This window comes from Nonomuraea cavernae (genome assembly GCF_040655715.1).
GTDB lineage: Bacteria > Actinomycetota > Actinomycetes > Streptosporangiales > Streptosporangiaceae > Nonomuraea > Nonomuraea cavernae_A.
On the sequence record NZ_JBFAKL010000015.1, the window covers coordinates 1 to 57,671 of the forward strand.

Below are 57,671 nucleotides of genomic sequence, written 5' to 3' on the forward strand. Positions count from 1 at the left end.
CACCGGCCACCACGATCTTCGTCGAGGTAAGGCCCGGACTAGAGCCTGCGAAGTCCACTGAGCACCCTTTCCAGCAGGTTGACATCTGGCCTACCCGCATCCAGCTGCGGCTGATGCACCCGAACCAGACCCTCGGCCGCCATATCAGCGATCAACACCCGCACCACACCCAGCGGAATCCGCAACAGCGCCGACACCTCAGCCACCGACCGAACCTGCCGACACAACTGACTGATCGCCTGATACTCCGGCGTGATATGCGAAAACTCCCGATGCTCAGCCGTCGCCGACGAGACGAGAGCCTCCATCGCGAGCTTGACCCTGGGCGCCGTGCGTCCACCCGTCACCGCGTAGGGACGGACCGGCGAACCCGGATCAGGAGACGACGGCGCCTGCGGCTCGCGGCCGCCGCTGTTCCATCTGGGGTCCGTCACCTACATCACCTGGACTGGGTAGCGCGTAGTTCGGCACGCACCGCGGGAGTGAGCACCTGTCCGGCGCGATCCACCATGAGCGTCATCTGATAGGCCACCAACCCCATGTCACAGTCGGGGGCCGCGAGAACCGCCATGCACGAGCCGTCACTGATCGACATGATCAGCATCAGCCCGCGCTGCATCTCCACGATCGTCTGATTGACCGCGCCGCCCTCGAACACCCGGGCCGCCCCTTGGGTGAGGCTGACCAGCCCGGAGGCGATCGCGGCCAGCTGATCCGCCCGGTCCGCGGGAAACCCCGACGAGGCCGCGAGCGGCAGACCGTCGGATGAGACGACGACGGCGTGGGCGACGCCCGGAACGGTGCTGACGAAATCAGTGATCAACCAGTCGACACCGCGCGCGGCGTGACTCAGGTCGTTCATGCGCCTTCCTCCCTCCTGTCGGCGTTCCTCGGATCAGAGGGATACGCCTTGCCCTCGGTGATGTCGTCACGTGCCGCCCGGAATCCCTGCTGGAAGCTGGACAGCCTGTTCCGGATCCGGTCCGGTGACACCGACGGCATCGGAGTGACGCCCTTCGGCGCCGACGCCGTGTCCGCCGAACCCGGCACCAGATTCGCCTTCGGCACCCGCTTCGGCAACCCCGAAGCCGTCGCCCCATCACGCACCGGCTCCACCACGGCCTCCGCCTTGCTCCATCCGGCGTCGGCCTTGGCCGAACCCCAGCTCGCCCCGCTGGCGAACCAGGCGGACTCGACGGAGGCGAAGATCGGGAGGTACTCGTCACCGGCCGACGGCGGCGTGTTGACCGCCGGGATCGGGCCGGTGTTCGCCGCGTCGGTCTCCGGGAAGTCGTGCCGCTGGGGCCGGGCCGGCGGCCGGGTGAAGTCGCCCCGATCACGGGGCGTCCACGGTGGCGGCCCGTCCACCGGCGGCCGCCTGGGCAGCCCGTTGCCCGCGGCGGGCCAGGCGCCGGGTTCACGCGGCGGGGACATCCAGACGTCGGCGTCCCCGAAGCCGGCGCGCGGGTCGGACGGCCAGCCGCCGGGATCGGACGGCCACTGCGGCTGCATCGGCCAGCCGCCGTTCTGCTCGGGGGCCGGTGGACCGGACGGGTAGGAGGGGTGTCCGGGACCCATCTGGTAGGTGCCGCCCTGCCACGGCGGGACGGGCGCGGGAGAGGGCGCCAGTTGCGGCCCGGTGAAGGCGTCCTCCTGGGACGGGTTCGAGCCCGCGTAGGCGGGCGACTGCGCGCCGAGCATCGACTCGGGCAGCAGGACCATCGCGGTCAGCCCGCCGGTGGCGTGCGGGCGCAGTTGCACCCGGATGCCGTGCCGGTGCGCCAGGCGGGCGACCACGAACAGGCCCATCCGCCGCGACACCGACACGTCCACACTCGGCGAATCGGTGAGGCGGTCGTTGGCCTGGACCAGCTCCTCGTGGGTCATGCCAATGCCGGAGTCGGTGATCGACAGCATCACACCGCCACCATCGATCCGGCTGCCCGACAGCGTGATGCGGGTCTCGCGCGGCGAGAACGACAGCGCGTTCTCCACCAGCTCGGCCAGCAGGTGGATGACGTCGTTGACGGCCTGACCGGCGACGGAGACGCCGTCGGGCACCTGGAGCACGACGCGTTCGTAGCCCTCGACCTCCGACAGCGAGGCGCGGGCCACGTCGACCAGCTTCACCGGCTGACTCCAGCGACGCGGCGGGTCCTGGCCGGCCAGCACCAGCAGGTTCTCGCTGTTGCGGCGCATGCGGGTCGCGAGATGGTCCAGCTTGAACAGGTTGGCCAGCCGGCTCTCGTCCTGCTCACCCTGCTCCAGCCCGTCGATCAGGGTGATCTGCCGCTCCACCAGCGTCTGGCTACGGCGCGACAGGTTCACGAACATCGCGTTGACGTTGCTGCGCAGCCTGGCCTCCTCGCCCGCCAGGCGCACCGCCTCGCGGTGAACCTCGTCGAACGCCCGCGCCACCTCGCCGATCTCGTCGTCGGAGACGACGCCGATCGGCTCCACCTGCACCTGCCCGGCCGAGTCGGACTCGCGCAACTGCTGGACGGTCTCGGGCAGCCGGCGACCCGCGATGAACAGCGCCTCGCGGCGCAGCCTGCGCAGCGGGCCGCTCAGCGAGCGGGCCATCATCACGGTGACGAGCAGGACGAGGATCAGCAGGGCCGCGATCGCGAACGAGAAGACCATCGCGCCCTGCTGCTCGGCCCGCTGCACGGTTTGGCTGCGCAGCAGGATGGAGTCGGCGACCCGCTGTTCGACCTCACGCATGCCGTCGATGGTCTTGCTGACGGCGCCGAACCAGGCCTGGCCGTCGCGGGTGAGGCCGAGGCCCCGGTCGGTCAGCGGCAGGCCGGCGTCCTGCAGCGCCATGGCGCGGGCCTGGATCAGCTCGGCCCGGTCGACCGCCTGGCCGCTGACGGTGTCGTCGTAGGCCTGGCGCAGGTCCAGCGGCACCTGGGCCCGGAAGGTGGCCAGCTCGCCGTCGCGCTGGGCGCGGGCGGCGATGAAGGCGTCCAGCTCGTCCTTGCCGAAGCGTCCGGCGGCCAGCGCGGCGACGAGCAGCGCGCGCTGCCGCGACACGAACTGCTTGGCCCTGGACAGTGCGGCGAAGCCGGCGACGCTGTCGGTGAGCTCCTTGTCGACGGCGCCCTGGTCGATGTTGTCGTTGAGCGCGAGGAAGTCGGAGATGGACTGGTCGTAGAGCTCGATCACCGAGGCGACGTTCAGCTTGGACTCGACCGCCGTCTTGCGGGAGTTGGCCAGCTCGTCGAACCGGTTCAGCACGCGTACGGCCTGGGCGCGCTGGGGGCTGTCGGAGTCGGCGAGCGCCTGGACGCCGCCCCGGGCGTCCTCGACGAGGCTGTCGACCGCGGAGTATTGGGCGGTGACGGGGTTTCGGTCACCCCCGCGCCCCAGCGCGACGTAGGTGGCGGTGAGGTCTCGCTCCAGCTCGGTCTCGTGGGCCAGCCTGGTCAGCTTGCTGGCCACGATCGCGGTCTGGTTGACCTGTTCGTACTCGCTGGCGCTGCTGGCGGAGGATGCGACGCGGAATCCGCCGAGAATCAGTGCTGCCACGGTGGGGATGACGATCAGGGCGAGGAGCTTGGACCGCACCCGCCAGTTGCGCAGCCCGAACCCGCCCGATCGGGCCGGCTTGCCTCTGGCATGAGGGGTCGGGTGCGAGGGCTCCTCAGGGGGTAATCCCGCATCCCCGCCTGCTGGGGGCAATGTAGTTCTCACTGGCCTCCGCGACCTCTCCTAGATGGCCTGGTGCAAGAGATCTGGTGGTGCACGTGCGTGACCCCTGTGCCGCCCCCGAGGACACGTAAGGTCCGAAATCCTATTTATGTTCAACTGATAATCGATATCGCCCGTAAAGGTCACGGTCGATCGATCACCTAGCGCACATCTCTACGTCTCGACAGTAGCCACACGTTCGGGATGAACGCCACCCATCTGTCCACTTCGAACCGGACATACCTCCATGAATACAGTGTGATCATTTTTTCTGCATATATATTGATAATTTCCAGAATCGGGGGAGCATGCGCAAGGGGTTGCCTGCGCTAGGGTGCGACCGTCGTCGATCACCCCCGATCAAAGGAGACGCGACATGAGGTTCGGTGCTCAAGGGCGCACCGCCATGATTGGACTTGTGGTCACCCTTGCCATTACGGGGTGTTCCAGCTCGGATGGCAAGACCACGGAGACCGCCAACGCAAACGGTCTGGAGAAGACTTCTCTCTTGATCGGCCAGTATCCTGGGGCCGACTCCGCCCCCCTGTTCATCGCGATAGAACGCGGCTTCTTCAAGGAGCAGGGCCTCACTGTCAAGACCGAGGCCATCCAGGCGCCGCAGGCGGTGCTGCCCAAACTGGCCAACGGCAGCATGGACGTGGTGCTCGGCAGCTACGCGACCATCCTGACGATCCAGAGCCAGAAAGTGGAGAAGTTCAAGTACATCGCCGACTCCTACCAGGGCGCGACCGGCGGCTTCGGCGTGATGGTGGGCAAGGACTCCCCCATCAAGACGGTCGCCGACCTCAAAGGCAAGAAGATCGGCGTCAACTCACTCGCCGGACTCGGCGTCCTCACGATGAACCCGCACCTCAAGATCAGCGGGCTCAAGCCGCCGCCCGACCCGAGCAAGGACGTCACGTACGTGGAGGTGCCGACCACCAACTGGCTGTCGGCGCTGGAGAAGGGAGACGTGGACGCGGTCTGGATGACCGACCCGTACGTCAGCGAGGCCAAGAACAAGCTCGGCGCGACCATGCTCGTCGACACGATGTCCGGGCCGACCGAGGCGCTGCCGATCACCGGCTGGGCCGCGACCGAGAAGTGGGTGGCCACCAACCCGAAGACGATGGCCGCCTTCCAGCGGGCGATGGCCAAGGCCCAGAACATCGCCGCCACCGACCGCAGCGCCGTGACGAAGATCCTGCCCACGTTCACCAAGATCCCAGCGGAGACCGCCGCCACGATCAACCTGGGCGCCTACCCGACCACGCTCAGCGCCCAGCGCATCCAGCGGGTCGCGGACCTGATGGCCGAGTACGGGTTCATCAAGGAGAAGATCGACGTCGCCTCGATGATCGTCACTTCTCAGGGATGACCACGACGACCACACTGGCGCGGGGAGAACGGCTCCACCTCTCCCGCGCCAGGCTCGGAAAGCTCGTCCGCCACGTCATCGGCGTGGCGGCGTTCCTGCTCCTCTGGGAGCTGGCCGGCCGCACCGGCCTGCTCACCTGGCTGCCGACCGCCTCCGCCTCGCTCGCCCGGGTGGTCGGCCTCGCCGTCGACCCCGCCTTCCTCGGCGACCTGCTCGCCACCCTCACGGCGGCCGCCATCGGCCTGCCGCTGGCCGTGCTGGTCGCCGTCCCCATCGGCCTGCTCCTCGGCACCGTACCCGTCGTCGAGGAGATGACCCGGGCGATCGTCGAGTTCCTGCGCCCCATCCCGTCCGTCGCGCTGATCCCGCTGGCCCTGTTCGCCTTCCAGCCCGAGATCAACGCCAAGGTCGCGCTCATCGTCTACGCCTCCGCCTGGCCCATCCTGATCAACACCCTGTACGGCGTCCGCGACGTCGACCCGGTGGCCACCGAGACGCTGCGCTCGTTCGGCTTCGGCCGCGGCTCGGTCATCATGCGGGTGTCGTTGCCCAGCGCCGCGCCGTTCATCTTCACCGGGATCCGGCTCGCGGCCTCGATCACGCTCATCCTGGCCATCAGCGTCGAGTACTTCGTCGGCGGCGCCGGCGGCATCGGCGCGTTCCTCATCCAGGCCAGCACCGGCATCGGCGCCGACGCGATGGTCGACGTGATCGCGACCCTGGTGTGGGCGGGCGCCGTCGGGCTGGCCGTCAACACCGTGCTGCGGCGCGCCGAGCGGCGGCTGTTCAGGTGGCGATTCGCGTGATCTGGACCATCGTCAAGCGGCTCTGGCTGGTGCCGATCGTCCTGCTCGCCTGGGAGTTCGCCGCCGCCTCGGCCGCGAACCCGTTCTTCCCGCCGCCCACGCTCATCGCCTCCCGGATGTACGAGATGTGGTTCTCCGGGCCGTTCCTGTTCACCGAGGAGGCCGTGGACAACTTCGTGCCCAGCCTCATCCGGGTGGTCGGGTCGTGGGGCGCGGCCGTGGTGCTGGGCGTCGGGCTCGGCGTCGCGCTGGGGCGCACCGCGTGGCTGGCCGACTACATCGATCCGCTGGTCGAGTTCGGCAGGGCCGTGCCGCCGCCCGCCATGCTGCCGGTCTTCCTGGTGCTCTTCCAGATGGGCACGCAGGTGCAGGTGGCGACCATCGTCTTCGGCATCATCTGGCCGATCCTGCTCAACTCGATCGACGGCGCCCGCAACGTCGACCACCTGCAGATGGACACCGCGACCGTCTTCGGGCTGCCCCGGCATCTGCGGTTGTTCCGGATCATCCTCCCCGCGGCGTCTCCGAAAATTTTCGCGGGTCTCCGGCTCAGCGTCTCTCTGGCGCTTATCCTGATGGTCATTTCGGAACTCAAGGGCAGCACCGACGGCATCGGCTACTTACTGAGCGTGGCGAGCAGCAATGCCGACATGCCGGCGATCTGGGCCGGTGTGGTCGTGCTCGGAGTGCTCGGCTACGCCTTCAACTCCCTGTTCCTTCTGGCGGAGCGACGCGTCCTCACCTGGCATCGCGGCGCCCGCGGCACCGCGTAGGAGGCGGTCATGACGGACCTGTTACTGAAGAACGTCCTGGTGGTCACGCACGATCAGGACGAACCCATCCCGGCGGACATCTCCGTGACCGGCGGGCGCATCGACCGGATCGCACCCGGCCTGCCGAGCGAGGGCGTGCCGGACGTGATCGAGGGCGCCGGCCGGCTGGCCTTCCCCGGCGTCGTCGACGGCCACCAGCACTGGGGCATCTACAACCACCTGGCCGACGACGCCGGATCCGAGAGCAGGGCCTGCGCGCAGGGCGGCGTCACGACCGCGCTCACCTACATGCGCACCGGCCAGTACTACCTGAACAAGGGCGGCCCGTACGCCGACTTCTTCCCCGAGGTGCTCGCGCAGGCGGAGGACCGTTCGTACGTCGACTACGGGTTCCACCTCGCGCCCATGTCCCGGGCCCACATCGACGAGCTGCCCGACCTGGTCGAGAGGTTCGGGGTGCCGTCGTTCAAGATCTTCATGTTCTACGGCGGGCACGGGCTGCACGGCCGCTCGGCCGACCAGAACGCGTTCCTGATGCTGCCCGAGGGCGAGCGTTACGACTACGCCCACTTCGAGTTCGTGATGCGCGGCGTGCAGGCGGCCCGCGAGCGCTTCCCCGAGTTGGCCGACGAGATCTCGCTGTCGCTGCACTGCGAGACGGCCGAGATCATGACCGCCTACACCAGGCTGGTCGAGGAGGCGGGCGACCTGAGCGGGCTGGCGGCCTACAGCGCCTCCCGCCCGCCGCACTCCGAGGGCCTGGCCGTCTTCATCGCCTCCTACCTGGCCCACGAGACCGGGCTCGGCAACGTCAACCTGCTGCACCTGTCCTCGCGCAAGGCGCTGGACGCGGCGGTGCGGATGGCGAAGACGTTCCCGCACATCGACTTCCGCCGGGAGGTCACCATCGGCCACCTGCTGGCCGACATCGAGACCGCCAGCGGGCTCGGCGCCAAGGTCAACCCGCCGATCAGACCGCGGGAGGACGTCGAGGCGCTGTGGGAGTACGTGCTCGACGGCACGGTCGACTGGGTGGTCAGCGACCACGCCTGCTGCCGCGAGGAGCTCAAGTTCGGCGCCCCGGCCGACGACGTGTTCCTGGCCAAGGCGGGCTTCGGCGGCGCCGAGTACCTTCTGCCCGGCCTCATCACCGAGGGCCGGCGGCGCGGCCTGCCGTACGGGCGCATCGCCGCGCTCACCTCGTGGAACCCGGCGCGCAGGTACGGCCTGCGTGACAAGGGCACCCTGGCGCCCGGCTTCGACGCCGACATCTGCCTGGTCGACCCCGGCACCACGTGGACCGTACGGGCCGCCGACTCGGAGTCGGCGCAGGAGTACACCCCGTTCGAGGGGTTCGAGCTGACCGCGAAGGTCACCGACACGTTCGTGCGCGGCAACCACGTCCTCGACGCGGGCAAGATCGTGGGCCCCCCGCTGGGCCGCTACCAGCGCCGCCCGCAGAGCTGATCCGATCCACCCCCTGCGAACGCCGGGAATGGACATTTCGCATATGCAACTATTCCCGGCTTCGCTAGAGTCGATGTACTGAATCCGGCTTCCCCCAAGGAAATCCCTTGCTCGAGATAGACAACCTCACGCATGTGTACGGACCAGGCAGCCCCAACGAGCACCGCGCCATCGAAGGGCTGAAGCTGAGCGTCGCCGAGGGTGAGCTTCTGTGCATCGTCGGGCCCTCCGGCTGCGGGAAGTCGACGCTGCTCCGTTCCATCGCCGGACTGATCACACCCACCGGCGGCGAGATCCGGGTCGAGGGCAAGCTGGTCCGCCAGACGCCCGGCAATCTGGCCGTCGTCTTCCAGGACTACAGCCGCTCGCTGTTCCCGTGGATGTCGGTGGCCGACAACGTCGCCCTGCCGCTGCGCCGCAGGAACATGGACAAGCGGCAGCGTCGCGAGGCCGCGCAGGAGGCGCTGGAGTCGGTCGGGCTGGAGGGCGCGGGGCGTAAGTACCCGTTCCAGCTGTCGGGCGGCATGCAGCAGCGCGTGGCGATCGCCCGCGCGCTGGCCTACCGGCCCGCGCTCATGCTCATGGACGAGCCGTTCGGCTCGGTGGACGCGCAGACCCGCGAGGACCTCGAGGACCTCGTGCTGAAGGTGCGCGGGCACCACCAGATGACGATCGTGCTCATCACCCACGACATCGACGAGAGCGTCTACGTCGGCGACCGGGTCGTGGTGCTGTCCAAGGCCCCGGCGCACGTGGTGGGCGACCTCAGGGTGGACCTGCCCGGGCCCCGTGACCAGATCACCACCCGTGAGCACCCCGACTTCGTGCACCTGCGCGCCGAGGTCGGCCGGCTCGTGCGCGGCGTGCCCGCGCAGGCGACCTCCGCCTGACCCGCCACCACGCTCCCCGCGAACGTGAAAGTGCCGCCGGACCTCGGTCCGGCGGCACTTTCACGTGGACCCGCCCGTCAGGCGGGCGTGTGCATGTGGCGGGTCAGAGCGTGCTCGACGAGCGTGATGAGCGTGCTCTTCACCGAGTCGCGCGCGCGGGCGTCGAGGCGGACGATCGGCGTGTGCGGGTTGAGCGACAGCGCCTCACGTATCTCCTCCTCCTGGTGCATGAACTGGCCGTCCCAGCCGTTGATGCCGATCACGAAGGGCAGTTTGGCCTCTTCGAAGTAGTCGATCGCGGGGAAGCTGTCGGCCAGCCGCCGCGTGTCGACCAGCACCACCGCGCCGATGGCACCGCGCACCAGGTCGTCCCACATGAACCAGAACCGATGCTGGCCGGGCGTGCCGAACAGGTAGAGGATCAGATCCCGATCCAGCGACACCCGCCCGAAGTCCATGGCCACGGTCGTGGTGGTCTTGTTGGGGGTGAGCGAGACGTCGTCGACATGGGCCGACGCGTCCGTCATCACCGCCTCCGTCGTGAGCGGCAGAATTTCCGAGACCGCACCCACGAACGTCGTCTTGCCCACGCCGAAGCCGCCGGCCACGACGATCTTCGTCGATGTTAGGCCGGGGCTAGAGCCTGCGAAGTCCACTGAGCACCCTTTCGAGCAAGTTGAGGTCCGGCTTCCCCTCATCCAGCGAAGGCTGGTGCACGCGGATCAGGCCTTCCGACGCCATGTCGGCGATCAGTACCCGGACCACGCCGAGAGGCTGGCGTAAAAGGGCGGAGATCTCAGCAACCGACCTGACGTTCCTGGTCAGCTGAATGATCGCCTGATACTCCGGACTTAGTAGGGAAATGTCTTGGTATTCGGACGTCACGGAGGACACCAACGCCTCCATGGCGAACTTCATCCGCGGAGCCGTGCGACCCCCGGTCACGGCGTATGGCCGCACCAGGGAGCTCGACTTCTGCGAACGGGGAACCGCCGGATGCGGCGGTGTACTATCACCAGCCCAACCCTGACCTGACACCATGATCTCCTGTCACCGTCCCTAGCGAGGACGGGCCGCCTGCAGCTCGGCGCGTACGGCCGGCGTGAGCACTTGGCCCGCCCGCTCGACCAGCAGCGTCATCTGGTAGGCCACCAGGCCCATGTCACAGTCGGGCGCGGCGAGCACGGCCAGACAGGAACCATCGCTGATCGACATGATCATCAACAGTCCGCGCTGCATCTCGATGACGGTCTGCGTCACCATGCCGCCCTCGAAGACGCGTGCCGCGCCCTGCGTCAGGCTGATCACACCCGAGGCGACCGCCGCCAGCTGATCGGCCCGATCCTTCGGGAAACCCTCCGAGAACGCCAGCGGCAAACCGTCAGACGACACCACGACGGTGTGCGCGACGCCTGGCACGTTGTTGACAAAATCAGTGATCAGCCAACTGATGCCACGCGCTCCCTGGCTCAGTTCTCTCATTTCTCCTCCTCGTTATCTTCGCCGCGGGTGAAGGCCCGGCCCTGCCGTACACCCTGCTGGAAGCTGGAGAGCCGGCTCCGCAACCGCTCGGGAGAGATCTGCGGCGCCGGTGACGTGGCCTGCGGCTCGGCCAGGCTGGCCGTTCCCGGCACCAGGTTGGCCTTCGGCACGCGGCGCGGCAGGCCGGAGGACGTCAAGCCGCCCTGGGCCGGCTCCGCCGCGGCCTGCGCCGCCTGGAAGCCGCTGTCGGCCGGAGAGGACCACGACGCGCTCACACCCGACCCACCCGGCGTGCGCCGCGGCAGGCTGGGCCGCTCTGACGTGCTCTGGGGGTCGGAGCGGCGCTGGGGCAACGGCTCGGGAGCGTGGTCGAACCGCACGGCGGGCTGGATGGCGGTCTCCGGCTCCACGTCGTGCTCGGGCTCCTGCCTCGGCAGCAGCTGCTCGGGGTCCGGCCTGCGGAACCAGTCGGAGCCGACCGACGAGAAGATCGGCAGGAACTCGTCACCCTGGTCCTCCATCGGCGAGCTGCGCACGATGGGGAGCGGCCCGGTCAGGTCCTGCGAGGAGTATTCGCCGGGACCGAACGGGTCGAAGGCCGAATGACCGTTGCGTCCGTACGGGTCGGCGGGTGGTGGAGTGGTCTCGGCGAACGACGGCCAGCGTGACTCCCCCGCCGCGAACGGGGCCTTCGGCTCGTCCGTGTCGAAGACCGACCTGCGCGGCTCCTCGCCGTTGGGCTGCCAGCGCGTCTCCTGCTGGGCGGGAAGCTGCTGGGCGGGCGGCGCCTCCTCGGCGAACGACGACCAGCGGGGCTCCTCCTGCCTGGCCGGAGGCGGCTCCGTGGCGAACGACGGCCAATTCGGCTCCGCCACCTTCGGCGGCTCCTCGGCGAAGGAGGGCCAGCGCTGCTCGTCGCGGGCGGGCGGCGGCACCTCCTCGGCGAAGGACGGCCAGCGCTGCTCCTGCGGGGCGGCCGGCGCCTCCTCGGCGAACGACGGCCAGTTGCCGGTGCCCGGCACGGGCAGCGACCCCGGCCACTGGGTGTCCAGCGGCATGTCGTCCATCCGCCTCGGCGGGGCGGCGAGCCCCCCGGGCGGCGAGGCGTAGACGCCGGTGGCGTTGGCCGAGGTCTCGTCGAACATGCTCGGGTCGAAGTCAGTGAAGGCTTCGTACTGGCCGCGCTGCTGGGGCCCGGTGCCCGGGGCGCCGGCGATGAGCATGTCGGGCATCAACACCATGGCGCTCAGGCCGCCGGTCTCCCGCATCCGGAGCTGGACCCGGATGCCGTGGCGCAGGGCCAGGCGGCCGACCACGAACAGGCCCATTCGCCGCGAGACCGCGACGTCCACGACGGGCGGGTTGGCCAGCCGCCAGTTGGCCTCGGCCAGTTCCTCGGCCGACATGCCGATGCCCAGGTCGTTGATCGTCACGAGCACGCCGCCCTCGACGGCGCTGCTGGTGACCTGGACCTTGCTCTCGCGGGGCGAGAACGAGATGGCGTTCTCGATCAGCTCGGCGAGCAGGTGGACGGAGTCGGTGACGGCCGGGCCGGCGATCTGGATGCTGGACGGGATCTGGATCTGGACCCGCTCGTAACCCTCGACCTCGGACAGCGAGGCGCGGGCGATGTCGACGAGCGGCACCGGCTCGCTCCACTTGCGGGCGGCCTCCTGGCCGGCGAGGACCAGGAGGTTCTCGCTGTTGCGGCGCATGCGGGTGGCCAGGTGGTCGAGGCGGAACAGGTTGGCGAGCCGGTTCTCGTCCTCCTCGCCCTGCTCCAGTCCCTCGATGAGCTGCAACTGCCGCTCGACCAGGGTCTGGCTGCGCCGGGAGAGGTTGACGAACATCGAGTTGACGTTGGCGCGCAGCTTGGCCTCGTCGCCGGCCAGCCTGATCGCCTCGCGGTGGACCTCGTCGAAGGCCCGGGCCACTTCCCCGATCTCGTCGCGGGTGGTGACACCGATCGACGGCACCTCGGGCACCGCGGCGCCGTCGCCGGACTCGCGCAGCACGCGGACGGTCTCGGGCAGCCGGTTGGTGGCCACCTGGAGCGCTTCGGCGCGCAGCCGGCGCAGGGGGCGGACCAGCGAACCGGCCACCCGGGTGGTGATCACCAGGACCAGGAGGAGCAGGACCAGGATCAACGCGCCGGTGATGATGGCGCTGCGCTGCTCGGCGTCGCTCAGCTCGCGGGTCTGGGTGACGATGCCCTGGGCCAGGCCGTCCTCGACCTTGCGCATGGAGTTGACGGCCAGCGTGGTGCTCTCGTGCCAGAGGGTCAGGTCACGGCGTGAGGTGACGTCGAGGTCCTTGATGGCCTTGTACTCGCGCAGCTGGGCCAGGGCGCGCTGGCGCATGGAGTCGGCGCGGTCGATCTGCACGCCCCTCATGCCCTTGCGGTAGGCGGCCAGGTCGGCCGCGCCGGCCTCCTGCTCGAAGCTCGCGAGCTCGGCCTGCTGGCGGTTCCACGAGCCGAGGAAGTCGGACAGGTCGTCGTAGTCGAGCTGCCGCTCGATCAGCGCCACGACCAGGATGACCTGCTGGCGGGCGACCTCTTCCTTCATCCTGCCGAGGGCGCTGAGGGCGGCGACGTCTCCCTGCAGGCGGTCGTCGCTGACGCCGGCGGCCAGGTCACTCTGCAGGTTGGCGAGAACCTCGATCATGGTGGAGAAGGTGCGGACGGCGGCCCGGGGCGGGACGCTCTCTCCCACGATCGACTCGCGCAGGCCGTCCAGCCCGTCGAGCCAGCGGCGCATGTCGACGACCTCGGCGAGCACGCGCGGCGAGTGGGAGGCGTCGATGGCCTGCATGGCGGTGAGCACGCGGCCCCTGGCGGCGTCGACGGCCTTGCGCTGGTTGCCGAGCTGCGCCAGCCGCCCTGCCCTGCGCCGGTCCGCGATGTACCAGGCGGTTAACGTGCGTTCCTTGCCGAGCTCGTGCGAGAGCTGGCCGGTCTGCTGGACCAGCTCGGCGACCTGGGTGAGCCGGCGGTACTCGGCGCTGGTGCCGATGGCGTCGGCCAGCTGCACGCCGGCGAGCAGCACGCCCACGACCGTCGGGATGAGGATCAGCGCCACCAACCTTGAGCGCACGCGCCAGTTCCCCAGCCGGAACCGTCCGCCTGTGTGCTCCCCGGACTTGGTGTGCCTGGGGTTATCCGTCCTCACTGACTCTCGCAACCTCTCGCCGGTACGTGCTCGAAAATCTGACACGCGTGGGGCGCATGGGATTTGTCGGGGCTGGGTAATTGGAACACAACCCGTACCAGATCGGCCAACCGGACATTTCCCATCAAATACGACCAAACGTGATTTTTGGGCCGCATATCGCCGTACGTGTTTTTCAGGCTGGCCGGAAGGAGTCGCGCTCCACCGGCATCGCATGCTTGACCATCAGGTGACGGGTCACCGAATACTCCTGCACCGCCTCCTGGCTCATGTCCTTACCGAATCCGCTGCCCTTGACCCCGCCGTGCGGAGCCTCGCTGGCGATCGGGAGATGGTCGTTAACCCAGGTCACACCCACATCGAGGCGATGCGAGACCCTCATTGCCCTCGCCACGTCGCGCGACCACACCGACGAGGCCAGGCCGTAGCGCGTGTCGTTGGCGAGCCTGACGGCCTCGTCCTCACCGTCGAACGGAAGGACCACGAGGACGGGACCGAAAAGTTCTCCCTGGACGATATCGCTGTTCTGCGCGACATGCGTCACAAGCGTGGGCGGATAGGCGAATCCGGGGCCGTCGACCGGGCTCCCACCATGGGCGATACGCCCCCCGGATCGTTCCACGAAACCGTGCACCCGCTGCCGGTGCTCCGCCGAGATGAGCGGGCCGATGTCGGTGGCCGGGTCCCAGGGGTCGCCCACGGTGATTTCGGCAAGTCTTGCCCGGATCGCCTCCACGGCCTCGTCGTACATCTGGCGGGCCACGTAAACGCGTGTGGCGGCGGTGCAGTCCTGGCCGCTGTTGTAGGTGGCGCCCATGGCCACGCCGCCCGCCATCTCGGCCAGGTCGGCGTCCTCGAACACGAGTGCGGGCGCCTTGCCGCCGAGCTCCAGGTGCACCCGCTTGAGCGTCCTGGCCGCGCCGGTCATGACGGCCCTGCCTGTCTCGGTCGAGCCGGTGACGCTGACCATGTCCACGCCCGCGTCGGTCACCAGCGCCTCGCCCACCTCGGCGTCGCCGGTGACCACCTGCACGAGCCCGTCGGGCGCGCCCGCCTTGGCGAACAGCTCGGCCAGCCGCAGCGTGGTGCGCGGTGTCTGCGGCGCGGGCTTGATGACCACCGCGTTGCCCGCCGCGATGGCCGGCCCGAGCTTCCAGACGGCCATCACGAACGGGAAGTTCCACGGTGCGATCGAGCCGACCACGCCCACCGGGCGGCGCAGCATGATCGAGGTGTAGCCGCGACTGAACACCCCGGCGCCCGAGCCCTCCAGCGAGCGGGCCGCCCCGGCGAAGAAGCGCAGGTTGTCGGCGGCGAACGGCAGCTCACCGTCGCGGAAGACGGCCGCGGGCTTGCCGGTGTCCTCCACCTCCAGCCGGGTCAGCTCCTCGGCGTCGGCCTCGACCAGGTCGGCCAGCCGCAGCAGCACCCTCGCCCGCTCGCCGGGCGTGCTCTCCGCCCACTCCGCGTAGGCGGTGCGGGCCCGGGCCACGGCCCGTCCCACACCTTCCACCGGGGTGTCGGCAACCGTGTCGTGGACCTGTCCGGTCGCCGGGTTGATCAGTTCGCGCATGATGACTACTTCTGTCCGAGTTCTTCGATGAGGTCGGCGGCCTTGCGCAGGCCGTCGCGGCCGCGGATCTCCTCGCCCGCGGCGGCCAGCCGGTCGCGCAGCTCGCTGTCGCCGAGCAGCCGGTCGAGGGCGCCGGTCAGCTCCTCGTCGGCGAAGCCGTACGTGGAGAGCCGGACGCCGTAGCCGAGCTCGTGGACCCGCTGGGCGTTGTCGTACTGGTCCCAGAACAGCGGCAGCAGGATCATCGGCTTGCCGAAGTGCAGGGCCTCGGTGGTGGTGTTGTTGCCGCCGTGGGTGATCACCAGGTCGCAGAGCGGGATGATCTTCGTCTGCGGCAGGAACTCGGCGCCCCACATGTTGTCGGCCAGCTTGATCTCCTCGTGCAGCGGGCCCTTGGAGACGATGAACCGGTGCGGGGTGGTGGCCAGGACGTCGATCACCCGCTGCATCAGCTCCACGTCGGAGGAGCCGAGTGAGCCGAGCGAGAAGTAGACCAGGGCGCCCTCGCCCCGCTCGAAGGGCAGCTCGAAGGACTCGTCGGTCTCGCGGACGGAGGAGTCGAGCCGGTGCCAGGTGGGGCCGAGCGGACGGTCGGCCGTGTAGTCGATGATCTCCGGGTAGACGTAGAGGTTGAGGTCGCCCTCGTGGATGAAGTCGAGGTCGGGCAGCGGCTCGGTGCCCTGCTCGACGCACCACTCGTTGAAGGCGCTCCACAGCTCGCGGTGGGTGCGGTCGTACTCCGAGCGGAAGGCGTCCCACTCGCTCCGGTCGCCCGCGGGCAGCCCGGAGAAGACCGGCGCGATGTTCTCGCCGCGCACCTCCAGCGGGTTGCAGGAGACGATGCGGACGAACTTCCTGCCCGCCGTGAGCAGCGCCGGGAACGTGTTGACGTTGTCCTCGACGATGATGTCGGGCTGGACCCGCTCGATGATCGCCTTGAGCTGCGGCTCGCAGTACTTCGCGCCGTCGATGAGCGACTCCCAGATCGGCTTGGTGACCGTCTCCAGCTGCTCCAGCGTGCTCTTGCGGTATTCGGGCGCGGTCTCGCGGATGAAGTCCTTCCAGAACTGGCCCGCGTCCTGCTCCTCCTCCGCCGGGGGCGCGAGGTCGACGAGGTCCTCCTCGAAGCCGAGCGCCGCGAGCTTGCCCTTCCAGGACGCCTCGGCGGCGAAGACGACGCGGTGGCCGCGGCGGCGAAGGATGTCGCCGATGCCGATGCAGTTGTTGGTGGGCCCGTAGGCGCTTTCTGGCATGAACAGGACGGTGAGAGACATCGTGCACTCCGGGGCGGTTAAATTGAACGGCAATTCAAATGCTCATCTAGCGTGAAGGTCAACTTCAGGGCACTATGGTCATGAGTTCCTGAACTACTGACTAAAAGGTGGTGAGCATGGCCCAGCGCAAGAGCCGCACCGACCGGCGCATCGACCTCATCGAGGCCGCGCGCCGGGCCATCATCCGGCACGGTGTCGACGGGGTCCAGCTTTCGCACGTCGCCGAGGAGGCCGGGCTCACCTCCGGCGCCGTCCTCTACCACTACCCCGACCTCAGCGAGCTGCTGGTCGAGGCCCAGCACGCCGGGATGGAGAGGTTCTACGAGCAGCGGCTGCGCCAGCTCGCCACCATCACCGACCCGGTCGCGAAACTGGCCATGACGATCAGGTCGGGGCTGCCGACCGGACCGCTCGACCCGGACGTGCGGCTGCTCAACGAGCTGGGCGGGGCCGCCGGCCGCAACCGGATGTACGGCGTGCTGCTCACCTCGCTCTACGACCGCCAGGTGTCGATGTACCAGTCGATCCTGGACACCGGCACGGCGCTCGGGGTGTTCAGGCTGAGCGTCGACTCGCTGACGGTCGCGCGCAACCTGGTCGCGCTGGAGGACGCCTATGGCTATCGCATCACGGCCAGGCACCCGCTCATCGGCCCGGCGGAGGCCGCGGAGCTGATCCTGTCCTACGCGCGCACGGCGACGGGCAACGACCTCGTCCACTGACCCCCGGGGCTTCATCGCGCCCCCGGGATGATGACGGCGTCGGGCGCCTCCCAGCGCAGATTCACCTCGGCCCCGGGCTGCACGCCGCTGGCCCCCTGGACGGCCACCAGGACGGGCCTGACGTGACCGGGCACGTCGATCGAGATGTGCGAGATGCCGCCGTAGAAGCTGACATCGAGTACGGCGCCCTTGAGCCTGTCGGAGGCCGTCGCCGCCTCGTCCAGCCGGATCTTCTCCGGCCGGACGCCCAGCAGGGCCTTGGCCCCCTCCTCCAGCCCGTCCAGCAAGGTGCCGGGCAGCGGGCCGAAGTCGTCGGTCAGCAGCGCCCCGGCGCCGGCGGTGCCCTCGAAGAGGTTGTTGGCGCCGACGAAGTCGGCGACGAACGGCGTGCGGGGCCGCTCGTAGAGCGCGACCGGCTCGTCCACCTGGCGCACGTGGCCGTGCTCGAAGACCGCGATGCGGTCGGCGAGCGACATGGCCTCCTCCTGGTCGTGGGTGACGACCACGAACGTGATGCCGACCTCGTTCTGCAGCCGCTTGAGCTCCAGCTGCATGTCGGCGCGGACCTTCTTGTCGAGGGCCGAGAGCGGCTCGTCGAGCAGCAGCAGGCGCGGCCGCTTGACGATGGAGCGGGCCAGCGCGACCCGCTGACGCTGGCCGCCGGACAGCTGCGCGGGCTTGCGGTCACCGTGGGCGGACAGCCCCACGGTCTCCAGCACCTCGCCGACCCGCTTCTTGATCTCCCGGCGGGGCAGCTTCTCGCGTTCGAGGCCGTAGGCGACGTTCTTGGCCACGGTCATGTGCGGGAACAGCGCGTACGACTGGAACATGAGGCTGATCGGCCGCCGGTTCGGCTGCCTGCCGAGCAGGTCCTCGCCGTCGAGCGTGACGGTGCCGCCGTCGGGCGTCTCGAACCCGGCGATGATGCGCAGTAGCGTGGTCTTGCCGCAGCCCGAGGGGCCGAGCAGGGCGAAGAACTCTCCCTGCCCGATCTCCAGGGAGACGTCGTCGAGCGCGGTCACGTCGCCGAACCGGCGGGTGATCCCGTCAATCTTGAGCACGTGACTCACCGATCTTGGTCAGGCGCTGGCCCACGATCACCGCGGTGAAGCTCACCAGCAGCAGGATCGCGCCCAGCGCGTTGATCTCAGGCGTGACCCCGAAACGGATCATCGAGTAGATGACGATCGGCAGCGTCTGTTCCAGGTTGCCGATCGTGAAGAAGGCGATCACGAACTCGTCCAGCGACAGCGTGAACGCCAGCAGCGCGCCGGCGATGATGCCGGGCGCCAGCTGCGGAAGCGTGACCTTCACGAACGTGGTGACCGGCCCGGCGCCGAGGTCGCGCGAGGCCTCCTCCAGCGAGGTGTCGGCACCCGACAGCCGGGTGCGCACCACCGCGGCGACGAAGGCCATCGAGAACACGGCGTGCGACAGGGTCACCGAATGGAGGCCGAGCGTGAACTGCACCACGCCGTAGAAGACCAGCAGGCCGATCGCGAGCACCAGGTCGGGCAGCACGGCCGGCATCAGCGCGACCGCGTCGAGCGTCTTGGACCGGGTGTGCCTGGCCAGGCCGACGGCCAGCAGCGTGCCCAGCACGGTGGCGATCACCGTCGAGCCCACCGCCACGATCAGCGTGTTGACCAGGCCCTCCATGACCTTCGCGTCCTGGGCCAGCACGCCGTACCACTTGAGGCTGAAGCCCTCGTAGGTGTAAGCGGACTTGCCGGAGTTGAACGACATCACGACGAGCACGATGATCGGCGCGTACAGGAAGACGTACGTGAACCAGAACGGGACGTGCAGCAGCCTCGACCTACGCACGGCGGGCCGCCCAGGCCTGCGCGATGAGGAGCAGGACGAGCACCGCGACGAGCGCGGTGGCCAGCGCCGAGCCGAACGGCCAGTCGCGGGCCTTCAGGAACTCGCTGCGGATCAGGTTGCCCACCATGATCGACTTACCGCCGCCCAGCATCTCGGGGATGACGAAGTTGCCGAAGCTCGGCACGAACACGAACAGGGAGCCCGTCATCACACCCGGCACGGTCAGCGGCAGCGTCACCTTGCGGAACGTGGTGAACGGCGAGGCGCCCAGGTTGGCCGACGCCTCGCGCAGCTGCGGATCGAGCTTGTCGATCGCGGCGTAGAGCGGCAGCACCATGAGCGGCAGGTAGGAGTAGAGCAGCCCGGTGACCACGGCCCCGTCGTTGTAGAGCAGTTCGAGCGGGTCGAAACCGAGCGCCTTCAGACCGGAGTTCACCAGCCCCTGCCCGTTGAGCAGGATGATCCAGGCGTAGACCCGGATGATGAAGTTGGTCCAGAACGGCAGCACGATCGCCACCAGCGCGATCGTCCGCCACTTCGACGGCAGCTGGGCGATCAGGTAGGCCGTCGGGTAGCCGAGCAGCAGCGCGATCAGCGTGGTCACGGTGGCGATCTTCAGCGAGTCGGCGACCACCCCGAGGTAGAGCGGGTCGACCAGGCGGGTGAAGTTCTCGCCGGTGAACTCGTAGACGATCCCGCCGAAGCGTCCACGCTGGAAGAAGACGTTGCTGAGCACCAGCGCCAGCGGCACCAGCATCAGCACGACCAGGTAGACCAGGCCCGGCGCGAGGAACACGAACGCGCCCAGCCGGCGCTCCCTCGCGGGGGAGGCCGGCCGGGCGGCAGCTTGCGGTTTCACTGCGACTGATCTGCCGTTAATCTGCCGTGATTTCCTGCGACAGCCGCGCGAACTTCGTCGACGCCTGTCCCAGGTCGATGATCGACTCACCGTCGAGCAGCTCGGCGGGCTTGATGCCGAGCAGCGAGCCCGGGGGGACCTTCACCTGGTCCATCGCGGCCTTGTTGGGCACCTTGTAGTTGATGTTCTCGGCGGCCCAGCGGTGGATCTCGGGGTCCAGGATGTAGTTGATGAAGGCGTGCGCGGCCTCCTTGTTCTTGGAGGACTTCATGATCACCATGGTGTCCACCCAGAGGTCGCTGCCCTCCTTCGGCACCACGAACTTGATGTTCTGCTTCTCGTCCGTGGTCGGGCACCAGCCGTCCCACGCCTCGACCATGACCGCCTCGCCCGACACGAGCAGGTCACCGAAGGTGGTGTCGTCGAACTTGAGCAGGTGCGGCTTGGCGTCGAGCAGCAACTGCTTGGCCTTGGCGATCTCCTCGTCCTTGTCGGTGTTGACCGAGTAGCCCAGGGACTTGAGCGCGGGCAGGGCCAGCCAGCGCTCGGTGGTCATCAGGGTGACCTTCTTGTCGGCCCAGGCCGGCGGCTTGAGGAGGTCGTTCCAGCTCGTGGGCGGCGTCTTCGCCAGGTCGCTCCGGTAGCAGATGCCGGTCGTGCCCCAAGTGTAGGGCACGGAGATCTTGTTGCCCTTGTCGTAGGAGAGCTGAGTGGCCTCGGGGTACAGGTTGGACAGGTTGGGGATCAGCTCGGGGTGGATCGGCTCCAGCAGCCCCTGCTCGTTGAGCGCCTGCGCGTACTGACCCGACACGAACGCCACGTCGATGCCGCTGTCGCCGGTGGCGGTGAGCTTGGTCATCGCCTCCTCGTTGGTGGCGTGCAGCGCGATCTTCATGTCGGAGACCTTGAACTTCTCCTTGAACTTCTCAGTCAGCTCCTTGGGCGTGTAGCCGTCCCACACCGTCACGTTGAGCGACTGCTTCGAGAGGTCGGCATTGGGGTTGAGCTGGGCGGCCGTCGCCTGCGGGGCCGTCTCTGCGCTATCGGTCGACTCACCGCCGCACGCCGCGACGGCGAGCGCGAGGCCGGCCACCGCGACGGCGGCCGGAAGACGACGGGTGAACCGGGTACGGAACACGGCCGCTACTCCTTTGGATCCGAGGTACGAGGGGTCACGCGACCAACCGGGCACGGGAGACCAGAGCAGGAGTGTTGCAGGCGAAATCAACATGAGCAAGACTTTTGCTGACATTGCTACCTGGAAGTTTGGTCAGACTGTTGAATTCGGATTCAATTTGGAGACGCTTGATCTCCCTGGGTGAGAGAAATCTCACAGAGCGAGATCGCGGTCTCACCGCCGCGCTGATCACGCTGTTGGACGGCGACGTGCCGCAGCCCTTCGGGCTCCGCCGGTTCCAGCAGTTGCCCAGCTTCTCGCACCACAACGCCGGTTTCCAGCCCGGGGTCCCAGGCGAGCGCGCCTTCGGCGAGCACGTCGATCAGACAAACTATTCGGTCGTCGTAGGTGATCAGGTCGTTGTCAAGTGGCTGACACCGCCCGCGCCGATGCCGCACCCGGCCGTCGACGTGCTGGCCCATCTCGTTGAGGCCGGCTTCAATCAGACCGCGCCTCCCTACGCGGCCCTGACTCTCCGTGAAAAGTCCGGCGAGGTGCTGCTGGCCCTGGTCACGGGCTACCTGCCGGAGGCACGGGACGGCTGGGAGTGGTGCGTCGACGAGGCCGAGGCCGGGCGCACCGCCTTCGCCGGCGACCTCGGCCGCCTCGCCGCCGACCTCCACCTCGCCCTCGCCACCTTCCCCGGCGCCGGGCCGCCCGCCGGCCCGCTGCGCGCGGCGGGCCGCGCCGAGCGGGCGCTGCGGGAGGCGCTCGACCTCACCGAGGGCGACGACGGCCGGTGGCTGGCCTCCAGGGCCGGCGACCTCCGGCGCGAGCTCGCCCCCCTGACCGCGCCGATCACCACTCCGCTGATCCGCATCCACGGCGACCTGCACGTGGGTCAGATCCTGCGCTGGCGCGACGGCTACGCGGTGATCGACTTCGACGGCAACCCGACGGTCACCGAGGCCGAGCCGTACCAGCCGGCGGCCCGGGACCTGGCCCAGCTCACCACCAGCCTGGAACACGTCGCCCAGGTGGCCGTCAAGCGCCGCGGCACCCCGCCCGGCCGGGCGGCCGACTGGGCCCGCACGGCCCGCGGCCTGCTGCTGGACGCCTACCGCGACCGGCTGGCCGAGCGTGACGGACGGCACCTGCTGGACGAGTCCCTGATCCGCCCGTTCGAGATCGAGCAGGAGTGCCGCGAGCTCATCTACGCCGCCCGCCACCTGCCCCGCTGGCGCTACGCCCCGATGGGCGTGCTGCGCGCCTGGTACGACGACACCAAGGAGACACCGTGAACCCCGAGCTGTACCTGGCCGACCTGGAGGCCAAGCCGGCCGCCCTGGCCGCCCTGGCCGAGTCGCTGGAGACCGCCGACCCCTTCGAGTCCCTGCCCCGGGACATCGAGCGGGTGCTCTTCCTCGGCATGGGCAGCTCCCGCTACGCCGCCGGCGTGGCCGCCCTCCGGCTGCGCGCCGCCGGGTTCGACGCCTACGCCGAGTACGCCTCGGCCGCGGCCACCTTCCCGGCGTCCCGTGGCACGCTGGTCGTGCCGATCTCGGCCACGGGCGGCAGTCGCGAGACCCTGGACGCGGTGGCCCGTTACGCGGGCACCGAGGTGTTCATGGCCGCGCTCACCAACGACCCCGGCGCGGCCGTCGGCGAGCCGGCCGACCTGGTGGTCCCCCTGCTCGCGGGCGAGGAGCGGGGCGGCGTCGCGTGCCGGACGTTCCAGCACACCCTCGCCCTGCTGCTCGCCCTGCAGTCACACCTCACGGGCGCCCGGCGGGAGCTCGACGTGGCGGCTCTGGTGCGGCGGGCCGCCGAGGCGACCGCCGACCTGCTGGACCGCCGCGACGAGTGGCTCCCCACGGCGCTCGAACTCCTCGACGGCCCGCACGGCGTCTACGCCGTCGCGCCCGCCGAGCACCTGTCGTCGGCCGAGCAGTCGGCCCTCATGCTGCGCGAGGGCCCCCGCCGGCCCGCCGACGCCTGCGAGACGGGCGACTGGTCGCACGTGGACGTCTACCTCACCAAGACCCTCGACTACCGGGCGCTGTTCTTCCCCGGCTCCCGCTACGACGAGCAGGCCATGGACTGGGTACGCGAGCGCGGCTCGACGGTCGTGGCCGTGGGCGCCGGCCTCAAGGGCGCCGCGGCCTCGATCCGCTATCGCCACGACGACGACCGCGACGTCGCCCTGCTCACCGAGACCCTGGTGGCGGAGCTGGTCGCGGCCACCTGGTGGTCGGCTCAGTCCTGAGGCGGGCGCGGGGACGGCCGGTCAGTGCGCGCGGACGGTCATGGCGTGCTCCACCAGCGCGATGAGCGTCTTCTTGACCGCCTCGCGGGCACGGGCGTCGGTGCGCACCACCGGCACGTGGGGAGAGAGCGTGAGCGCCTCCCGCACCTCGTTCTCCATGTGCGGGAAGTGACCGTCCCACCCGTTGAGGCCGACCACGAACGGCAGCTTGGCGTCCTCGAAGTAGTCGATCGCCGGGAAGCTGTCGGCCAGCCGCCGCGAGTCGACCAGCACCACGGCTCCGATCGCGCCGCGCACCAGGTCGTCCCACATGAACCAGAACCGGTGCTGGCCCGGAGTCCCGAACAGGTAGAGGAGCAGATCACGGTCGAGCGCCATCCGCCCGAAGTCCATCGCGACCGTCGTGGTCGTCTTGCCCGGCGTGTGCGCCAGGTCGTCGATGCCCGACGACGCGTCCGTCATCACCGCCTCCGTGGTCAGCGGCATGATCTCGGACACCGCTCCCACGAACGTCGTCTTCCCGACACCGAATCCACCCGCGACCACGATCTTCGTCGAGGTGAGGCCCGAACTAGAGCCTGCGAAGTCCACTGAGCACCCTTTCGAGCAGGCGCCTGTCAGGCAGCCCTGCCTCCAACTGTGGCTGGTAGACCCTGACCAGCCCTTCCGCCTCCATGTCCGCGACCAGCACCCTCGCCACTCCCAGGGGGATGGCCAGCAACGCCGACACCTCCGCCACCGACCTCACTTGGCGGCACAGTTCGCTGATCGCACGATACTCCCGTGTGTACGTCATTCCGAGCTGTGCCGAGGTGGCCGACGAGACGAGCGCCTCCATGGCGAGCCCGCTCCTCGGCGCCGTCCGGCCGCCGGTGACGGCGTACATCCGGACCAGGGAACTTCGCTCCTGCTCCGGCTCGCCGTCATGCCACGATGCCAACGTCCACTCCCATCACCAGGGGCGCGAGGCCGAGAGCTCGGCACGCACGGCGGGTGTGAGCACCTGCCCGGCGCGTTCGACCAGGACCGTCATCTGGTAGGCCACCAACCCCATGTCGCAGTCCGGCGCGGCCAGCACCGCCAGCGACGACCCGTCGCTGATGGACACCACGAGGAGCAGCCCCTGCTGCATCTCCACGAGGGTCTGGGTCACCCCGCCCCCCTCGAAGACGCGCGACGACCCCTCGGTCAGGCTCACCAGGCCGGCCGCGATGGCGGCGAGCTGGTCGGCGCGGTCCTTGGGGAAGCCGCGAGAGAAGGCCATCGGCAGTCCGTCCGCGGAGACCACCACGACGTGCGCGACTCCGGGCACCTCCTCGACGAAGCCACTGACGAGCCAGTTGATGTCCCTGGCCGCCTGGCTCAACTGCTTCATGCGTCCTCCTCTAGCTCTGAGCGGCCTTTCCGCACGCCCTGCTGGTAACCGGCCAGCCGGCTGCGCAGCCTGTCCGGCGAGACCGGGGGCTGCGGCATGGGCGCGGGCGGCGGCGAAGCCGTGCCCGGCACCAGGTTGGCCCTGGGCGTGCGCTTGGGCAGCCCCGACGTGGTGGTGCCGCTCCGCGCGGGCCGGCTGACCGCCCCCGCGGCCTGCCAGCCGTCGTCGGCCGGCGACGACCACGTCTCCTCACGCCTGTCCTGGATGGACTCCTGGCCGGGCTCGCGCGTGACGGACGCCTTGGTGAACCAGCTGCTGGATTCGACGGAGGCGTGGATCGGCAGGAACTCGTCGTGCTCCCGCTCGGCAGGAGGCGAGATCGCGGAGTCGGGCGCCGGTATCTCGGCCGAGTGCGTGTGGTCCGAGGTGAACCAGGACGACGACTGGGGCTGCGGGATGTCGTAGGAGGGATGGCCGTGGCCGGGCATCGACGGCGTGTCAGGGAACGACGGGCCGGGAGCGTGCTCGGGCGGCATGGGCGCGGGCGGCGCGTGCCCGGGCCCGGCCTGCTGGGCCGGGATCCGGACGAGCGGGGCCTGCTCCTGGACGCCCGGCTGGCCGGGTGACTGGCCGGGCAGGGGCGCGAGCAGCGTCTGGGGCACCAGCACCATCGCCGTCAGCCCGCCGATGTCCTGGCGGCGCAGCTGCACCCTGATGCTGTGGCGCAGGGCCAGCCGGCCGACCACGAACAGCCCCATCCGCCGCGAGACCGAGACGTCCACCACGGGTGGATGGGCGAGCCGCCAGTTGGCCTGGGCGAGCTCCTCCGGGCTCATGCCGATGCCGTTGTCGGTGACGGAGATCATCAGCCCGCCGCCGTTGATCCTGTTGCTGGAAATGGTGACCTTGGTGTCGCGGGAGGAGAACGAGACGGCGTTCTCGACCAGCTCGGCCAGCAGGTGGACCAGGTCGGTCACCGCCTGGCCGACGATCGCGACCTCCGACTGGACCTGGATGCTGACCCGGTCGTAGCTCTCGACCTCGCCGAGCGCCGCGCGCACCACGTCCATCAGCTCGACCGGCTCGCTCCACCGGCGTGCCGCCTCCTGGCCGGCCAGGACCAGGAGGTTCTCGCTGTTGCGGCGCATGCGGGTGGCCAGGTGGTCGAGCTTGAACAGGTCGCCGAGGCGGGTGTCGTCGCGCTCGCCGCGCTCCAGCCGCTCGATCAGCGTGAGCTGCCGCTCGACCAGCGTCTGGCTGCGCCGCGACAGGTTGACGAACATCGAGTTGACGTTGGAGCGCAGCCGCGCCTCGTCGCCGGCCAGCCGTACGGCTTCGCGGTGCACCTCGTCGAAGGCGCGGGCGACCTCCCCCACCTCGTCCTTGGAGAAGACGCCGATGGGCGGCACCTCGACGTCGACCGAGCCGTCACGCGCCTCCCGCACCCGCTGCACGAACTCGGGCAGCCGCTGACCGGCGATCTCCAGCGCCTCGCCGCGCAGCCGGCGCAGCGGGCGGACCAGCGACCTGGCCACGCCCGTGGTGATGAGCAGCACGGCCACGAGCAGCGCCAGCACCGCGCCGGCGATCACGTAGGCCCGGGCCTGCTCGGCGGAGCTGAGCGACTCGCTGCGGGTCAGGATGCCGGTGGCCTGGCGTTCCTCGACCACGCGCATCGCGTTGGCCACGACGTTGCCCGCCTCGAACCATTCGGTGGCGTCGTCGCGCCTGGCCCCGCTCTCGTTGCGGGTCAGGTCGAGTCCGCGCAGCGGCAGCCCGGCGTTGGCCCTGATCAGCACCAGCTCGCGCAGGAACAGCATGCGGTCGGCGGGCCGGCCGTTGACGGTCTCGTCGAAGAAGCGGCGCTCGTCGGCGGTGGCCTCGGCGGCGAAGCGCTTGCGCTCGTTGCTCTCGCGCGAGAGCTCGCCGAGGAAGCGCTTCAGCTGTTCCTGGTCGAACCTGCCCTCGACCAGGACCGTCGTGACCAGCGCCTGCTGGAACGAGACGCTCTCCTTGGCGCGGGCGAGCGCGTCGAGCATGCGGGTCTGGCGGAACAGCTCGTCGTCCTGGACGCCCTTGACCAGCTCGTTGTGGATGTTGAGCAGGTCGCCGATGATGATCGTGTAGAGCTCGACGGCGGGGCCGGACAGCAGGTCCGCCTCGATCGCCTGCTGGCGCAGCCCCTTCAGGTCGTCGAGGCGGCTGAGCATGGCCTCGATCTGGTCGGCGGTGCGGCCGGTCACGGCGCCCTCGAGCTGCGTGGCGCTGCCGCGTACCTGCTTGACGATCTCGTCCACGTGCGCCATCTGGCCGCGCACCTCGGGCAGCTCGTCCTCGGGGCGGCCCTGGGCGATGAACCACGAGGTCTTGGCGCGCTCGCCGGAGACGAGATGGGTGAGCTCGCCGACCTGTTCGGACAGCTGGGCGAGCTGGTTGGTACGGGCGTAGTCTGCGGCGGCACCCGTGGACACGACCACCTGGACACCACCGAGCAGCACGGCGGCGGCGGTCGGCACCAGGATGAGGGCGACGAGCCGTGCCCGGACGCGCCAGTTACGCAGGCGCCAGTTCCCTCCGTCCGCCTGCCTCACACCCAACTGTGTACTCACCGAACGCAACCTCTCGCCCGAAATCGGCGTATATGAAAGGTCCTGAGACCTGTGGGGAAATCCAGCAGGTGCGGGTAATTGGAACACATTCGTACCAGCTCGGCCAAGCGACCATAACGCGACAAAAGTCGTTCAGTGTGACGCATGAGCCGAGAACCTGGAGCCCCTTTCTAGCCGATCTCTTGCTAGAAAGCACCCCTTCGCGCGTTAAGTGTCCATAAATGGGCGATTGTCACGTTCCAGGCGGATAACACGGAAGGAGCGCCACGGTCTCCGGAAGGTCACAGCGTTGAGATTCGCGTTATCTACGACATATGTTGAGCCCCGTCAACAAGGAGGCGAGTGTGGGGGTTTCTCCCGACAGTACGGCCATCGAAGTCGAAGGGCTTTGGAAGATCTTCGGCCCAACGGCGGAGAAGGTGCTCACGTGCGACGACAGGTTCCTGGAGCCGGCCGCGCTCAGGGAGAAGACCGGGTGCACCGCCGCCGTCAGAGACGTGAGCTTCACCGTCCGGCCCGGCGAGGTGTTCGTCGTGATGGGCCTGTCGGGAAGCGGTAAGTCCACCCTCGTCCGCTGCCTCACCCGGCTGATCGAGCCGAGCGCGGGCGTGATCCGGATCGGCGGCGAGGACGTCGGCCAGGCCTCCCCGGCGCGGTTACGCGACCTGCGGCGCCACCGGGTCAGCATGGTGTTCCAGCACTTCGGCCTGCTCCCCCATCGGCGGGTGATCGACAACGTCGGCTACGGCCTGGAGATCCAGGGCATGGGCAAGGCCGCCAGGCACGCCCGCGCCGGGGAGATCCTGTCGCTGGTGGGCCTCGACGGCCACGCCGACGCCTACCCCGACCAGCTCTCCGGCGGCATGCAGCAGCGCGTCGGCCTGGCCCGCGCGCTGGCGGTGGACCCGGAGGTCATGCTGTTCGACGAGCCGTTCAGCGCGCTCGATCCACTGATCCGCCGCGACATGCAGGCCGAGGTGATCCGGCTGCACCGCGAGGTCGGCAAGACGATGGTGTTCATCACCCACGACCTGTCCGAGGCGCTCAAGCTGGGCGAGCGCATCGCGATCATGCGGGCGGGCTCGATCGTGCAGCTCGGCACGCCGGAGGAGCTGGTGGGCGCGCCGGCCGACGACTACGTGGCCGACTTCGTCCGCGACGTGCCCCGCAGCCACGTGCTGACGCTCCGCTGGATCTGCCGCCCGCCCGAGCCCGGCGAACCGCTCGACGGCCCCGAGCTGCCGGCGTCGACGGTCATCAAGGACGCCATCACCGCCGCCTCGGCCTCGTCCCGCCCGATCAGGGTCGTCGACGGGGGCGGGCTGGCCGGCGTCGTGGACCGGGTGGACCTCCTCACGTTCCTGTCCGGGCAGGACACCGACCAGCGGGCCGTACAGGCGACGACATGAGCGCCACGGCAGTCGCGACCCGCTCCCGGCTCAGGGTGCCCGGCTGGCTGGCGCCCGCGGGGATCGCGGTCCTGTTCGCCGCCGGCCATCTGGTCTTCCAGGGGACGGGAACGCTCCCGCACGACAACGACGCCCCGCAGTTCCTGGCGATCACCGACCTGCGCGAATGGGTCGACGACAACAAGAACGCCAGCCCGGTCTTCCTGTACTTCATCAACTACATCCGGCTGTTCGTCGGCGCGGTCTTCGTCGCCTTCCAGAGCGTGCTGCACGCGCTCGGCTGGCCCGGCCTGATCGGCCTGATGGCCGGGGTCGGCTGGCTGGCGGGCGGCCGGCGGATCGGGCTGCTCGGGGCGGCGGGCTTCGCCACCTTCGGCGTGCTCGGCGTCTGGGAGTCGAGCGTCGACACGCTGGCCCTGGTCGGCACCGCGGTGCTGCTGTCGCTGCTGATCGGCCTGCCACTGGGGGTCTGGGCCGGGCGCTCGCCGCGGCTGCGCCGGGCGCTCAACCCGGTGCTCGACATCATGCAGATCATGCCGACGTTCGCCTACCTGGCGCCGATGGTGCTGTTCTTCCAGATCGGCGCGCCGGCCGGGGCGATCGCCACCATGATCTACTCGATCCCGCCCGCCATCCGCATCACCGCGCTGGCCATCGAGCAGGTCTCCCCCGTGGCGGTCGAAGCGTCGGCGTCGCTCGGCGCGACCTCCTGGCAGACGCTGCGCAAGGTGCACCTGCCGCTGGCCCGGTCGACGATGACCCTGGCGGTCAACCAGACCATCATGATGGCGCTGTCCATGGTGGTGATCGCCAACCTGATCTCCGCGCCCGGCCTCGGCTCCGACATCATCCGCGGCCTGTCCCGCCAGAACGTCGGCATCATGCTCCCCGCCGGCCTGGCCATCGTGGTCATGGCCGTGGTCCTCGACCGCACCACGATGGCCGCCGCCCGCCGCCGCGCCCACCAGAGCGCCGGCCGGTGGCGGTGGCCGGCCGCCGCCGGGCTGGTCGTGGGCGGCGTGGCGCTGACGTACGCGCTGCCGCCTGCCTTCCCCGGCCAGTGGGTGCTCGCGATGGGCGGCCCGGTGAACGACGCGGTCCGGTGGGCCGAGGTCAACTGGTACGACACCACCGAGGCGATCAAGAACGTGACCAGCGAGGCGCTGCTGAACCCGCTGCAGAGCCTGCTGACCTCGGCGCCGTGGTGGCTGGTCGCCGCGGCCGTGCTGCTGCTGGCCTGGTGGTCGAGCGGCCCGCGGCCTGCCCTCACGGCGCTCGGTTGCCTGCTCGCGATCGCGCTGCTCGGGCTCTGGGAGCACAGCATGGTGACGCTGACCATGGTCGTCGTCGCGGTGCTGGCCGTCCTGGTGATCGGCCTGGTGCTGGGCGTGGCCGCGGCCCGCTCCGCGCGGTACTCCGCCGTGCAGCGCCCGCTGCTCGACGCGGCCCAGACCATGCCGTCGTTCGTCTACCTGCTGCCCGCGCTCGCGCTGTTCGGCCCGACCAAGTTCACCGCGATCTTCGCCTCGGTGATCTACGCGGCGCCGCCGGTGATCCGGCTGGTCGAGCAGGGCATCCGGGCGGTGCCGCACACGGTGGTCGAAGCGGCCCTGTCCGCCGGGTCCACGCCGGGCCAGCTGCTGCGCAAGGTGCAACTGCCGATGGCGCGCCAGGCGATCCTGCTGGCCGCCAACCAGGGCATCGTGCTGACGCTCGCCATGGTCGTGCTCGGCGCGCTGGTCGGGGGCGGCGCGCTGGGTTACGACGTGGTGTCCGGCTTCTCCCAGCGGACCGATTTCGGGATGGGCTTCGCCGCCGGCGTGGCGATCGTCCTGCTCGGAATCATGCTCGACCGCATCACGCAGGGCGCCGACAGGCGCTCCTCTCCCCATCGAAGGAAGTCCGTATGAAGATTCGCCTGCTCGCAGGCCTGCTCGTCCTTGGACTCGCCGCCGGATGCGGCGGTGCCAAAGTGGAGGACACGCCCAGCTCCGCCGCCCCCCAGGCGGGCTCCAGCGCGTCGGCCGGCGGCACCGTGAAGATCGCGATCAACCCCTGGGTCGGCTACGAGGCCAGCGCCAACGTGGTCGCCTACCTGATGAAGAACGAGCTCGGCTACACCGTGGAACTGCCCGAGATCAAGGAGCAGCTCGCCTGGGAGGGCTTCGAGACCGGCGACGTCGACGTCATCATCGAGAACTGGGGCCACCCCGACCTCAAGCAGAAGTTCATCGACGAGAAGAAGGTCGCCCAGGTCGCCGGCTCGACCGGCAACAAGGGCGTCATCGGCTGGTACATCCCCAAGTGGATGGTCGACAAGTACCCCGGCATCACCGACTACAAGAACCTCAACAAGTACGCCCAGCTGTTCAAGACCTCCGAGTCGGGCGACAAGGGCCAGCTGCTGTTCGGCGACCCGTCGTACGTCAGCAACGAGGACGCGCTGATCAAGAACCTCAAACTCGACCTCAAGGTCGTCACCGGAGGCAGTGAGGCCGCCCTGATCAAGGGCGCCCAGCAGGCGCAGGAGCAGCAGAAGCCGCTGCTGTTCTACTTCTGGGACCCGCACTGGCTGTTCAGCAAGACCGAGCTGGCCCGCGTCAACCTGCCGCCGTACACCGAGGGCTGCGACGCCGACCCCAAGAAGGTGGCCTGCGACTACGCCGAGATGGACCTGGACAAGATCGTGAGCACCAAGTTCACCCAGACCGGCGGCAAGGCGTACGAGCTGGTCAAGAACTTCAGCTGGACCAACGAGGACCAGAACGCCGTCGCCGACGACATGACCAACAACAGCCTGACGGGCGAGCAGGCCGCCAAGAAGTGGGTCGAGGCCAACACGGCCAAGTGGCAGGCCTGGATCCCCAAGTGACCTCGCCTCCGACGCCCCAGATGCCCCGGACGCCCCGGACGCCGACGACCCCGCCGACCCTCTGACTCTTGACCGTGGCCCCGCCTGGCGGGGCCACGGTCGTGGAGACGCTCATGCGAACCAAGACACTCGCGGGATCGCTGGTGGCGGTCCTGCTCCTGACGGCCTGCTCCGGCGAGGAGAACCCGTCCGGCACCGGCGCGAAGGGCACGGTCGACATCGACGTGCACGCCTGGGCGGGCTACGAGGCCCAGGCGGCCGTGCTCGCCTACCTGCTGAAGCACGAACTGGGCTACCAGGTGCGGACCCGCCAGATGACGGAGGCCGATTCCTGGCGGGATTTCGAAACGGGCAAGGTCGACGTCATTGTCGAGAACTGGGGCCATCCCGATCTGAAGAAGCAGTACATCGAGGAGAAGAAGGTCGCGCTCTCCGCCGGTCTCACCGGGAACAAAGGGGTGATCGGATGGTACGTCCCTGAGTGGATGGTCAAGAAATATCCCGACATCACTGACTGGAGAAACCTGAACAAGTACGCAAGCCTTTTTCGGACCCCCCGATCCGGTGATTTCGGTCAGATCCTTGACGGCGATCCGACATTCGTCACAAATGACGAGACCCTCGTCAAGAACCTCGGCCTCAATTACAAGGTCGTCTACTCCGGCAGCGAAGCGGCTCTGATCAAGGCCGCGCAGTCGGCGACGAAGAACAGAACGCCACTGCTGATGTACTTCTACGAGCCGCAGTGGCTCTTCACCAAGGTCAAACTCGTGAAGGTCAATCTGCCCTCCTACGCCATCGGCTGCGACGCCGACGTGGCCAAGGTGGCCTGCGACTACCCGCCGTACCTGCTCGACAAGATCGTGAGCAAGAAGTTCGCCCAGACCGGCGGCCGGGCGTACGAGCTGGTCCGCAACTTCTCCTGGACGAACGAGAACCAGAACGCGGTGGCCAGCGACATGATCAACAGGAAGCTCACCGCCGAGCAGGCGGCCGAGCGCTGGGTGAACGAGAACAAGATCGTGTGGAAGGACTGGATTCCGCGTTGAGCTTCGACTATGTGATCGTGGGCGGCGGCTCGGCCGGCTGTGCCCTGGCCAACCGGCTGAGCGCCGACCCCTCGGTCTCGGTGCTGGTGCTGGAGGCGGGCCGGCCCGACTACCCGTGGGACGTGTTCATCCACATGCCGGCCGCGCTGATGTTCCCCATCGGCAGCCGCTTCTACGACTGGAAGTACGAGTCGGAGCCCGAGCCGTACATGAACGGCCGGCGCGTCTACCACGCCCGCGGCAAGGTGCTCGGCGGGTCGAGCAGCATCAACGGCATGATCTTCCAGCGCGGCAACCCGCTCGACTACGAGCGCTGGGCCGCCGACCCCGGCATGGCCGAGTGGGACTACGCGCACTGCCTGCCGTACTTCAGGAAGATGGAGAGCTGCCTGGCGGACCCCGGCTCGGTCCACCGGGGCGACGACGGCCCGCTCAAGCTGGAGCGCGGGCCCGCGCGCGGCCCGCTCTTCGAGGCGTTCTTCGAGGCCGTCCAGCAGGCCGGACACCCGCTCACCGACGACGTCAACGGCTTCCGGCAGGAGGGCTTCGCGGCCTTCGACCGCAACGTCCACCGCGGCCGCCGGCTCAGCGCCGCCCGCGCCTACCTCCACCCGGTGCGCCAGCGCCGCAACCTCACGGTCCGCACCCGCGCCTTCGTGGAGAAGATCGTCTTCTCCGGCCCCCGGGCGGTCGGCGTCGTCTGCGACGGCGAGCGCATCGAGGCCGGCGAGGTCATCCTCTCCGGCGGCGCGATCAACTCCCCGCAACTGCTGCAACTGTCCGGCGTCGGCCCGGGCGACCTGCTGTCACCGCTGGGCATCCCGGTCGTCCACGACCTCCCCGGCGTGGGCGCCAACCTGCAGGACCACCTGGAGGTGTACGTCCAGCACGCCTGCACCCAGCCCGTGTCGCAGCAGCCGTCGCTGGCCTGGTGGCGCCGGCCGTTCATCGGCGCCGACTGGCTCTTCCGCCGCCGCGGCCCCGGAGCCACCAACCACTTCGAGGCAGGCGGCTTCATCCGCTCGAACGACGACGTGGCCTACCCCAACCTGATGTACCACTTCCTGCCCATCGCGGTCCGCTACGACGGCTCGGCGCCCGCCGGCGGCCACGGCTACCAGGTGCACATCGGGCCGATGTACTCCGACTCGCGCGGCTCGGTCCGCGTCCGGTCGGCCGATCCGCGCGACAAGCCCGCCCTGCGCTTCAACTACCTGTCCACCGAGCAGGACCGCCGCGAGTGGGTGGAGGCCATCCGGCTCACCCGCGAGATCCTCTCCCAGCCCGCCTGGGCCGCGCTCGACGGCGGCGAGCTGTCACCCGGCCCCGGCGTCAGCACCGATGAGGAGATCCTGGCCTGGGTGGCCAAGGACGGCGAGACCGCCCTGCACCCCTCCTGCACCTGCAGGATGGGCGTGGATGAGATGTCGGTGGTGGACCCCGCCACCATGCGCGTCCACGGCCTCGACGGCCTGCGCGTCGTCGACGCCTCGGTCATGCCGTACGTCACCAACGGCAACATCTACGCCCCCGTGATGATGCTGGCCGAGAAGTCGGCCGACCTCATTCTCGGCAACACCCCCCTGCCACCCGAGCCCACGCCCTTCTACCGTCACGAAGCCCGAGCCCTCACCGATCCCACAGAGCGCTGATCGGCAACGCCGTCAGGCGGTCTCCGAACGACAACGACCGCCTGCCAGTGTAGAACACGAACCCGTGCACGAACCCGTCACCGAGCGAGTCCCTGAGCGCGACGAGCCCCTTGAAGTCGTCGAGACCGACCGCGTCCGTCGCCTTCGCCTCGACGCCGACCACGCGGCCGTTGGTCCGCTCGATCACCAGGTCCACCTCGGGTCCCTGGCTGACTCTCCAGTGGTAGAGGCCGACCCGGAACGGCGACCAGGTCGCCTGCTTGGACAGCTCACCGACGATGAACGTCTCGACGAGCGGTCCGCGGGCAGGGGCGACGCGGGCGGCCAGCCCTTCGGCGTCGACAGAGAGCAGGTGAGCGGCGAGGCCGGTGTCCGTGAGGTGCAGCTTGGGGCGCCGCACCGCGCGGGCGGTCAGATTGCGTGACCAGGCAGGCAGTGACTGCACCAGGAAGACCGTTTCCAGCAGCCCGAGATAGCGCTGGACGGTCGTCCGGTGGATCCCGAGGTCGCTGCCCACCTTGACCAGGTTGAGCTCCTGGGCGGTGGATGCCGCCAGCAGTCTCAGCAACCGCCCGAGACCGCTCGGCTCGTCGATCTTCGCCATCTCTCGGATGTCGGTATCGATGATCGACCGAACGTAGGTGACGTACCACTGGTCACGGGCACGCTCCGACCTCATGGTCAGGATCTCTGGGTAGCTGCCCCTGGCGATGAGCTCGAAGTAGTCGGACCTGCCGAAGTCGCTCTCCCCCGGCGTGCGGAGAGCCTCGGGCTCGTCGAAGGCTTTGCTGAGAAAGGACATGCTCCCCTCGGCGAGCTCCTGCTCGGCGAAGGGCCACACGTCGAGCACGCTGGCCCGGCCGGCCAGCGACTCACTCAGCGACGGGGTCGCCAAAAACCTGGTGGATCCCGCCAGAACGAACTGCCCACGGCTCGCCGAACGGTCGACCGCCGCCTTGATCGCCAGTACGAGATCGTCTCCACCACGCTGGATCTCGTCGATCATCATCGGTTTGGGGCCATCGGCGATGAACGCGCCTGGATCGGCCTGGGCGGCAGCGCGCAGAGCACCGTCGTCGAGCGTGAGATAGGTGCCCCCGCGACAGGCTTCGAGCTGCCGGAGCAGGGTGGTCTTGCCGGACTGGCGAGGACCGTTGATGATCACCACTCTGAACGAGTCGAGTGACTCCACCGCATGATCGGCGATCCGCCGGGATACAAGGTCCACCACGCCTCCAACCTGTTGAACCGACATCCTACGGGCTTCCGAACCGACACTTCACGAGATTAGTACCGACATTCCACAGACCCTCGATCGACATTTCACGGAACCACGACCGACATTCCACGGTGCTCTGAGCCGACATTTCCCAGGGTGGGCGCGGGGGTGGGGCCGGAGGGCCGGAGCGTACTGAGTACCGTACGAGGGTGATCGAGTACAGCGGCAAGGGAGACCCCGCCCGCAGCCTCGCGCTGCTCTGGCGCACCAGTGAGCGGACCAGCCGCAAGGGCAAGCCCGACCTGAGCGTCGGCCGGATCGTAGGCGCGGCGATCGAGGTGGCCGACTCCGAGGGGCTCCAGGCCCTGTCCATGCGCCGCGTGGCCGAACGGCTCGGGGTGGGCACGATGTCGCTCTACACGTACGTGCCGGGCAAGCCGGAACTGCTCGATGTCATGCTCGACACCGTCTACGGCGAGACCGCCAGGCCGGAAGAGGTGCCGGGCGGCTGGCGGGGGCGGCTGGAGCTGATCGCCCGCGAGAACTGGGCGCTCTACCTGCGCCACCCGTGGCTGCTCCAGGTGGCGACGAGCCGCCCGGTGCTCGGCCCGAACGTCACCGCCAAGTACGACTACGAGCTGCGGGCCGTCGACGGCATCGGGCTGACGGACGTCGAGATGGACTCGGTGATCACACTGGTCACCGGCTTCGTGCACGGCACGGCCAGAGGCGCGGTGGAGGCGTCGCAGGCCGAGAGCCAGACCGGCATGACCGACGAGCAGTGGTGGGCCGCGCACGCGCCGTTCTTCGGCCGGATCGCCGACGCGTCCCGCTTCCCCACGGCCGCCCGGGTCGGCCAGGCGGCCGGCGAGACCCTGGGCGGCGCCTACAGCCCGGAGCACGCCTTCGAGTTCGGCCTGCAGCGCGTCCTCGACGGCATCCAGGCCCTGGTGGACCGGCGCGCCGGCACGGCCTGAGCGGCCGTCCCGCCCAAAGGAAGCCAGGCCGCTGGGAGCCGGACTGCCGGGAGCCAGGCTGCGGGGAAAACGGACTGCTGGAGCCGGCCCACGGACGGCCGGCCCACGGGGAGCAGCTAGGAGACGGGCATGGCCCGGAGCCGGACGACGTGCTCGACGAGCGAGATCAACGTCGATTTGACCGAGTCGCGGTTGCGCGCGTCGGTGCGGACGATGGGCACGTTCGGCGACAGCGCCAGCGCCTCGCGGACATCATGGTCCGTGTGCTGGAACTGCCCGTCCCAGCCGTTGATGCCGACCACGAACGGCAGTTTGGCCTCCTCGAAGTAGTCGATCGCGGGGAAGCTGTCGGCCAGCCGCCGCGTGTCGAGCAGCACGACCGCGCCGATGGCGCCGCGCACCAGGTCGTCCCACATGAACCAGAACCGGTGCTGTCCGGGCGTGCCGAACAGGTAGAGGATCAAGTCACGGTCGAGCGACAGGCGGCCGAAGTCCATGGCCACGGTCGTCGTCTGCTTGTGCGGCGTCAGGCCGAGGTCGTCGATGCCCGCGGACGCGTCGGTCATCACCGCTTCCGTGGTGAGCGGGAGAATCTCGGACACCGCCCCCACGAACGTCGTCTTGCCGACGCCGAAGCCCCCCGCGACGACGATCTTCGTCGACGTGAGGCCGGGGCTAGAGCCTGCGAAGTCCACTGAGCACCCTTTCGAGCATGTTGAGGTCTGGCTGTCCCTGGCTGAGACGTGGCTGGTGCAGGCGGACAAGCCCTTCATCGGACATGTCCGCCACAAGCACCCGAGCCACGCCCAGCGGGACCCGGAGCAGGGCCGAGATCTCGGCGACCGACCGGATCGAGCGGCAGAGTTGCATGATGGCCTCCTGCTCGGGGGTGAGCAAGGCCATCTCGTCGTCCGGAATGGACATGGACGAGATCAGCGTCTCCATCGCAAGGTGATAGCGCGGCTCCGATCGGCCGCCGGTCACCGCGTACGGACGGAAGAGGGGCTCGTCGTCCCCGATTCCGTCACTTCCGTACACGACCCACTCCCAAAGGTGTCATTGCCTCACCGCGTCCTGGCTGCCTGCAGCTCCGCGCGGAGTGCCGGGGTCAGGGCCTGACCGGCCCGGTCGACCAGCAGCGTCATCTGATAGGCGACCAGCCCCATGTCGCAGTCGGGGGAGGCCAGCACGGTGATCACCGAGCCGTCGCTGATCGCCATCACGATGAGCAGCCCGCGCTGCATCTCGACGACGGTCTGGGTGACGGAGCCACCCTCGAACACGCGCGAGGCGCCCACGGTCAGGCTCAGCAGGCCCGCGGAGACCGCGGCGAGCTGGTCGGCCCGGTCCGGCGGGAAGCCCTCGGAACTCGCCAGGCAGAGACCATCGGCGGAGACGGCGACCGCGTGCGCGACCCCGGGCGTGTTCCGCACGAAGTCGGTGATCAGCCAGTCGAACCGATGCGCCTCATGGCTAAGCGTTGTCACTCGCCCTCCCTGGCAAGACGCTCACTCACTCTCGTTCCTCCTGTTCACGTACTTCCGCGCGACCCCGCCGTACGCCCTGCTGGTAACTGGCCATCCTGCTGCGGATCCGGTCGGCTGAGACCGGCGGCATCGGAGCTTGCTGCTGCGATTGCCGCTGCGGTCCCGTGGCCGGCTGGCTTGCCGTACCGGGCACCAGGTTGGCCTTGGGGGTGCGCTTGGGCAGTCCGGCGGCGGTGACGCCACCGAGACTCGGGTCGCTCGCGGCGGCCGCCGCCCGCCATCCGGCGTCAGCGGCGGTTCGCCACTCTTCCTCCCCAGAGGGTACGGCTTGTGAGACGCTCGGCTCATCTCGGTTCGGTGTCGCCTGCCCGGACTCCTCCGGCGGCCTGCGGAACCAGGCCGACTCCACCGCCGCGAAGATCGGCAGATACTCCTCCTGCTCCGGCTCCACCGGCGAGACGTTCACCGAGGGAGGAGGTGCCGGCCTGCGGACATCGTCGCTGTTGTACGGCCTGCCGACGGGAGGCGGCGTCTGGAACGCGCCATTACCGGATCCGGCTGAAGGACGGGAGGGGAGGGAGCCGGGCCGGTCGACGCTGGGATAGGCGGGGCTGGGGTAGGACGGGTAGCCGCCCGTGTCGTACGACCGGGGCCGCCCGGCCGCCGCGCCGCCGTCGGTGTCGGCGGTGAAGGGCGGCCCCCCGTAGCGCACCGGTCCCGTCCCGGTGACCTCCGTGGAGTCGTAACCGGTGTACGAGCGGAAGGTGCCGTTCTGGGCGGGCACGCCGGTCGGCGGGGTGGACGAGGGGGACGACGCCAGGCCGCCGCCGAACGCCGGGCGCTGCGGCAGCGGCTTCTGGGCACCGTCGGCGATCAGCGCCGGAGGGAGCAGCACCATGGCGATCAGGCCGGTGCCGTCGCCCTTGCGGAGCTGGACGCGGATGCCGTGGCGCAGCGCCAGGCGGCCGACCACGAACAGGCCCATGCGCCGGGAGACCGACACGTCGACCACGGGCGGCTCGGCCAGCCTGCGGTTGGCCTCGGCCAGTTCCTCGTCGGTCATGCTGATGCCCAAGTCGCTCACCGACAGCAGCGCGCCGCCACCCTCGACGTAGCTGCTGGTCACCGTGACCTGCGCGTTGCTGGGCGAGAACTGGATGGCGTTCTCGACCAGCTCGGCCACCAGGTGGACGAGGTCGTTGGCGGCGCTGCCGAGCACCGAGGTGCCCCGGTGGACCTTGACCTGGACGCGCTCGTAGCCCTCGACCTCCGACAGCGCGGCCCGGACCACGTCGACCAGCTTGGCCGGTTGGCTGCGCCTGCGGGTCGGCTCGTGGCCGGCGAGGACGAGGAGGTTCTCGGAGTTGCGCCGCATACGGGTGGCCAGGTGGTCGAGCTTGAACAGGTCGGACAGCCGGCCACCGTCCTGCTCGCCCTTCTCCAGCCCGTCGATCAGCGAGATCTGCCGCTCCACCAGCGTCTGGGTGCGGCGCGAGAGGTTGACGAACATCGAGCTGATGTTGCCGCGCAGCTCGGCCTCCTCGCCGGCGAGCCGTACGGCCTGGCGGTGGACCTGGTCGAAGGCCTTGGCCACCTCGCCGATCTCGTCGTTGCCCTCGACGTCGATCGGGCGGATGTCGGTGGCGGCGTCGCCCGAGACGCGCAGCTTGCGGACCACGTCGGGCAGCCGGAAGCCGGCGATCTCCAGGGCCTCGGTGCGCAGGCGGCGCAGCGGCGTGACCATCGAGCGGGCGATGGCGACAGTGAGCAACAAAACCAGCAAAAGCAACGCCAAGATCAAAGCACCCGCTATGATCGCATTACGGATCTCGGCGTCACGTAGGTCCTGGCTGCGCAGGGTCACCTGCGTGCTCAATGGTTCCTCGACCGAGCGGAGGGCGGCGATCGTGGTGGCGTTGTCGTCGAACCACTGGTCGGGAGCCGGTTTGTCGGGGCCGGTGGCGGCGAGAAGGTTCTGCCTGATCCTGACGCCCGGCGCCTTGCCGCTGGCCAGGGTGATCGCACGCGACTTGGTGAGCTCGGTGTTGTAGTACTCCTGCCGGGTCAGCGCCTTCTGCAGCGCCATGCCGACCTGCGGGCCCGCCTCCTGGCCGACGAGGGCGATCTGGGTGCGCTGGGCGGCGTTGGCGGCGATGAACCGCTCGACCTCCTTGGCGTCGACGCTGGCGGAGTTGTAGTAGCCCTTCAGCAGTTGCACGCGCTGCCGGGAGACCTGCTCCTTGGCGCGAGCCAGCGCGCTCAGGGCGCGGAACTGGCCGATGATCTGCGAGTCGTCGCTGAGCAGGCTCAGCTCGTCGTGCAGGCGGAGCAGCGTGTCGAGCAGGGAGTCGTAGCGCGTGGTGTCGCGCTGGCCCTCCTTGCGGACGCTGTCCAGCTTGCCGAGGTCGGCGTGGGCGCGCCTGACGACGTCGAGCACGCGGGGGCCGTAGGACTCGTCCATCGTGGCGAGGTCGGCCTGCACGGCCTGGACGAGGGTGTTGACCTGCGCCCTGCGCTCGGCGTACGGGTCGGCGAGCTTCTTCTTCAACTGCTTGGCGGCGTCCAGCCAGCCGCCCGTGTCACGCTCCAGGCCGACCGCCTCGACCAGGTCGCGGATCCGGCCGGCCTGCTCGGCGGCGACGGCCGTACGGTCGTAGTCGTTGATGCTCTGGACCGACCCCACCACGCGGGCTCCCCCGAGCCCGACGCCGACAACGGTGGGGACCAGGATGAGCGCCGTGAGGCGCCATCTCACGCGCCAGTTGCGCAGACCCAGCCGGGGCAGGGGCCGCTGTCCGCGGTCTCGCCTCGCGGCATGGCCGCTGTCGGAGTTCCCCGTAGTCACTGCTCCCGCTACCCCTCAATCATCCCGATCACTCCGGGTCATAAGTCCGTCCCACAAGGTATCCGCAGCATCCGACTTACCACGCAAATCGGGCACAATTGTTATCTAGGTGACCGTGACTCGTCGCGCCCACCGGGTCAGCGCAGTGCCGCGAGCACCAGATCGCGGACCTGATTTCGCTGCGCGTCGTCGCTGAGGGGACGTCCGGCGCGATCTACCACATAGAAGACGTCCACCGCCTCCGCGCCGAGAGTCTCCACGCGAGCAGCCCTCACGTCAAGACCGCACTCCCCGAACGCCCGTCCGATGCGCCACAGGAGTCCCGGCCTGTCATGGACCCTGACCTCGATCACGGTGGCGGTCGCGGAGGCGTCGTCCACCAAGGTCACACGAGGTGGAGCGACTGGCACGCGAGGAGGTCTGACCGCCCGGGAACGGCGGGCCAGGCGCTGCTCGATGTCAAGACGCCCAGCAAGGACGAGACGGAGGTCGGATTCGAGCGTGGCGGGGTCGGGCGGCGAGCCGTACTCGGGGACGACGGAGAAGTCGATCACGGCCGTGGAGCCGGCGGACGCGGCCGAGGCGGAGCGGACGATCAGGCGATGCGCGGCCAGCACGCCGGCGGCGCTCCAGAGCAGGCCCACCCGGTCGGGGGCGACCACCGTGACGGCTCCCCCGTTCACCCGGACCGCGCCGCCGCCGTGCCTGGCCAGCGCGGCCTGCTCGGCCGACAGCGCGGGCGCCTTGGGCGGCGGCGAGCCCGACAGGACCGAACGCACCCGGCGCACGAGATCGGCGACCAGTCCGGCCTTCCAGGAGTTCCAGGCCGCCGGGCCCGTGGCGTGACCGTCGGCGATCGCCAGCGCGGCCAGCAGGTCGAGCACCTCGCGTGAGCCCACCATGCCCGCGACCTTCTCGATCGTCACCGGGTCGTCCAGGTCGCGGCGGGTCGCCGTCTCGGGCAGCAGCAGATGCCAGCGCACCACGGTAGCCAGCACGTCCACGTCGGAGGCGGGCAGGCCGATGCGCGTCGCGATGTCGCGGACCACGACCTCGCCCGTCGCCGAATGGTCACCGGGCCAGCCCTTGCCGATGTCGTGCAGCAGCGCCGCGATCAGCAGCAGGTCGGGGCGCGAGACCTCGCGGGTGTGGCTCGCGGCGTTGGCGACCGCCTCGATCAGGTGCCGGTCGACGGTGAAGCGGTGGATGGGATTGCGCTGCGGGCGGTGCCGTACGCGCTCCCAGTCAGGAAGCAGTTTGACGAGGATGCCCGCCTGGTCGAGCTCTTCCCACACGGGCACGGCGGCCCGGCCGGCGCCGAGGATCGACACCAGCGAGTCACGGGCCTCGTCAGGCCACGGCACCGGCATCGGGAGCGACTGAGCGGCCAGGACCGACACCGTGGCGGGGGCGAGCGGCAGCCCCGACTCGGCCGCCGCCGCGGCGGCGCGCAGCACTAGCAACGGGTCCTTGCGGGGGTCGGCGCCCCTGGCGAGCACCACCTCGCCGCCGTGCTCCACCACGCCGTCGGCCAGCGGGCGACGGCCACGCGGGGCCGGCCCTGACAGCAGCCTGTCAACCGTGCGCCAGGTGGTGTCGAACGCGTGGGAGATCGTCCGGCCCGCCTCGGCCAGCCGGCGCATCAGCGCCTCGGCGTCGAGCAGGCCCAGCAGCCCCGCGACCGCGTCCTGCTCCTGCAGGACGAGCCGGTCCGCGCCGCGCGCGGTGACGACGTGCAGCGCGTGCCGCACGTCCAGGATGAACTCGTACGCCTCGCGGGCGCGGGGGCCCGGAGCTGAGGCGACCCACGCCGCCGCGACCGCCTGCATGGCCTGCAGGTCGCGCAGCCCGCCGCGGCCGTCCTTCAGATCGGGTTCGAGCAGGAAGGCCAGCTCACCACTGGCCTGCGCGCGCTGGTCGGCGGCCTCCCGCAGCTCTCCCAGCCGGCGCCGGGAGTCGGCCCGCCACTCGGCGAGCACCGCCTCCCTGGCCTTGCGGGTCAGCTCGGGATCACCCGCCACGTGCCTGGCCTGGATGAGGCTGAGCACCGCCTTGAGGTCGTCGCGGGCGACGACCACGGCCTGCTCCACGGTCCGCACCGAATGGTCGAGGCCGACGCCGGAGTCCCAGATCGGGTACCAGATGCGCTCGGCGATCCGGGCCACGTCGGACCTGCCGTTGTGCAGCAGGACCAGGTCGAGGTCACTGCCCGGCGCGAGCTCGCCGCGGCCCAGGCTCCCGACGGCGACCAGGGACACCTGGTCGCCGTCGCTCGCCGTACGGAAGAGATCCTTGAGCCAGCGGTCGGTGTCCGCGGCCCGCTCCTTGCGAGCCGCGGCATACGAACGGGCTTCACCCCTCAAGACAGCTCCTCGCCGAGCTCCGCTCGGACACCCGCCCCGTCGCGGGTGTCCTCGCTTCGCCGCGGATCCATCACAGGGCCTCTGGACCGCGTTCTCCGGTGCGGACGCGGACGACCGTGTCCACGGGCACGGACCAGACCTTGCCGTCACCGATCTTGCCGGTCTGGGCCGCCTTGACGATGACGTCGATCACGTCCTCGGCGTCATCCTCTTCGATCAGCACCTCAAGGCGAACCTTGGGGACCAGGTCGACCTGGTACTCGGCGCCACGGTAGACCTCGGTGTGGCCACGCTGCCGGCCGTAGCCGCTGGCCTCGCTGACGGTCATCCCCTTGATGCCGAACTGTTCCAGTGCCGCCTTCACGTCATCGAGCTTGAAGGGCTTGATGACGGCCGTGATGAGCCTCATGCGTCCACCTTCTTGGCTGCCGTGGTGACCGGGCCGTTGGAGCTGCTCACGCCGGAGGCGTGAACGGTGCCGAGGTCGTAACCGGTCTCGGCGTGCGTGGTGATGTCGATGCCGGTCTGCTCGTCCTCGGCCGCGATCCGGAAGCCCATCGTCTTGTCGATGATCTTCCCGATGATCCAGGTGACGACGAACGAGTAACCGCCGACCGCGATCGGTCCCAGCACCTGCAACCCGAGCTGGCCGAAGCCGCCACCGTAGAACAGGCCCTGGCTCTGGGCGTCCGTGGCGGGGTAGGCGGCGACGAAACCGAGGGCGACGGCGCCGACGACGCCACCGACCAGGTGGACGCCGACCACGTCGAGCGAGTCGTCATAGCCGAGCTTGTACTTGAGCCCGACGGCGTAGGAGCAGGCGACACCCGCGATCACACCGATGAGGGCCGCGGCCCAGGGGTCGACGAAACCACAGGCAGGGGTGATGGCGACCAGACCGGCGACGGCGCCGGAGGCGACGCCGAGGCTGGTGGCGTGGCCGTCGCGGAGCTTCTCCGTGACGAGCCAGGCGCCGGCGGCGACGGCGGTGCAGATCTGGGTGTTCATGAACGCGAGGCCGGCGATGCCGTCGACCACGAGCTCGGAGCCCGCGTTGAAGCCGAACCAGCCGAACCACAGCAGGGCCGCGCCGAGCAGGACCAGCGTCAGGTTGTGCGGCCGCATCGGCTCCTTGCGCCAGCCCTGCCGCTTGCCGATGATGAGCGCCAGCGCGAGCGCCGCGGCACCGGCGTTGATGTGGACCACGGTGCCGCCGGCGAAGTCCTCGATGCCCATCGTGTTGAGCCAGCCGCCGCCCCACACCCAGTGCGCGACCGGGAAGTAGACGATGGTGGCCCAGACGACGGTGAAGAGGACCCAGGCGCCGAACTTCGCGCGGTCCGCGATGGCGCCGCTGATCAGCGCGACGGTGATGATGGCGAAGGTCAGCTGGAAGGCCGAGAAGACCAGGCTGGGCATGCCGGTGCCGTCGTCCGCGGTGGCGGTGTTCACCAGGCTCTGCAAGCCCAGGTGTTCCAGGCCACCGACGAGGTTGTTGAGCCAGGACATCGAGTTCTCGCTGAAGGCCAGCGAGTGCCCGTACATCATCCAGGTGATGGTGACGGTGATGATGGCGACGAACGACATCATCATCATGTTCAGGACACTCTTGGCCCTGGTCATGCCCCCGTAGAACAACGCGAGCCCCGGAGTCATCAGCAACACCAACGCGGTGGCTGTGAGCATCCAGGCAGTCGTGCCGGTATCGATCTCCACGGCCGACCCTCCTTACATGTGACGTGTGGGCACAGCGTCTTCGGCCGCCGTTTCGTGGTTCGACCAGGTGTGTTTCACATTCGTGAATCTCGCCGGACTGGTGTTTCAGCGAAGTTTCGGGCTTTTCACACCCCCGCATTTCGGGCAATGCATAGCCAAAACCCTCGGCTGGACCTGCCCGCACGCAGGTTCTGGCGCGACACTCCGGAGCGGCGCCTACGAGCGTCTGGTGCGCAGCTTCTGCCGGTTGCCGCAGCGGTTCATCGAGCACCAGCGGCGGGTGCCCGGCCGTGAGGTGTCAAGGAAGAGAAGGTGGCAGCGCTCCCCCGCGCACATCCGCACCCGCTTGACCAGGGGACCGCTGAACAGCTCGATGGCGTCACGCGCCACGGCCGACAGGAACTGCGTCGCCGTCACCGGATAGGACCAGCCGCGCTCCAGCGTGTCGCCGATCACCGGCACGGGCGGCGGCGCGGCCGCGGCCTCGTTGAGCACCCAGAGGTCCACGGCGTCGTGGGCCTCCCCACGGGCGGCCCGCTCGGCGAGGTGCTGGACCGCCCCGCGCAGCCGCCCGGCGGCCATGAGGTCGCCCTGGCCGGCGACCACGTCGCCCTCGACTTCCAGCCGGGAGCGGCCGATCCAGGCCACGAGGTCGCCGGGCTCGTGCAGCCGCTCGTGCAGCGGCTCGCCCGGCTCGATCGCCCCGGCGAGCAGGAACTCCAGGCACAGTGTCCCGGCGTCGAACCGGAACCGCTGCCCGTCGGGCGCGGTGAGCGTCATGCCGCTCGCACCATTCACGCCGCGAGCGTAACACTCGACACCGGTTGAACCGGTGTCGAGTGTGAGGAAAGTCAGGCGGCGTTGGCCATCCGGCGCAGCCGGGCCAGCGCGTCACGCTCGATGCGGCGGGCGCGGTCACGGCCGATGCCGTAGCGCTCGCCCACCTCGGTGAGCGTGTGCTCACGCCCGTCGACCAGCCCGTAGCGCCAGCGCAGCATGTCTCGCGTGTCGCCCTCCAGGCCGGTCAGCCACTGGTCGAGCCGCTCGCGCTCCAGGATGTCGATCGCCTGCTGCTCGGGATCGGCCCACGTGTCGTCGGCGATCATGTCGCCCAGCTCGGTCTCGTCCTCGTCGCCCACGCCCAGTTGCAGCGAGACGGGATCGGAGGCCCAGCGGCGCAGCTCGCGCACCCGCTCGATCGGCAGCTCCAGGATCTGCGCGAGGTCCTCGTCGGTCGGCTCGACGTCGAACTCGGCCAGCATGTCGCGGCGCACCCGCATCAGCCTGGTCATCTGCTCACCGGCGTGCGTGGGCAGCCGCACCGGCCGCGCCTGCTCGTGGATGGCCCGCCCCACCGACTGCCGGATCCACCACGTGGCGTAGGTCGAGAACTTGTAGCCCCGCTTGTAGTCGAACTTCTCCACCGCCCGGACCAGCCCCAGGTTGCCCTCCTGGACCAGGTCGATCAGCGGCATCCCGCGGCCCGAGTATTTACGCGCCACGGCCACCACCAGCCGCAGGTTGGCCTGGATGAACTCGTCCTTGGCCCGCTGGCCGGAGATCGCCAGGCGCTCCAGCTCCTCGTCGGCCGCGTCCCCGCAACGCGGCTCCGAACCACCGCTGTCGAGCAGTTGCTCGGCGAAGAGCCCCGCCTCGATCCGCTTGGCCAGCTCCACCTCTTCCTCCGCCGTGAGCAGCGGCACCCGGCCGATCTCCGCCAAGTAGGTCCCCAGCAGGTCGCGGTCCGCGACGTGCTGCTCCTGCGTGCGACTCCCCGTAGGCCTTGCCATCCCCTGGCACCTCGTTCCGCAGCTCCGTCTTATACCCGGCCAACGTGCGGCCGGATGCAAAGATTCCCTAAAGCACTACGACCAGGGGAGGGTTCTGGATGTCCTACTCAAGGAGGAGACCGCCCTGAACCACCTGGTGGACGAGGGGGACACCAGGTCGATAGGCCAGATGGGTGTAGGAGGGGGCGTCGAGGACCACGAGGTCGGCGCGTGTTCCCGGCCCCAGCCACCCTACGTCCGCGCGACGCAGCGCGCGTGCCCCGCCGTACGTCGCGGCCCTGATCGCCTCCAGCGGCGTCATGCGCATCTCCCGTACGGCCAGCGCGACGCAGAACGACATCGACGACGTGAACGACGAGCCCGGGTTGCAGTCGGTGGCCAGCGCGACCGTCACCCCGGCGTCGATCAGCCGGCGGGCGTCGGGATAGGGCGAGCGGGTGGAGAACTCCGCGCCCGGCAGCAGCGTCGCCACGGTGCCCGACGAGGCGAGCGCGTCGACGTCGGCCGCGCTCAGATGGGTGCAGTGATCGGCCGAGGCCGCCCCCAGCTCGCAGGCGATCCGCACGCCGGGCCCCTCGGTGAGCTGGTTGGCGTGCACCCGGGCCTGCAGCCCGGCCTTGATGCCCGCGCGCAGGATCTCGCGGGTCTGGTCGCCGTCGAACGCGCCGCGCTCGCAGAAGACGTCCACCCACTTCGCGTACGGCGCGCAGGCCGCCAGCATCTCGCCCGTGACCAGCCGCACGTAGTCGTCGGCCGTGACACCCTCGGGCACGAGGTGCGCGCCGAGGTAGGTGGTCTCGTCGGTCAGCCCGGTGGCGATCTCCAGCGAGCGGCGCTCGTCCTCGACGCTCAGCCCGTAGCCGCTCTTGATCTCGACGGTCGTGGTGCCCTGCGCCAGCATCTCGGCGACCAGGGCGGCGGCACGGGTGGCCAGCTCGGCGTCACCGGCCCGCCGGGTGGCGGCGACCGTGGTGCGGATGCCGCCTCCGGTGTAGGCCTGACCGGCCATCCGGGCCTCGAACTCGGCGGTCCGGTCGCCGGCGAAGACGAGATGGGCGTGACTGTCGACGAAGCCGGGGATCACGCACCTGCCCCCCGCGGCGATCCGCCGGTCGGCCGCGGGCGCCCGGCCGGCCGGCCCGAGCCAGGCGACCAGGCCGTCCGCCAGGACCAGCGCGGCGTCCCGGATCTCCTCACGCGCCGGGTCACCCGTGTAGAGCAGCCCGATCCCGTCGATCAGCGTCGTGGTCATCTCACCCATCCTGTCGCCTCACCCAGCAGGGTCATCTCACCCATCCGATCGCCTCACCCAGCAGGGCTCCGACGTCACCCAGCCGGTGCCGCCCCTCGGACACCACGCGGCGGCCGCCGGAGATCACCGAGTGCACGTCCGCCGCCGTGGCCGCGAACACCACGCCCTCCAGCCCGCTCGTGCCCGCCGTACGGACCGAGTCGAGGCGCACGGAGACCAGGTCCGCCCACGCGCCGGGCATGAGCTGACCGGCGTCGGGGAAGCCGAGGGAGGCGTGGCCCCTGCCGGTGGCGGCGGTCAGCAGCTCGGCAGCCTGCCAGTGGCCGCGCCGCTCGGAGGCCAGCCGCTCGTCCAGCTCGACCGCGCGGGCCTCCTCGAACAGGTCGATCACCGCGTGGCTGTCGGAGCCCAGCGTGATGGGCGACCCCTGGTCGTACAGGGCCCTGGCCGGGCCGATGCCGTCGGCCAGGTCTCGCTCGGTGGTGGGGCACATGCAGACGTGGGTGCCCGACTGGCCGAGCAGGCCCAGGTCGGCGTCGCTCAGGTGGGTGGCGTGCACGGCCGTGGAGCGCGGTCCGAGCAGGTCGTTCTCGTGCAGCACCCGCACGGGCGTCACCCCGTACGCCTGCTCGCAGGCGGTGTTCTCGGCGCGCTGCTCGGAGACGTGCGCGTGCAGCGGCGCGGCGTGGCGGTGGGCGAACTCGGCGACCACCGGCATCTGCTCGGCCGGCACCGCGCGCACCGAGTGGACCGCCGCGCCGATCTCCACGTCGGGCTGCCCCTCATACGCGGCGGCCAGCAATTCGGCGCGGGCCACCCAGTCTCCGACGTCGCCGTCGCCGAAGCGCGTCTGCGGGCCCTCCAGCGGAACGCCGATGCCGCCCGTCAGGTAGCAGGCGTCGAGCAGCGCGATCCGCAGCCCCGCCTCGCGCGCGGCCTGGACGAGCGCGTGCCCCATCGTGTTCGGGTCGTCGTACGGCACCCCGCCCGGCCCGTGGTGCAGGTAGTGGAACTCCCCCACACAGGTCACCCCGGCCAGGGCCATCTCGGCGTAGACGGCCCGGGCCAGCGCCAGGTAGGTGTCGGGGTCGAGCCGGGCGGCCACCTCGTACATCTGCTCCCGCCAGGTCCAGAAGTCGCCCCGGCCCGCCTGGGTGGCACCGCGCAGCGCGCGGTGGAAGGCGTGCGAGTGGGCGTTGGCCAGGCCGGGGATGGTGAGCCCGGCCAGCCGTTCGGCCCCTCCCGGCTCCCCCTGCCGGACCTGGACGACGTGCGTCCCCTCGATCTCGACGAGCACGCTCTCGGTGACGCCGCCGGGCAGCCAGGCCTGCTCGCACCAGTAGGTCAGCGGCACAGGTCCTCCAGCACGGTCGCGAGCGCGGCCACTCCCGCCTCGCAGTCCGCCCGTTCGGCGTGCTCGTGCGGCGAGTGGGACACGCCGGTGGGGTTGCGCACGAACACCATCGCGCTCGGCACGCCCGCCGCGGCCAGGATCCCGGCGTCGTGCCCGGCTCCGGTCGGCAGGATCGGCGCCGGCGCGCCGCCCTCGCTCGCGGCGCCGATCAGGGCGGCGAGCCGGTCTCTCAGCGGCTCGTCGAAGTCGACCACCGGTGTCCAGGACTCCTCGCTCACGTCCGCCCCCTCGCCCAGCTCGGCCAGCTCGGCCACCAGGTCGAGGACGTCGCGTTCGGCGGCGCCCCGGGCGTCGAGCCAGGCCGAGACCAGGCCGGGCACGGCGTTGGCGTTGCCGGGCGAGACCCGGACCTTGCCGACGGTGGCCACGACGCCGCGCCGCGCCGCCGCCTCGCGGGCCGCCAGGACCACCCGGGCGAACGGCAGCATCGGGTCGTCGCGGTCTTCCAGCCGGGTGGTGCCGGCGTGGTCGGCCCGGCCGCGGAAGTCGAACCGCCACCTTCCGTGCGGCCAGATCGCGGCCGCCACCCCGACGGGGCTGTCCTGGGCGGCGAGCCCGCGCCCCTGCTCGACGTGGAGCTCGACGAAGGCGCCGACGGTGGCGAGGGTCTCGTCGTCGCGCCCGATGTCGCGCGGGTCGCGACCGGCCCGGGTGAGGACGTCGGCCAGCGTGTCGCCCTCGTCGTCGGTCAGGCCCAGCGCCCGGCCGGGGTCGAGCACGCCGGTGAGCAGCCTCGACCCCACACAGGGGACGCCGAACCGGGCGCCCTCCTCGTCGGTGAAGCACGCGACACCCAGCGGCCTGCCCGGCGAGACGCCACGCTCTCTCAGCAGGTCGAGAGCGGCGAAGGCGGACACCACGCCGAGCGGGCCGTCGAACGCGCCGCCCTGACGTACCGAGTCGAGATGGCTGCCCGTGACCACGCCGGGCTCGCGCGACGGGTCTCCCCACCACGCCCAGAGGTTGCCGTTGCGGTCCTCGCGCAGGTCGAGCCCCCGCTTCGCCGCCTCTCCCCTGAACCACTCGCGCAGCTCCAGATCGGCGGCCGACCAGGCGTCTCTGACGTAGCCGTTGGTGGAGAGATCACGGCCGATGTGCGCGAGTTCGTCAAGCATGGACCCACTGTAGTGAATGAATCCATTCAGCCGTCAGTTGACCGGGCCTCCGCGAGGGCGCAGGGTCAGCTCGGTCAGGTGGGCGTCGGGGCCGGCGTTGATCGCGGCCAGCACGGCTTTGGCGACGGACTCCGGCCGCAGGTAGCGGTCGGGCTCGTACGCGCCACCCTCCTGCGCGCGCACGGCGCGCTGCATGTCGGTGTCGACCCGCCCCGGGTAGACGCTCGTCACCCGCAGCGCCGGCTCCTCCTGGCGCAGCGCGTCGGCGAAGGCCCGCAACGCGAACTTGGTCGCCGCGTAGGCCCCCCAGCCCGGGTTGGCACGCAGGCCCGCCCCGGAGTTGACGCACACCACATGGCCACCGGCCGCCCGGAGCGCGGGCAGCAGCAGGCGGGTGAGCTCGGCGACGGCGATCACGTTGAGCTCCATCGCGTCGCGCCACGCGTCGGCGGGCAGCTCGGCGACCCGGCCGAGCGGGCTGATCCCGGCGCTGTGCACGAGCACGTCGACCCGCTCGACGCCCTCGACATCGGCCGGGGAGAGCTCGGTCAGCTCGACCGGCCAGGGCCGCGCGTCGGGAAACTCATCGGCCAGCTCGCTCAGCGCGCCCTCGTCCCGGCCGCCCAGAATGAGGTGGTGCGTCGGTGCCAGCACCCGGGCGATCGCCTCGCCCACCCCTCGCGAAGCACCGGTGACCAGCGCCGTCGGTCGTTCACTCATGGCCGACAGCTTATGACCTTGACGAATACCTTCTCCCGCTGAGCGGCCCCCAGACGTCAGGCGGGAAGGACCTAGCTGGGCCCGTCGGGAGCGCCGAGCCAGACGCGCTGCTCCTCACTCGTCACAAGGAGCCCGAATCCGGATCTGTTGAGCGTTATGGCTGTGCGGGGGTGATGTCGGTATGCGGGAAATCCTCGCCTTTGAAGAGCAAGGGCTGGTCGAGTTCCTTGGCGAGAGCGTAGGCGAAGCAATCACCCATGGGCTCGTGTTCGAGGTCCACGCTCACCGTCGCTCGACTCCTTCGGTCGCGTCACCTGAGTTGCACTTTCAGCGTAGCTTGTGACGAAGCCTTACTCGTGCCGATGCAGAGCATGGGTCCACGTCTTCGTTACGGCGGCTCGCCGGGGAGGAAGGTGCCGGCCTCGTCGGTCATCCGCTCGTACTCCTCCAGCCGGGCCCGGGTGCGCAGGGGCGCCGCGTCGGCCATGGCCTCCACCAGGGCCATGGCCAGGGCCAGAGGCGCCGCGTGCGAGTCGAACACCAGCCGGTCGCCCAGCGGCGCGGCGAGCACCACGTCGGCGGGAAAATCCGGCTTGTCGGTGATGACTGCCGTCTTCAGGCCCAGCTTCTCCGCGTACTCCAGCGCCTGCACCGCTTCCACCGGATACCGGGGCAGCACCACGGCCACCATCCACTCCGCCCCGGCGCGGCGCGCGGCGTGCAGCCCGTCGGCCAGCTCCGACCCGCCGTGCGTCAGCAGCCGTACGTCGGGATGGATCCGCCGCGCGTAGTAGGCGAAGGTGGTGGCCAGCCCCGACGACACCCGCAGCCCGAGCACGGGCAGCGGCTCGGTTGCGGCCAGCGACTCCCCCAGCTCGCGCAGCGGGAGGTGCGCCAGCCGGTCACGCACCACCGTCAGGTTGCGGATCTCGTCGTCGACGGCGCTCCTCAGCACGCTCTCCTGCGGCACGTCGGGCAGCCCGCCCATCACCAGCGGCCGCAGCGCCTGCCGCAGCTCCGGGTAGCCGGCGAAGCCGAGCACCATGGCGAACCGGGTCACCGACGGCTGACTCACGCCCGCCCGCTCCGCCAGCTCGACGCTGGACAGGAAGATGGCCTCGTCGAGATGCTCGGACAGATAATGCGCGATCCTGCGCTGCACGGGCGAGAGCCTCCGCCCGGCCAGCAAGGTGTCCATCCCGCTCTGGTAGCCGCCCGTCACATCAGCTCCAACGTCACCAGCAGGTCTTTCTCATCCCGTCGGCCTCAGGATTCGCGCATCGGGATGCGGACCCCCCGCTCCGCGGCCACCGAGACCGCCTCCTCGTAGCCCGCGTCGACGTGCCGCATCACGCCCGTCCCGGGGTCGTTGCTGAGCACCCGGTTGAGCTTCTCCCCGGCCAGTGCGGTGCCGTCGGCGACCGTGACCTGCCCGGCGTGGATCGACCGGCCGATGCCGACGCCGCCGCCGTGGTGGATCGACACCCACGACGCGCCCGAGGCCGTGTTGAGCATGGCGTTGAGCAGCGGCCAGTCGGCGATCGCGTCGGAGCCGTCGGCCATGGCCTCGGTCTCGCGGTAGGGGGAGGCGACAGAGCCGCTGTCGAGGTGGTCGCGGCCGATCACCACGGGCGCCTTGAGCTCACCGGCCGCCACCATGTCGTTGAACCGCTCGCCGGCCCGGTCGCGCTCTCCGTAGCCGAGCCAGCAGATGCGCGCCGGCAGCCCCTGGAAGTGCACCTTCTCCCCTGCCTTCCTGATCCACCTGGCCAGGGGCTCGTTCTCGGGGAAGAGCTCCAGGATGGCCCGGTCGGTGGCGGCGATGTCGGCGGGGTCGCCGCTGAGCGCCGCCCATCGGAACGGGCCCTTGCCCTCGCAGAACAGCGGCCGGATGTACGCGGGCACGAACCCGGGGAAGTCGAAGGCCCGCCCGTAGCCGGCCAGCCGGGCCTCGCCGCGGATGGAGTTGCCGTAGTCGAAGACCTCGGCGCCGCCGTCCTGGAAACCGACCATGGCCTCCACGTGCCGGGCCATCGACTCACGGGCCCGCTGGGTGAAGGCCGCCGGGTCCTTGTCGCGCTCGGTGGCCATGTCCGCGAAGGCCACGCCCAGCGGCAGGTACATCAGCGGGTCGTGAGCCGAGGTCTGGTCGGTGACGATGTCAATCTCGGCGCCGCGGGCCAGCAGGTCCGGCAGGGCCTCGGCGGCGTTGCCGACCACACCGATCGACAGTGCCCTGCGGGCGTCGCGGGCCTCGTAGGCGAGCCGCAGCGCCTCGTCCAGCGACGCCGCCTGGACGTCGAGGTAGCCGTGCTCGATGCGCCGCGTGACCGAGCGGGGGTCGCAGTCGACGCAGATGGCCGCCCCACCGTTCATGGTGACGGCCAGGGGCTGGGCGCCGCCCATCCCGCCCAGCCCGGCGGTGAGGGTGATCGTCCCGGCCAGCGATCCGCCGAACCGCTTCTCGGCCACGGCGGCGAACGTCTCGTACGTGCCCTGCAGGATGCCCTGGGTGCCGATGTAGATCCACGAGCCCGCGGTCATCTGGCCGTACATGGTCAGCCCGGCCGCCTCCAGCCGCCGGAACTCCTCCCAGTTGGCCCAGTCGGGCACCAGGTTGGAGTTGGCGATGAGCACCCTTGGCGCCCACTCGTGCGTGCGGAAGACGCCGACCGGGCGGCCTGACTGGACAAGGAGCGTCTCGTCGCCTTCCAGCGTGGTGAGCGTCCTGACCAGCGCGTCGTACGACGGCCAGTCGCGGGCCGCCCGGCCCGAGCCGCCGTAGACGACCAGCTGCTCGGGGTGCTCGGCGACCTCCGGGTCCAGGTTGTTCTGGAGCATCCGGAGCGCGGCCTCCTGCGGCCACCCCTTGGCGGTGATCGTCGTGCCTCGCGGCGCGCGCACGGTGCGGCTCATGCGTCCTCCTGAATGAACACATTCATCTATGTCACTGGCAGGGTACAACTCCTCACGTCACGAGGAACCGGGTGGCGGTCAGTCCTCACGTCACGAGGAACTGGGTGGCGGCCAGCTCGCGGTAGAGCTCGTCCTGGCCGATCAGCTCCTCGTGGGTGCCGACGGCCCGCACCCCGCCCGCGTCCATGACCACGATGCGGTCGGCGTTGGTCACCGTCGACAGCCGGTGGGCGATGACGAGGACCGTGGTCTCCGCCGCCACCTCCGCGATGACCTCGCGCAGCCGTAACTCGTTGACCGCGTCGAGCTGCGAGGTGGCCTCGTCGAGCAGCAGCAGCCTGGGCTTGCGCAGCAGCGCCCTGGCGATCGCGACCCGCTGCCGCTCACCGCCGGACAGCAGCACGCCGCGGTGGCCGACGGCGGTGTCGAGCCCCTCGGGCAACCTGGCGACCAGATCGTCGAGGCGGGTGCGGGTGAGCGCCCGGCTCAGCTCCTCCTCGGTGGCGTTCCGGGCGGCGAACAGGAGGTTCTCTCTGAGCGTGCCCGCGAGCACAGGAGCGTCCTGCTCGACATAGCCGAAAGCGCCGCGCAGCTCGCCGAGAGGCCAGTCGCGGATGTCACGGCCGCCGACCGTGATCGTGCCCGCCTGGTGCTCGTAGAAGCGTTCGAGCAGGGCGAAAACGGTGGACTTGCCCGCGCCGGACGGCCCGACGAGCGCCGTCAGCCCACCGGGCGGCACCTCGAAACCGACTCCGTCGTGCACGAGCGGCCGGTCGTCGCCGTACCTGAACACCACGTTCTCGAACCGCACGCCCACGGGCTCGGCCGAGGCAGGGGGAGGGACCTCGACGGTCTCGCCGGGCAGGTTCTCGATCTCCTTGATCCGCGTCATCGCGGCCAAGCCCTGCTGCAGCTGCACGGCGCCCTCGACCAACTGGCCGATCGGCGCGACCAGGTAGAACAGGTAGAGCAGGAACGCGATCAGCGACGACACCTCGAGCACGCCCGAGGCGACCCGCGCGCCGCCCACGGCGAGCACGCACAGGAACGCGATCTGCACCGCCATCCAGGTGGCCACTCCGGCCAGTGAGGTCCATCCGGCCACCTGCAGCCCGCGGTCGCGGGCGCGCACGGCGGCCTCGCCGACCACGCCGATCTCGCGCGCCTCGGCCCCGCTGGCCTTGACCGTCCGATAGGACTGCAGGGCCCGGTCGAGCACCGCGCCCATCTCGCCCACGGCCTCCTGGGCCTCCTTCTGCGCCCGCTGGATCCTGGGCATGATCAACCCGACCAGTCCGCCGATCACCACCACCACGAGCAGCGTGACCAGCAGCAGCACGCCGTCCATGGTCGCCATCAGGACGATCGCGCCGACCAGCATGAACGCCGAGCCGATCGAGCCGACGATCCCGTTGGTCAGCACGGATCGCAGCAACGTCGTGTCACCGGTGACCCGCGACAGCAGGTCGCCGGGCTTGAGCCGGTCCACGTCGGCCACTTTGAGCCTGAGCATCCGGTCGACGAGCCGGCGCCGGGCGCCGAGCACGATGCCCTCGCCGGTGCGTTCCATCAGGTAGGTGCCTCCGGCCGACACCACCGCGCCGACGAGCACGGCGACGGTCAGCCCGATGAGGGGCCCGGCCATCGACGCGTCCTGCCCGAAGGCGTCCACGACGTACTTGGCCAGCAGCGGCATTGATAATCCGGCCGCCGATCCGATCAGGCCCAGCAGTCCGCCGATCGCCAGAATCCTGCGATGCGGACGGATGTGGGCGAGCAGCTCCTTGATCACTGTTTCCCCTCTCACGACGAATCCCCGAAACCCCCAACGATCGGCAGATACCGATCCGCACCGGTCAACCTAGATTGACGACCTGAGTATGTCAATTTTGGTTGACCTCTCATCCTCGGGGAGGAGACCGACATCCGCCGGGCCCGCTGCGACGAATAGGGCGTCGAGGAACCCGGCCGGGACCTCTCGAAACCGATCAGCCCTTCGAAAGGACCGAACATGGAGCTCCGGATCAACCGGCGCGCTCTGGTCGGACTCGGCGTCGCGGCGGCACTGACCGCCTCCTCGTTCGCCGTGTTCCGCACCGAAACCGGCGCCGCCTCCTCGCACCGCGAGGCTCCGGCGATCCTGGCCGACCCGCTCAACGACAACACCGACGTGTACGCGTTCGTCAGCCCCGACAAGGCCGACACGGTGACGCTGCTGGCCAACTGGATCCCGTTCCAGGAGCCCCACGGCGGGCCGAACTTCTACCCGTTCGCCACCAAGTCGCGCTACAACATCAAGATCGACAACAACGGTGACGCCAAGCCCGACATCACCTACCAGTGGACGTTCCGCGACGAGGACCGGCGCGGCACCACCACGTTCCTCTACAACAACGGCCCCGTCACCTCACTCGACGACCAGAACCTGCTCTACCGCCAGCGCTACACCCTGAAGAGGATCACCCCGGGCGGCAGCAAGACCCTGATCTCCAACGGCATCGTGGCGCCGAGCAACGTGGGCCCCGCCTCCATGCCCGACTACGGCACGCTCAGAAAGCAGGCCATCACCGACCTGCCCGGCGGCGGCAAGACACTCGCCGGACAGTCCGACGAGGCGTTCTTCCTCGACCTGCGCGTGTTCGACCTGCTGTACGGCGGAGACCTGTCCGAGGTCGGCCAGGACACCACCAGGGGCTACAACGTCAACACCCTGGCCGTCCAGGTGCCCGCCTCCGACCTCGCGCTCAAGGGCGACCCGAAGCGCAACCCGGTGATCGGCGTCTGGTCGACCACCGACAAGCAGGGGCCCAAGGGTTTCGTCCAGGTCTCCCGCCTGGGCAACCCGCTGGTCAACGAGGTCGTGGCGCCCGCCGGCCTGAAGGACGCGTTCAACGCGCTGCCGCCGGCCAAGGACGCCGACGTCCCGGCCCTGGTCAAGCGGGTCACCGACCCCGAGGTGGCCAGGCTGCTGGAGTCCATCTACGGGATCAAGGCGCCCGCCACGCCCCGCGACGACCTGGTCGAGATCTTCCTGACCGGCATCGCCAAGGGCAACGGGCCGATCATGGCCGACCTCAACTCGCAGACCCTCAACAAGGACGCCGGCAAGCTGCGTCCCGCCGAGATGCTGCGGCTCAACATGTCGATCCCGCCCACCAAGGACCCCAACAGGCTCGGTGTGCTGGCCGGCGACCTGCAGGGCTTCCCGAACGGCCGGCGCCTGTCGGACGACGTGGTGGACATCGAGCTCCAGGCCCTGGCCGGGGCCGCGCAGTCCGGCAAGCTCGTCCCCGGGCTGACGGACAAGGTGGACAAGAACGACAAGCCCTTCCTGGCGTCGTTCCCGTACATCCCGCTCCCCAGCAACGTCGCGGTCAACCAGCGCTGACCCCGTGACCGGCCGGCTCCCTCTCCGGGCCGGCCGGTCTCCCCCGCGGCGGGTCCCGTCTTCCCTTTCCCGCCGCCTCACCGGCCGGCCGGCCGTGCACCCCATCGCGGCCGGCCGGCCTCTTCGACCCTCGGACCGTTCGGAGCCCTCGATGCGATCGCTCGTACTCGCCTGCGGCGTGGTCCTGGCCGGCGCACTGGCCTTCA

The 57,671-nt window shown here is 69.9% G+C and carries 51 protein-coding genes (1 of these 51 running past the window's edge); 16 read left to right on the forward strand and 35 right to left on the reverse strand.

All coding sequences use genetic code 11. The features are described 5' to 3' along the window. Positions 1–38: 38 nt before the first annotated feature. From AB0I38_RS21980 to AB0I38_RS21990, 3 genes are read right to left on the reverse strand one after another with little or no spacing between them, the layout of a single operon-like run. Positions 39–434 (reverse strand): DUF742 domain-containing protein, encoded by a 396-nt coding sequence (locus tag AB0I38_RS21980; protein WP_358470865.1) that lies wholly within the window; start codon positions 432–434, stop codon positions 39–41. Between the two features lie 5 nt (positions 435–439). Next, positions 440–862: a roadblock/LC7 domain-containing protein gene (locus AB0I38_RS21985; protein ID WP_358470868.1), complete on the reverse strand. Its 423-nt coding sequence runs from the start codon at positions 860–862 to the stop codon at positions 440–442. After that, entirely contained in the window at positions 859–3,531 is a 2,673-nt protein-coding gene (locus tag AB0I38_RS21990; protein ID WP_358470871.1) for a sensor histidine kinase, read from the reverse strand. Before AB0I38_RS21990 ends, AB0I38_RS21985 begins: the two co-directional genes overlap by 4 nt. A 568-nt stretch (positions 3,532–4,099) precedes the next feature. Here AB0I38_RS21990 and AB0I38_RS21995 point away from each other — a divergent pair. The 5 genes from AB0I38_RS21995 to AB0I38_RS22015 all read left to right on the forward strand — a co-directional run bounded on the left by AB0I38_RS21995 (position 4,100) and on the right by AB0I38_RS22015 (position 9,007). Continuing rightward, positions 4,100–5,071, forward strand: coding sequence for an ABC transporter substrate-binding protein (locus AB0I38_RS21995; protein ID WP_358470874.1), 972 nt, complete (start codon positions 4,100–4,102; stop codon positions 5,069–5,071). After that, positions 5,068–5,877: an ABC transporter permease gene (locus AB0I38_RS22000; protein ID WP_358470877.1), complete on the forward strand. Its 810-nt coding sequence runs from the start codon at positions 5,068–5,070 to the stop codon at positions 5,875–5,877. The genes AB0I38_RS21995 and AB0I38_RS22000 overlap by 4 nt, the downstream gene beginning before the upstream one ends. Then, entirely contained in the window at positions 5,874–6,650 is a 777-nt protein-coding gene (locus AB0I38_RS22005) for an ABC transporter permease (RefSeq protein ID WP_358470880.1), read from the forward strand. The genes AB0I38_RS22000 and AB0I38_RS22005 overlap by 4 nt, the downstream gene beginning before the upstream one ends. A gap of 9 nt (positions 6,651–6,659) precedes the next feature. After that, complete coding sequence (locus AB0I38_RS22010; RefSeq protein WP_358470883.1) at positions 6,660–8,117, forward strand: dihydroorotase; 1,458 nt, start codon at positions 6,660–6,662, stop codon at positions 8,115–8,117. 107 nt (positions 8,118–8,224) lie between these two features. Then, positions 8,225–9,007: an ABC transporter ATP-binding protein gene (locus tag AB0I38_RS22015; RefSeq protein WP_358470886.1), complete on the forward strand. Its 783-nt coding sequence runs from the start codon at positions 8,225–8,227 to the stop codon at positions 9,005–9,007. 77 nt (positions 9,008–9,084) lie between these two features. Here the strand turns inward: AB0I38_RS22015 and AB0I38_RS22020 are convergent, their stop codons facing one another. The 6 genes from AB0I38_RS22020 to AB0I38_RS22045 form a co-directional block, all read right to left on the reverse strand. Next, positions 9,085–9,663 carry a GTP-binding protein gene (locus tag AB0I38_RS22020; RefSeq protein ID WP_358470889.1) on the reverse strand — a complete coding sequence of 193 codons (579 nt, stop codon included), beginning with the start codon at positions 9,661–9,663 and terminating at the stop codon, positions 9,085–9,087. Beyond that, positions 9,644–10,048, reverse strand: coding sequence for a DUF742 domain-containing protein (locus AB0I38_RS22025; protein ID WP_225263479.1), 405 nt, complete (start codon positions 10,046–10,048; stop codon positions 9,644–9,646). Before AB0I38_RS22025 ends, AB0I38_RS22020 begins: the two co-directional genes overlap by 20 nt. 18 nt (positions 10,049–10,066) lie before the next feature. Continuing rightward, positions 10,067–10,489 (reverse strand): roadblock/LC7 domain-containing protein, encoded by a 423-nt coding sequence (locus tag AB0I38_RS22030; RefSeq protein WP_055507217.1) that lies wholly within the window; start codon positions 10,487–10,489, stop codon positions 10,067–10,069. Beyond that, complete coding sequence (locus AB0I38_RS22035; RefSeq protein ID WP_358470892.1) at positions 10,486–13,584, reverse strand: nitrate- and nitrite sensing domain-containing protein; 3,099 nt, start codon at positions 13,582–13,584, stop codon at positions 10,486–10,488. Before AB0I38_RS22035 ends, AB0I38_RS22030 begins: the two co-directional genes overlap by 4 nt. 250 nt (positions 13,585–13,834) lie before the next feature. Next, on the reverse strand, positions 13,835–15,232 hold the full coding sequence (locus AB0I38_RS22040) for an aminobutyraldehyde dehydrogenase (protein WP_358470895.1): 1,398 nt from the start codon (positions 15,230–15,232) through the stop codon (positions 13,835–13,837). Between the two features lie 5 nt (positions 15,233–15,237). Next, on the reverse strand, positions 15,238–16,506 hold the full coding sequence (locus AB0I38_RS22045) for a glycosyltransferase (protein ID WP_358470898.1): 1,269 nt from the start codon (positions 16,504–16,506) through the stop codon (positions 15,238–15,240). A gap of 116 nt (positions 16,507–16,622) precedes the next feature. On the opposite strand from AB0I38_RS22045, the gene AB0I38_RS22050 reads away from it, so the two are divergent. Next, positions 16,623–17,228 carry a TetR/AcrR family transcriptional regulator gene (locus AB0I38_RS22050; RefSeq protein ID WP_358470901.1) on the forward strand — a complete coding sequence of 202 codons (606 nt, stop codon included), beginning with the start codon at positions 16,623–16,625 and terminating at the stop codon, positions 17,226–17,228. Positions 17,229–17,239: 11 nt separating this feature from the next. Here the strand turns inward: AB0I38_RS22050 and AB0I38_RS22055 are convergent, their stop codons facing one another. The 4 genes from AB0I38_RS22055 to AB0I38_RS22070 are packed head-to-tail and all read right to left on the reverse strand — an operon-like array spanning position 17,240 to position 21,052. Further along, entirely contained in the window at positions 17,240–18,289 is a 1,050-nt protein-coding gene (locus tag AB0I38_RS22055; RefSeq protein ID WP_358470904.1) for an ABC transporter ATP-binding protein, read from the reverse strand. After that, a complete protein-coding gene (locus tag AB0I38_RS22060; RefSeq protein ID WP_358470907.1) occupies positions 18,276–19,055 on the reverse strand; it encodes an ABC transporter permease in 780 nt (259 codons plus the stop codon). Before AB0I38_RS22060 ends, AB0I38_RS22055 begins: the two co-directional genes overlap by 14 nt. Beyond that, on the reverse strand, positions 19,048–19,914 hold the full coding sequence (locus AB0I38_RS22065) for an ABC transporter permease (RefSeq protein WP_358470910.1): 867 nt from the start codon (positions 19,912–19,914) through the stop codon (positions 19,048–19,050). Before AB0I38_RS22065 ends, AB0I38_RS22060 begins: the two co-directional genes overlap by 8 nt. Before the next feature lie 16 nt (positions 19,915–19,930). Beyond that, positions 19,931–21,052, reverse strand: coding sequence for a polyamine ABC transporter substrate-binding protein (locus AB0I38_RS22070; protein WP_358470913.1), 1,122 nt, complete (start codon positions 21,050–21,052; stop codon positions 19,931–19,933). 167 nt (positions 21,053–21,219) lie between these two features. Here AB0I38_RS22070 and AB0I38_RS22075 point away from each other — a divergent pair, with 167 nt between their 5' ends. Further along, on the forward strand, positions 21,220–22,332 hold the full coding sequence (locus AB0I38_RS22075) for a hypothetical protein (protein ID WP_358470916.1): 1,113 nt from the start codon (positions 21,220–21,222) through the stop codon (positions 22,330–22,332). Continuing rightward, positions 22,329–23,297, forward strand: a complete 969-nt coding sequence (locus AB0I38_RS22080) for an SIS domain-containing protein (RefSeq protein WP_358470920.1) — start codon at positions 22,329–22,331, stop codon at positions 23,295–23,297. Before AB0I38_RS22075 ends, AB0I38_RS22080 begins: the two co-directional genes overlap by 4 nt. Positions 23,298–23,318: 21 nt before the next feature. Here AB0I38_RS22080 and AB0I38_RS22085 read toward each other — a convergent pair whose 3' ends face one another. The 4 genes from AB0I38_RS22085 to AB0I38_RS22100 form a co-directional block, all read right to left on the reverse strand. Further along, on the reverse strand, positions 23,319–23,888 hold the full coding sequence (locus tag AB0I38_RS22085) for a GTP-binding protein (protein ID WP_358470923.1): 570 nt from the start codon (positions 23,886–23,888) through the stop codon (positions 23,319–23,321). Next, positions 23,869–24,183 carry a DUF742 domain-containing protein gene (locus AB0I38_RS22090; protein WP_358471259.1) on the reverse strand — a complete coding sequence of 105 codons (315 nt, stop codon included), beginning with the start codon at positions 24,181–24,183 and terminating at the stop codon, positions 23,869–23,871. The genes AB0I38_RS22085 and AB0I38_RS22090 overlap by 20 nt, the downstream gene beginning before the upstream one ends. Before the next feature lie 66 nt (positions 24,184–24,249). Further along, positions 24,250–24,672: a roadblock/LC7 domain-containing protein gene (locus AB0I38_RS22095; protein ID WP_436838764.1), complete on the reverse strand. Its 423-nt coding sequence runs from the start codon at positions 24,670–24,672 to the stop codon at positions 24,250–24,252. Continuing rightward, entirely contained in the window at positions 24,669–27,281 is a 2,613-nt protein-coding gene (locus tag AB0I38_RS22100) for a nitrate- and nitrite sensing domain-containing protein (RefSeq protein ID WP_358470926.1), read from the reverse strand. Before AB0I38_RS22100 ends, AB0I38_RS22095 begins: the two co-directional genes overlap by 4 nt. 314 nt (positions 27,282–27,595) lie before the next feature. Between AB0I38_RS22100 and AB0I38_RS22105 the strand changes: the two genes are divergently transcribed. The 5 genes from AB0I38_RS22105 (at position 27,596) to betA (ending at position 34,263) form a co-directional block, all read left to right on the forward strand. Next, the gene (locus tag AB0I38_RS22105) at positions 27,596–28,690 is read left to right on the forward strand and encodes a quaternary amine ABC transporter ATP-binding protein (RefSeq protein WP_436838765.1); all 1,095 of its coding nucleotides are present in this window, start codon (positions 27,596–27,598) and stop codon (positions 28,688–28,690) included. Continuing rightward, complete coding sequence (locus tag AB0I38_RS22110) at positions 28,687–30,600, forward strand: ABC transporter permease (RefSeq protein WP_358470932.1); 1,914 nt, start codon at positions 28,687–28,689, stop codon at positions 30,598–30,600. The genes AB0I38_RS22105 and AB0I38_RS22110 overlap by 4 nt, the downstream gene beginning before the upstream one ends. Then, positions 30,597–31,562, forward strand: coding sequence for an ABC transporter substrate-binding protein (locus AB0I38_RS22115; RefSeq protein ID WP_358470935.1), 966 nt, complete (start codon positions 30,597–30,599; stop codon positions 31,560–31,562). The genes AB0I38_RS22110 and AB0I38_RS22115 overlap by 4 nt, the downstream gene beginning before the upstream one ends. Before the next feature lie 113 nt (positions 31,563–31,675). Continuing rightward, entirely contained in the window at positions 31,676–32,611 is a 936-nt protein-coding gene (locus AB0I38_RS22120; protein ID WP_358470938.1) for an ABC transporter substrate-binding protein, read from the forward strand. Then, the gene (gene betA / locus AB0I38_RS22125) at positions 32,608–34,263 is read left to right on the forward strand and encodes a choline dehydrogenase (protein ID WP_358470941.1); all 1,656 of its coding nucleotides are present in this window, start codon (positions 32,608–32,610) and stop codon (positions 34,261–34,263) included. Before AB0I38_RS22120 ends, betA begins: the two co-directional genes overlap by 4 nt. On the opposite strand, the gene AB0I38_RS22130 is transcribed toward betA, so the two are convergent. Next, on the reverse strand, positions 34,241–35,494 hold the full coding sequence (locus tag AB0I38_RS22130; protein ID WP_358470944.1) for an ATP-binding protein: 1,254 nt from the start codon (positions 35,492–35,494) through the stop codon (positions 34,241–34,243). The genes betA and AB0I38_RS22130 overlap by 23 nt on opposite strands. A 200-nt stretch (positions 35,495–35,694) precedes the next feature. Here AB0I38_RS22130 and AB0I38_RS22135 point away from each other — a divergent pair, with 200 nt between their 5' ends. Next, the gene (locus tag AB0I38_RS22135) at positions 35,695–36,459 is read left to right on the forward strand and encodes a TetR/AcrR family transcriptional regulator (RefSeq protein ID WP_358471261.1); all 765 of its coding nucleotides are present in this window, start codon (positions 35,695–35,697) and stop codon (positions 36,457–36,459) included. A gap of 116 nt (positions 36,460–36,575) precedes the next feature. On the opposite strand, the gene AB0I38_RS22140 is transcribed toward AB0I38_RS22135, so the two are convergent. The 17 genes from AB0I38_RS22140 to AB0I38_RS22220 form a co-directional block, all read right to left on the reverse strand. Beyond that, on the reverse strand, positions 36,576–37,154 hold the full coding sequence (locus AB0I38_RS22140; protein ID WP_358470947.1) for a GTP-binding protein: 579 nt from the start codon (positions 37,152–37,154) through the stop codon (positions 36,576–36,578). Further along, entirely contained in the window at positions 37,135–37,497 is a 363-nt protein-coding gene (locus tag AB0I38_RS22145) for a DUF742 domain-containing protein (RefSeq protein ID WP_189126203.1), read from the reverse strand. The genes AB0I38_RS22140 and AB0I38_RS22145 overlap by 20 nt, the downstream gene beginning before the upstream one ends. 26 nt (positions 37,498–37,523) lie before the next feature. Continuing rightward, entirely contained in the window at positions 37,524–37,946 is a 423-nt protein-coding gene (locus AB0I38_RS22150) for a roadblock/LC7 domain-containing protein (RefSeq protein WP_189126202.1), read from the reverse strand. A 25-nt stretch (positions 37,947–37,971) separates the two neighbouring features. Then, entirely contained in the window at positions 37,972–40,701 is a 2,730-nt protein-coding gene (locus tag AB0I38_RS22155) for a sensor histidine kinase (RefSeq protein ID WP_358470952.1), read from the reverse strand. A 227-nt stretch (positions 40,702–40,928) separates the two neighbouring features. Next, on the reverse strand, positions 40,929–43,154 hold the full coding sequence (locus AB0I38_RS22160) for a [protein-PII] uridylyltransferase (protein ID WP_358470955.1): 2,226 nt from the start codon (positions 43,152–43,154) through the stop codon (positions 40,929–40,931). A gap of 70 nt (positions 43,155–43,224) precedes the next feature. Then, complete coding sequence (locus tag AB0I38_RS22165; RefSeq protein WP_358470958.1) at positions 43,225–43,563, reverse strand: P-II family nitrogen regulator; 339 nt, start codon at positions 43,561–43,563, stop codon at positions 43,225–43,227. Further along, complete coding sequence (locus tag AB0I38_RS22170) at positions 43,560–44,870, reverse strand: ammonium transporter (RefSeq protein ID WP_358470961.1); 1,311 nt, start codon at positions 44,868–44,870, stop codon at positions 43,560–43,562. Before AB0I38_RS22170 ends, AB0I38_RS22165 begins: the two co-directional genes overlap by 4 nt. A 216-nt stretch (positions 44,871–45,086) precedes the next feature. Next, a complete protein-coding gene (locus AB0I38_RS22175) occupies positions 45,087–45,668 on the reverse strand; it encodes a CGNR zinc finger domain-containing protein (RefSeq protein WP_358470964.1) in 582 nt (193 codons plus the stop codon). A gap of 53 nt (positions 45,669–45,721) precedes the next feature. Beyond that, positions 45,722–46,660, reverse strand: a complete 939-nt coding sequence (locus tag AB0I38_RS22180; RefSeq protein ID WP_358470967.1) for a sigma-70 family RNA polymerase sigma factor — start codon at positions 46,658–46,660, stop codon at positions 45,722–45,724. Between the two features lie 103 nt (positions 46,661–46,763). After that, entirely contained in the window at positions 46,764–47,912 is a 1,149-nt protein-coding gene (gene hutI / locus AB0I38_RS22185) for an imidazolonepropionase (protein ID WP_358470970.1), read from the reverse strand. A gap of 31 nt (positions 47,913–47,943) precedes the next feature. Continuing rightward, on the reverse strand, positions 47,944–49,266 hold the full coding sequence (locus tag AB0I38_RS22190) for a formimidoylglutamate deiminase (protein WP_358470973.1): 1,323 nt from the start codon (positions 49,264–49,266) through the stop codon (positions 47,944–47,946). After that, entirely contained in the window at positions 49,257–50,441 is a 1,185-nt protein-coding gene (locus AB0I38_RS22195; protein WP_358470976.1) for an allantoate amidohydrolase, read from the reverse strand. The genes AB0I38_RS22190 and AB0I38_RS22195 overlap by 10 nt, the downstream gene beginning before the upstream one ends. 33 nt (positions 50,442–50,474) lie before the next feature. Continuing rightward, positions 50,475–51,161 (reverse strand): SDR family oxidoreductase, encoded by a 687-nt coding sequence (locus tag AB0I38_RS22200; RefSeq protein ID WP_358470979.1) that lies wholly within the window; start codon positions 51,159–51,161, stop codon positions 50,475–50,477. A 154-nt stretch (positions 51,162–51,315) separates the two neighbouring features. Next, positions 51,316–51,447 (reverse strand): type II toxin-antitoxin system VapC family toxin, encoded by a 132-nt coding sequence (locus AB0I38_RS22205; protein WP_358470982.1) that lies wholly within the window; start codon positions 51,445–51,447, stop codon positions 51,316–51,318. A gap of 102 nt (positions 51,448–51,549) precedes the next feature. Then, complete coding sequence (locus AB0I38_RS22210) at positions 51,550–52,383, reverse strand: MurR/RpiR family transcriptional regulator (protein WP_358470985.1); 834 nt, start codon at positions 52,381–52,383, stop codon at positions 51,550–51,552. Positions 52,384–52,427: 44 nt separating this feature from the next. Then, positions 52,428–54,077, reverse strand: coding sequence for a urocanate hydratase (gene hutU / locus AB0I38_RS22215; RefSeq protein ID WP_358470988.1), 1,650 nt, complete (start codon positions 54,075–54,077; stop codon positions 52,428–52,430). Between the two features lie 85 nt (positions 54,078–54,162). Continuing rightward, positions 54,163–55,884, reverse strand: coding sequence for an ABC transporter ATP-binding protein (locus AB0I38_RS22220; protein WP_358470991.1), 1,722 nt, complete (start codon positions 55,882–55,884; stop codon positions 54,163–54,165). A gap of 204 nt (positions 55,885–56,088) precedes the next feature. Here AB0I38_RS22220 and AB0I38_RS22225 point away from each other — a divergent pair, with 204 nt between their 5' ends. Together AB0I38_RS22225 and AB0I38_RS22230 are read left to right on the forward strand one after the other, a co-directional pair. Beyond that, positions 56,089–57,465, forward strand: coding sequence for a DUF4331 domain-containing protein (locus tag AB0I38_RS22225; protein ID WP_358470994.1), 1,377 nt, complete (start codon positions 56,089–56,091; stop codon positions 57,463–57,465). Between the two features lie 151 nt (positions 57,466–57,616). After that, on the forward strand, positions 57,617–57,671 hold the beginning of the coding sequence (locus AB0I38_RS22230) for a tetratricopeptide repeat protein (RefSeq protein WP_358470997.1). It continues 1,145 nt past the right edge of the window; 55 of the gene's 1,200 nt are visible here — the first part of the coding sequence; it begins with the start codon at positions 57,617–57,619; its stop codon lies off the right edge, out of view.

Coding starts and splice junctions, on each gene's coding strand:
- AB0I38_RS21985 (WP_358470868.1), bottom strand. CDS start 862: ATGAACGACCTGAGTCACGCCGCGCGCGGTGTCGACTGGTTGATCACT.
- AB0I38_RS21995 (WP_358470874.1), top strand. CDS start 4,100: ATGATTGGACTTGTGGTCACCCTTGCCATTACGGGGTGTTCCAGCTCG.
- AB0I38_RS22000 (WP_358470877.1), top strand. CDS start 5,068: ATGACCACGACGACCACACTGGCGCGGGGAGAACGGCTCCACCTCTCC.
- AB0I38_RS22010 (WP_358470883.1), top strand. CDS start 6,660: ATGACGGACCTGTTACTGAAGAACGTCCTGGTGGTCACGCACGATCAG.
- AB0I38_RS22025 (WP_225263479.1), bottom strand. CDS start 10,048: ATGGTGTCAGGTCAGGGTTGGGCTGGTGATAGTACACCGCCGCATCCG.
- AB0I38_RS22030 (WP_055507217.1), bottom strand. CDS start 10,489: ATGAGAGAACTGAGCCAGGGAGCGCGTGGCATCAGTTGGCTGATCACT.
- AB0I38_RS22040 (WP_358470895.1), bottom strand. CDS start 15,232: ATGCGCGAACTGATCAACCCGGCGACCGGACAGGTCCACGACACGGTT.
- AB0I38_RS22045 (WP_358470898.1), bottom strand. CDS start 16,506: ATGTCTCTCACCGTCCTGTTCATGCCAGAAAGCGCCTACGGGCCCACC.
- AB0I38_RS22050 (WP_358470901.1), top strand. CDS start 16,623: ATGGCCCAGCGCAAGAGCCGCACCGACCGGCGCATCGACCTCATCGAG.
- AB0I38_RS22090 (WP_358471259.1), bottom strand. CDS start 24,183: ATGTACGCCGTCACCGGCGGCCGGACGGCGCCGAGGAGCGGGCTCGCC.
- AB0I38_RS22095 (WP_436838764.1), bottom strand. CDS start 24,672: ATGAAGCAGTTGAGCCAGGCGGCCAGGGACATCAACTGGCTCGTCAGT.
- AB0I38_RS22105 (WP_436838765.1), top strand. CDS start 27,596: ATGTTGAGCCCCGTCAACAAGGAGGCGAGTGTGGGGGTTTCTCCCGAC.
- AB0I38_RS22110 (WP_358470932.1), top strand. CDS start 28,687: ATGAGCGCCACGGCAGTCGCGACCCGCTCCCGGCTCAGGGTGCCCGGC.
- AB0I38_RS22115 (WP_358470935.1), top strand. CDS start 30,597: ATGAAGATTCGCCTGCTCGCAGGCCTGCTCGTCCTTGGACTCGCCGCC.
- AB0I38_RS22120 (WP_358470938.1), top strand. CDS start 31,676: ATGCGAACCAAGACACTCGCGGGATCGCTGGTGGCGGTCCTGCTCCTG.
- AB0I38_RS22165 (WP_358470958.1), bottom strand. CDS start 43,563: ATGAGGCTCATCACGGCCGTCATCAAGCCCTTCAAGCTCGATGACGTG.
- AB0I38_RS22180 (WP_358470967.1), bottom strand. CDS start 46,660: ATGGCAAGGCCTACGGGGAGTCGCACGCAGGAGCAGCACGTCGCGGAC.
- hutI (WP_358470970.1), bottom strand. CDS start 47,912: ATGACCACGACGCTGATCGACGGGATCGGGCTGCTCTACACGGGTGAC.
- AB0I38_RS22195 (WP_358470976.1), bottom strand. CDS start 50,441: ATGCTTGACGAACTCGCGCACATCGGCCGTGATCTCTCCACCAACGGC.
- AB0I38_RS22200 (WP_358470979.1), bottom strand. CDS start 51,161: ATGAGTGAACGACCGACGGCGCTGGTCACCGGTGCTTCGCGAGGGGTG.
- hutU (WP_358470988.1), bottom strand. CDS start 54,077: ATGAGCCGCACCGTGCGCGCGCCGCGAGGCACGACGATCACCGCCAAG.
- AB0I38_RS22225 (WP_358470994.1), top strand. CDS start 56,089: ATGGAGCTCCGGATCAACCGGCGCGCTCTGGTCGGACTCGGCGTCGCG.